This window comes from Ancylomarina longa, from assembly GCF_003996985.1.
In the GTDB taxonomy this organism is placed as follows: Bacteria; Bacteroidota; Bacteroidia; order Bacteroidales; family Marinifilaceae; genus Ancylomarina_A; species Ancylomarina_A longa.
This window is the reverse complement of sequence record NZ_RJJX01000027.1, coordinates 1-49,770: the sequence shown is the minus strand read 5'-3', so window position 1 is coordinate 49,770 and position 49,770 is coordinate 1. Positions and strand designations below refer to the sequence as shown.

Annotated in this window: 41 protein-coding genes and 2 tRNA genes; 23 read left to right on the top strand and 20 right to left on the bottom strand. The window is 33.2% G+C overall.

Annotated elements, in window-relative coordinates; translation table 11 throughout:
- Positions 1-92: 92 nt before the first annotated feature.
- Positions 93-209: a ComC/BlpC family leader-containing pheromone/bacteriocin gene (locus DLK05_RS18065; protein ID WP_369073576.1), complete on the bottom strand. Its 117-nt coding sequence runs from the start codon at positions 207-209 to the stop codon at positions 93-95.
- 159 nt (positions 210-368) lie between these two features.
- Between DLK05_RS18065 and DLK05_RS14670 the strand changes: the two genes are divergently transcribed.
- Positions 369-3,203 (top strand): CHAT domain-containing protein, encoded by a 2,835-nt coding sequence (locus tag DLK05_RS14670; RefSeq protein ID WP_127344764.1) that lies wholly within the window; start codon positions 369-371, stop codon positions 3,201-3,203.
- Positions 3,204-3,554: 351 nt separating this feature from the next.
- Here the strand turns inward: DLK05_RS14670 and DLK05_RS14665 are convergent, their stop codons facing one another.
- The 4 genes from DLK05_RS14665 to DLK05_RS14650 all read right to left on the bottom strand — a co-directional run bounded on the left by DLK05_RS14665 (position 3,555) and on the right by DLK05_RS14650 (position 5,367).
- Entirely contained in the window at positions 3,555-4,304 is a 750-nt protein-coding gene (locus DLK05_RS14665; RefSeq protein ID WP_127344763.1) for a tetratricopeptide repeat protein, read from the bottom strand.
- Complete coding sequence (locus DLK05_RS14660) at positions 4,297-4,863, bottom strand: RNA polymerase sigma factor (RefSeq protein WP_127344762.1); 567 nt, start codon at positions 4,861-4,863, stop codon at positions 4,297-4,299. Before DLK05_RS14660 ends, DLK05_RS14665 begins: the two co-directional genes overlap by 8 nt.
- Positions 4,864-5,185: 322 nt before the next feature.
- A tRNA-Val gene (locus DLK05_RS14655) sits at positions 5,186-5,263 on the bottom strand.
- A gap of 29 nt (positions 5,264-5,292) precedes the next feature.
- Positions 5,293-5,367, bottom strand: a tRNA-Val gene (locus DLK05_RS14650).
- Between the two features lie 140 nt (positions 5,368-5,507).
- Here DLK05_RS14650 and DLK05_RS14645 point away from each other — a divergent pair.
- The 4 genes from DLK05_RS14645 to pheS all read left to right on the top strand — a co-directional run bounded on the left by DLK05_RS14645 (position 5,508) and on the right by pheS (position 8,815).
- Positions 5,508-5,861 carry a hypothetical protein gene (locus tag DLK05_RS14645; RefSeq protein ID WP_127344761.1) on the top strand — a complete coding sequence of 118 codons (354 nt, stop codon included), beginning with the start codon at positions 5,508-5,510 and terminating at the stop codon, positions 5,859-5,861.
- Positions 5,862-5,941: 80 nt separating this feature from the next.
- Positions 5,942-6,754, top strand: a complete 813-nt coding sequence (locus tag DLK05_RS14640; protein WP_127344760.1) for a peptidylprolyl isomerase — start codon at positions 5,942-5,944, stop codon at positions 6,752-6,754.
- Positions 6,755-6,780: 26 nt separating this feature from the next.
- Complete coding sequence (locus DLK05_RS14635) at positions 6,781-7,605, top strand: peptidylprolyl isomerase (protein ID WP_369073575.1); 825 nt, start codon at positions 6,781-6,783, stop codon at positions 7,603-7,605.
- Between the two features lie 187 nt (positions 7,606-7,792).
- Positions 7,793-8,815 (top strand): phenylalanine--tRNA ligase subunit alpha, encoded by a 1,023-nt coding sequence (gene pheS / locus DLK05_RS14630; protein WP_127344759.1) that lies wholly within the window; start codon positions 7,793-7,795, stop codon positions 8,813-8,815.
- Positions 8,816-8,943: 128 nt separating this feature from the next.
- Here pheS and DLK05_RS14625 read toward each other — a convergent pair whose 3' ends face one another.
- Complete coding sequence (locus DLK05_RS14625) at positions 8,944-9,363, bottom strand: OsmC family protein (RefSeq protein ID WP_127344758.1); 420 nt, start codon at positions 9,361-9,363, stop codon at positions 8,944-8,946.
- Positions 9,364-9,573: 210 nt separating this feature from the next.
- Between DLK05_RS14625 and DLK05_RS14620 the strand changes: the two genes are divergently transcribed.
- The 3 genes from DLK05_RS14620 (at position 9,574) to DLK05_RS14610 (ending at position 12,398) form a co-directional block, all read left to right on the top strand.
- A complete protein-coding gene (locus DLK05_RS14620) occupies positions 9,574-10,275 on the top strand; it encodes a Crp/Fnr family transcriptional regulator (RefSeq protein ID WP_127344757.1) in 702 nt (233 codons plus the stop codon).
- 362 nt (positions 10,276-10,637) lie between these two features.
- Positions 10,638-11,675 carry a sensor histidine kinase gene (locus DLK05_RS14615; protein WP_127344756.1) on the top strand — a complete coding sequence of 346 codons (1,038 nt, stop codon included), beginning with the start codon at positions 10,638-10,640 and terminating at the stop codon, positions 11,673-11,675.
- A gap of 18 nt (positions 11,676-11,693) precedes the next feature.
- Positions 11,694-12,398 carry a response regulator transcription factor gene (locus DLK05_RS14610; RefSeq protein WP_127344755.1) on the top strand — a complete coding sequence of 235 codons (705 nt, stop codon included), beginning with the start codon at positions 11,694-11,696 and terminating at the stop codon, positions 12,396-12,398.
- Here the strand turns inward: DLK05_RS14610 and DLK05_RS14605 are convergent, their stop codons facing one another.
- Entirely contained in the window at positions 12,399-13,103 is a 705-nt protein-coding gene (locus tag DLK05_RS14605; protein ID WP_127344754.1) for a ComF family protein, read from the bottom strand.
- 229 nt (positions 13,104-13,332) lie between these two features.
- Between DLK05_RS14605 and DLK05_RS14600 the strand changes: the two genes are divergently transcribed.
- On the top strand, positions 13,333-14,160 hold the full coding sequence (locus DLK05_RS14600) for an energy transducer TonB family protein (protein WP_127344753.1): 828 nt from the start codon (positions 13,333-13,335) through the stop codon (positions 14,158-14,160).
- 107 nt (positions 14,161-14,267) lie between these two features.
- Positions 14,268-15,680, top strand: a complete 1,413-nt coding sequence (locus DLK05_RS14595) for a glycoside hydrolase family 16 protein (protein ID WP_127344752.1) — start codon at positions 14,268-14,270, stop codon at positions 15,678-15,680.
- Positions 15,681-15,705: 25 nt separating this feature from the next.
- On the opposite strand, the gene DLK05_RS14590 is transcribed toward DLK05_RS14595, so the two are convergent.
- The 5 genes from DLK05_RS14590 to DLK05_RS14570 form a co-directional block, all read right to left on the bottom strand.
- Entirely contained in the window at positions 15,706-16,299 is a 594-nt protein-coding gene (locus DLK05_RS14590) for a hypothetical protein (protein WP_127344751.1), read from the bottom strand.
- Between the two features lie 363 nt (positions 16,300-16,662).
- Positions 16,663-20,100, bottom strand: a complete 3,438-nt coding sequence (locus DLK05_RS14585) for an efflux RND transporter permease subunit (protein ID WP_127344750.1) — start codon at positions 20,098-20,100, stop codon at positions 16,663-16,665.
- A gap of 11 nt (positions 20,101-20,111) precedes the next feature.
- Positions 20,112-21,233, bottom strand: coding sequence for an efflux RND transporter periplasmic adaptor subunit (locus tag DLK05_RS14580; protein WP_127344749.1), 1,122 nt, complete (start codon positions 21,231-21,233; stop codon positions 20,112-20,114).
- Between the two features lie 30 nt (positions 21,234-21,263).
- Complete coding sequence (locus DLK05_RS14575; protein WP_127344748.1) at positions 21,264-22,613, bottom strand: TolC family protein; 1,350 nt, start codon at positions 22,611-22,613, stop codon at positions 21,264-21,266.
- 7 nt (positions 22,614-22,620) lie between these two features.
- Entirely contained in the window at positions 22,621-23,229 is a 609-nt protein-coding gene (locus DLK05_RS14570; protein ID WP_127344747.1) for a TetR/AcrR family transcriptional regulator, read from the bottom strand.
- Between the two features lie 283 nt (positions 23,230-23,512).
- Here DLK05_RS14570 and DLK05_RS14565 point away from each other — a divergent pair, with 283 nt between their 5' ends.
- A complete protein-coding gene (locus DLK05_RS14565) occupies positions 23,513-24,370 on the top strand; it encodes a hypothetical protein (protein WP_127344746.1) in 858 nt (285 codons plus the stop codon).
- Between the two features lie 52 nt (positions 24,371-24,422).
- Here DLK05_RS14565 and DLK05_RS14560 read toward each other — a convergent pair whose 3' ends face one another.
- Positions 24,423-25,085 (bottom strand): hypothetical protein, encoded by a 663-nt coding sequence (locus tag DLK05_RS14560; protein WP_127344745.1) that lies wholly within the window; start codon positions 25,083-25,085, stop codon positions 24,423-24,425.
- A 281-nt stretch (positions 25,086-25,366) separates the two neighbouring features.
- Here DLK05_RS14560 and DLK05_RS14555 point away from each other — a divergent pair, with 281 nt between their 5' ends.
- Positions 25,367-25,705 (top strand): hypothetical protein, encoded by a 339-nt coding sequence (locus DLK05_RS14555; protein WP_127344744.1) that lies wholly within the window; start codon positions 25,367-25,369, stop codon positions 25,703-25,705.
- Between the two features lie 49 nt (positions 25,706-25,754).
- Here the strand turns inward: DLK05_RS14555 and DLK05_RS14550 are convergent, their stop codons facing one another.
- Positions 25,755-27,410, bottom strand: a complete 1,656-nt coding sequence (locus DLK05_RS14550; protein ID WP_127344743.1) for an AMP-binding protein — start codon at positions 27,408-27,410, stop codon at positions 25,755-25,757.
- 273 nt (positions 27,411-27,683) lie between these two features.
- Here DLK05_RS14550 and DLK05_RS14545 point away from each other — a divergent pair, with 273 nt between their 5' ends.
- The 3 genes from DLK05_RS14545 (at position 27,684) to DLK05_RS14535 (ending at position 28,982) form a co-directional block, all read left to right on the top strand.
- On the top strand, positions 27,684-28,205 hold the full coding sequence (locus DLK05_RS14545; protein WP_209319899.1) for an RNA polymerase sigma factor: 522 nt from the start codon (positions 27,684-27,686) through the stop codon (positions 28,203-28,205).
- A complete protein-coding gene (locus DLK05_RS14540) occupies positions 28,192-28,719 on the top strand; it encodes a hypothetical protein (RefSeq protein WP_127344741.1) in 528 nt (175 codons plus the stop codon). The genes DLK05_RS14545 and DLK05_RS14540 overlap by 14 nt, the downstream gene beginning before the upstream one ends.
- Positions 28,720-28,781: 62 nt before the next feature.
- Positions 28,782-28,982 (top strand): hypothetical protein, encoded by a 201-nt coding sequence (locus DLK05_RS14535; RefSeq protein ID WP_127344740.1) that lies wholly within the window; start codon positions 28,782-28,784, stop codon positions 28,980-28,982.
- A 256-nt stretch (positions 28,983-29,238) separates the two neighbouring features.
- On the opposite strand, the gene DLK05_RS14530 is transcribed toward DLK05_RS14535, so the two are convergent.
- Positions 29,239-29,934: a DNA-binding domain-containing protein gene (locus DLK05_RS14530; protein WP_127344739.1), complete on the bottom strand. Its 696-nt coding sequence runs from the start codon at positions 29,932-29,934 to the stop codon at positions 29,239-29,241.
- A 583-nt stretch (positions 29,935-30,517) separates the two neighbouring features.
- On the opposite strand from DLK05_RS14530, the gene DLK05_RS14525 reads away from it, so the two are divergent.
- From DLK05_RS14525 to DLK05_RS14510, 4 genes are all read left to right on the top strand, one after another.
- Positions 30,518-36,226 carry a two-component regulator propeller domain-containing protein gene (locus DLK05_RS14525; protein ID WP_127344738.1) on the top strand — a complete coding sequence of 1,903 codons (5,709 nt, stop codon included), beginning with the start codon at positions 30,518-30,520 and terminating at the stop codon, positions 36,224-36,226.
- 136 nt (positions 36,227-36,362) lie between these two features.
- Positions 36,363-37,808 (top strand): asparagine--tRNA ligase, encoded by a 1,446-nt coding sequence (gene asnS, locus DLK05_RS14520; RefSeq protein ID WP_127344737.1) that lies wholly within the window; start codon positions 36,363-36,365, stop codon positions 37,806-37,808.
- Positions 37,809-38,086: 278 nt separating this feature from the next.
- Complete coding sequence (gene rpoN / locus DLK05_RS14515) at positions 38,087-39,541, top strand: RNA polymerase factor sigma-54 (protein ID WP_127344736.1); 1,455 nt, start codon at positions 38,087-38,089, stop codon at positions 39,539-39,541.
- A gap of 239 nt (positions 39,542-39,780) precedes the next feature.
- Positions 39,781-40,383: a PAP2 family protein gene (locus DLK05_RS14510; RefSeq protein WP_127344735.1), complete on the top strand. Its 603-nt coding sequence runs from the start codon at positions 39,781-39,783 to the stop codon at positions 40,381-40,383.
- 3 nt (positions 40,384-40,386) lie between these two features.
- Here DLK05_RS14510 and DLK05_RS14505 read toward each other — a convergent pair whose 3' ends face one another.
- Both DLK05_RS14505 and DLK05_RS14500 read right to left on the bottom strand, forming a co-directional pair.
- Positions 40,387-40,806, bottom strand: a complete 420-nt coding sequence (locus DLK05_RS14505; RefSeq protein ID WP_127344734.1) for an SPOR domain-containing protein — start codon at positions 40,804-40,806, stop codon at positions 40,387-40,389.
- A gap of 11 nt (positions 40,807-40,817) precedes the next feature.
- On the bottom strand, positions 40,818-41,246 hold the full coding sequence (locus DLK05_RS14500; RefSeq protein ID WP_127344733.1) for an SPOR domain-containing protein: 429 nt from the start codon (positions 41,244-41,246) through the stop codon (positions 40,818-40,820).
- A gap of 228 nt (positions 41,247-41,474) precedes the next feature.
- Here DLK05_RS14500 and DLK05_RS14495 point away from each other — a divergent pair, with 228 nt between their 5' ends.
- Entirely contained in the window at positions 41,475-41,837 is a 363-nt protein-coding gene (locus DLK05_RS14495) for a methylglyoxal synthase (RefSeq protein WP_127344732.1), read from the top strand.
- Positions 41,838-41,945: 108 nt separating this feature from the next.
- Positions 41,946-44,222: an inorganic phosphate transporter gene (locus tag DLK05_RS14490; protein ID WP_127344731.1), complete on the top strand. Its 2,277-nt coding sequence runs from the start codon at positions 41,946-41,948 to the stop codon at positions 44,220-44,222.
- A gap of 131 nt (positions 44,223-44,353) precedes the next feature.
- On the opposite strand, the gene DLK05_RS14485 is transcribed toward DLK05_RS14490, so the two are convergent.
- Genes DLK05_RS14485 through DLK05_RS14475 form a run of 3 tightly spaced genes read right to left on the bottom strand, consistent with a single transcriptional unit; the run spans position 44,354 to position 46,430 of the window.
- Positions 44,354-44,869, bottom strand: a complete 516-nt coding sequence (locus tag DLK05_RS14485) for a putative periplasmic lipoprotein (protein ID WP_127344730.1) — start codon at positions 44,867-44,869, stop codon at positions 44,354-44,356.
- 30 nt (positions 44,870-44,899) lie between these two features.
- Positions 44,900-45,604 (bottom strand): SIR2 family NAD-dependent protein deacylase, encoded by a 705-nt coding sequence (locus DLK05_RS14480; RefSeq protein ID WP_127344729.1) that lies wholly within the window; start codon positions 45,602-45,604, stop codon positions 44,900-44,902.
- Between the two features lie 7 nt (positions 45,605-45,611).
- Positions 45,612-46,430: a hypothetical protein gene (locus DLK05_RS14475; protein ID WP_127344728.1), complete on the bottom strand. Its 819-nt coding sequence runs from the start codon at positions 46,428-46,430 to the stop codon at positions 45,612-45,614.
- 253 nt (positions 46,431-46,683) lie between these two features.
- On the opposite strand from DLK05_RS14475, the gene dnaG reads away from it, so the two are divergent.
- Positions 46,684-48,639, top strand: a complete 1,956-nt coding sequence (dnaG, locus tag DLK05_RS14470; RefSeq protein WP_127344727.1) for a DNA primase — start codon at positions 46,684-46,686, stop codon at positions 48,637-48,639.
- A gap of 39 nt (positions 48,640-48,678) precedes the next feature.
- The gene (locus tag DLK05_RS14465; protein WP_127344726.1) at positions 48,679-49,203 is read left to right on the top strand and encodes a pyridoxamine 5'-phosphate oxidase family protein; all 525 of its coding nucleotides are present in this window, start codon (positions 48,679-48,681) and stop codon (positions 49,201-49,203) included.
- Positions 49,204-49,770: the final 567 nt, after the last annotated feature.

The window sequence follows — 49,770 nt, the reverse complement described above, 5'->3', positions numbered from 1 at the left end:
ATTTAATGTTTCAAAATTTTTCATTGCTATAAGAATTAAATGGTCAAACTGTATTTACTAGGAAAATAAAAGGATTACGGTCAAAGGATTATTTAGACAATAATGTCTTCACAGATAGATTTATCTTGATATCCACCTTTAATGTTTTTCAGGTCCTGGGTATTTAGAGTTTCAAAATTTTTCATTGTTTTTTCAGATTTATAGGAAATGATTACACCCCTTTATTCCGGTTTTTAGCAAAAGGTAACCCTGAGAACTCAACTTTTTTTTAAAAAAATCCAAAAAAATGATTTATATTTAAATTATTTTAATGTTTATGACGCTTATAAGTTATTAATTATGAGTTGATTAGTAAATTACACCTGGACGTGAAAAAAAATCAAAAAAAAATCACTCTTTTCTCTCTTTTTGTGCTGTTTCTATTGGTTGGGAACGCAAATGTGAAAGTCAATTTAGGAAATAGAGCTTCCAAAACAGAGCAAATTGTTCCAACAGATACACTTCTTGTTCAACAATTCAATCGTGCGGTTGATTTTTTAAGGAAGGGGGACTTTCAATATTCTCAGCAATCATTCCAAAATGCAATTCAAACCATTCAAAAAGGTGAAATTTTGGATAAAAATATGGTGTACAGAACCTATGTAAATTATGGAGTGTTACTGAAACGAGTGGGGAGAAAAAATGAAGCTATAAAATATTACCAGTTAGCAGAGAAGTTCATCCTGAAGGAATTTGGAGAAAATTCTAGTAAATTAATTCCTATATATGTTAATGAGGGAGTGATATTTTATAATTTTGGAAATTTAATTAAGGCTCAAAATTATTATGAAAAAGCCATTAATTTGCTACATAAGCATACTAATTTAAGATGGTTAGCACTAACTTATAATAATTTGGGAGTAGTTTTTTATAATAAGGGAGAATACTCAGAATCTCTTAATTACTATTTAAAAACCTTATCAATAAAGAAAAAATTAAAAATTAAAAATTCTTTTGCAACATATAATAATATTGCCAATTGCTATAAAAAATTAGGAAATTATAAAAAAGCCGATAATTACTTTCAAATAAGTATTGAGGATGTAAAAAATAATTGGGGGGAAAATTATTATTTATTGGCAGATTCCTATTTAAATTATGCCGTTTTTCAGGGGGAATTCCATAAGGATAAAAATGTACTTCCCTATTTAAATAAGGCATACGATATTTATTTGAAAAATCTAGGTTTAAAACATTCAGATACTGCACGTTGTTTGTTTAATTTTGGGGATTTCTATAGCTCTAAAAAGGATTACTATAAAGCTTTAAATTATTACCAAAAAGCAATGATCTCTGAATTGGATCAATTTCAGGACAGCAGTATTTATACGAATCCTTCCATTCATAAAATAGAACCACAATTGGCTATTCTTCAAATTTTAAAAGCCAAAGCCGGAGCTTTTCATCACATATTTCTTAAAAACAAACAGCTTAACGATCTTGATTTTAGTTTACAAACCTACGATTTGTGTTTGGATATAATTGATAAGATAAGAATAGCTTACCAGGATGAAGAAAGCAAATTTGCTCTTTCGAAAAATGAGAACGATACATATACAGTAGCTATAGAGCTTGCAGTTCAATTGTATGAACTTACTAAAGATGTTACTTATAAGGAAAAAGCTTTCCGGTATGCTGAGCGTTCAAAATCTGCAAGCTTAATGTCCTCTTTAAACGATGTAAATGCCAAAAATTTTGGTGGTATTCCAAAGGATCTTCAGGAACAGGAGAGACGTTTAAAAATGGATATTGCTAAATATCGTGAATCTGTTTACGAAGAAAGAAAAAAAGCTACTCCCGACCGAAAGAAAATGGCGGAATGGCAAGACACACTTTTCAATCTTAACGAGGAATACAACCAAATGGTATTAAGATTCGAAAAGGAATACCCTGACTATTATGCTCTGAAATACGATACCAAGACAATAGATATAAAAACACTTCAAAATCGATTAGAAAATACTAGCGTTTTTCTGGAGTACTCCCTTTCCGATTCAGCTTTATTCACCTTCGTAGTTACTAAGAATAGTTTCGATATACAAAGGCAATCCGTTAGTTCTGAGGATATTGATTTTAATCTCAAAGAAGTTCGTACTGCTTTAAAAACAAATGATTTTTCGAAGAAAAGTGTGGATTATTATAAGAGTTATACTTATTCTGCTCATCAGTTGTATAAGTATTTAATTCACCCCAATGACAGTCTTATTCAGAATAAAAAGTTAGTAATTGTTCCGGATGGTAAAATGGCGTATATACCTTTTGGGGTGCTACTAAAAGATCAGGCAGATACTAGTCGGATGAATTACAGAAATCTGAATTATTTAATTAGAAATAATACAATCACCTATAATAATTCAGCAACTTTAGGTTTTACAGCTAAAAAAAGCAAATCACATTTTCTATCTAATAATGAGGTGCTTGCATTTGCTCCTTCTTATGAAAATATTAGTGATTCTATTCTATATACAAAACGATCTGTTCGCGAAAAGCTTTATCCACTACCAGGTGTAAAAGAAGAGGTGAAAAATATTTCTAAAGTGATTTCCGGGGATATTTATATGGATAATGCAGCAACCGAACGTAATTTTAAAGAGCATGCCGGCGATTACGATGTTCTTCATCTTGCAATGCATACCATTATTGACGATAAAAATCCAATGTACTCAAAATTGGTTTTCACTCAGGTACCTGATTCCACGGAGGACGGTTTGCTTAATACGAATGAAATCTATAACATGAAATTTAACGCACGAATGGTGGTGTTGAGTGCGTGTAATACCGGAGATGGAAAATTATTGAAGGGAGAGGGTGTGATGAGCTTAGCACGAGGTTTTTTCTATGCTGGTTGCCCTAGTATTATAATGACTTTATGGACCGTTGAAGATAAAACCGGCTCTAATCTGATGACTAATTTCTACAGTTTTCTTGCTCAGGGAATGGACAAGGATGATGCTTTACGACAGGCGAAATTAGAATACTTAAAAACTGCGGATCCTTTAAAATCTCACCCGTATTTCTGGTCTGGATATGTAACACTGGGTGATGTTGAACCTTTGTATAACAATAATTTGATTTGGAGATTAATATATCTAGCTATAGGTTCATTTGGAATCTTTATGGTATTCTTTTTTCTTAGGCGTAGAAGGAAAAAACTAAAGGCATAAGATATCGAAATGTTGTGAAGATAATAGCTTCAATTGCAGGTAATTAAAACTTATAATTTTTTGTCTATTTCATAGAAAATTATCCTAAATAAAAATTTAATTTGTCTTGTATTTTTTACTTCATAGTAATTATCATTACTATCTATTGGCATAGATTATATATTTTTCAATCTTCCATTAAATTTTATCCTTGAATTAATTATACCCTATTTATAATAGGTTTATGCGCAATTTACGTTACTTTCTTAATTGTAAAATAACTTTATATGGTCTGATAACTTGTGGAAATAAGGAAAGCCATTCGAATTCGAATGGCTTTATATAATTTGATGAATGAAATTATAATCTATTCTATTCTAGTCTATTAAGAATTTCCCTGGCTTTTGTTTTATAAAAACTATTTCCTTTAGCAATAGAATTAAACTGAACTATGGCTTTATCACGCTCGTTAGTCATCAGATAACAAAAACCTAAATACCATTCAGTCTGCTCTATAAACAGGTTGTTTTTATGACGCATTACTCTGTCGAAATTCTTATTTGCTTTAGAATATTCATTAATTTCTAAATTAGAAACTCCAGAATAAAAGTTACCTGTGATGTTAGTGCTATCCTTATCTAATATTTTTTTGAATAAGCTTAGTGCTGTACGATAATCTTTCGACTCATAACTCTTAAGGGCACTTACTAGCAGATTGTCGACAGTTACGTCCGAGGAACGAGTATTAATTACAACATTATAAGGTTTATAATAATTACTGTAGACCTTATCATTAGAATAGCTGCTTTTATGGTTGGTTAGGTACATTAAACTCCCTAATCCAATTAATAAAGCTAAAGATGCTGCAGTAATATTCCACTTAGAAAGATATTTATATTTGCGCTTTTTCGTTTCTGTTGGTGGAGTTTCAATAGATTCCAGCTTATTTCTTAAATCCATAACATCCTGTTCCATTATGGCATCCTCAACTTCCTCATGCAAACTCAGCTCTAATTGAAGATCTGAATCATCAAGAAGATTTTTCTCAAATTCTTTTAATTGTTCGTTAGACAATTCACCGTCAAGAAAATCTTCAATTCGGTCAAAATTAGTATCATTCATCATATACTTCTTTAAATTGTTTATCACTTTTAATACTCTCTATCAGCATTTGTTTACACTGATATTTTCTTTTTTTAGCATACTTTTCACTTTTATAACCCATTATTTCGGCAATTTCCTGTAGAGAAATTTTTTCCAGGGTTAGTTGTAGTACCTTTTGGCAATCAACACCTAACAGTTGAAAATGTTTTTGATACAAACGATATTTTTCGGTCAGTTCATACGTTTGTGATACTTCATCCAATCTGTTGTCTAAAATAGCTTCTGAATTAATTTCATTACTATTTTTTCGTTTTTCAAGTTGCTTTAGCCATAAAAGTCTGCAAATGGAATAAATGTATGTTTTAAAATTACAACTAAGAGTCAAAGGCTCTTTTTTCATTTTACGATAAATCACAATAACGGCCTCTTGGAAAAGATCTCTTGCATCTTCCTCGTTTCCATTATTGTTTTCTATAAAAGTGCAAATACTTGGAAAGAACTTTTTATAGATGTAATTTAATACATCATTATTGCTCATACTTATTCCTTCAAGTATTGCTTCCGTAGTGTAATCCATATTTCCTACCCCTTTATTCCCTTTTTTGCTAAAAGGTAACCCTCAAAAAGTGAAAAAAATTAAAAAAAAATCAGCCAAAGCATGTAAGTAGCTGAAAATGAGTAATAAGGACTGATAAAAATTTTAAGAATATGTGCGCTATGCATAGAAATACTAATCACTATTAACATAAACATGAGCAATATACTATTATTCTTTCAAAATTGGACAGAAATAAATTATTTTATTTTGACGAAAGTCTAAAAATGAAGTGTTAATAGAATAAAAATAGGCTTAAACAATGAAGAATAAAAAAACCGACCTTCGTTTGAAGATCGGTTTCTGGTGGGCGATATAGGATTCGAACCTATGACCCCTTGGGTGTAAACCAAGTGCTCTGAACCAACTGAGCTAATCGCCCTAATTATTGGGAATTTTTGCTTTTTAATGTGGGCGATATAGGATTCGAACCTATGACCCCTTGGGTGTAAACCAAGTGCTCTGAACCAACTGAGCTAATCGCCCTTGCCCTTAAAAGCGATGCAAATATAAGTTGGAATATTTTTATCTGCAAGCATTAATTTTAAAAAAGTAAAAAAAAAATATTCCACCACCTCTATCTAAGCAGAAAGCTTTAATTTTAGGCTTTATAAAAAATTGATACTATGGATAATAATTTAGAAAAAGAGTGGAATCAGCTTTTATATAAAATCTCGGAAGACTTTGATGTGGATGCTGATTTAAATGGCACTTTACTATTGATAGGAATTCAGGAAAGGGGAATTGGTTTCCAAGAGACATATACTAAAGATGACAAAATGGAGCATATTAACTTAGCAACTTGTACGCTTTTATTAAAATGGGATTATTATAAGAAAACAGGTTATGATGAAAATAATTGGCCCATATTTGAGAAAAATAAGCTAATTCCTCCTTTTCCTAAAGATAAAGAGGAATTACTATTAAAATCTTCTATTGTAGAATATTTTAAAGAGAACGGATACTTGGAGGATATTTGATTAAGAGCACTGATTTCGTGTTTTTAAAATCAAAAAAAATATTTCCATATTTTTAAATAACATAATAACCCATTATTACTATGAAATATTTAATATTTATTGTATTCCTGTTTTTATTGGCTTCATGCCAGCAAAATTCTAAAATAGGAACGAAAAACAGGATTATTGAAATTGAAACAGACTACGGTGATATGACCATTCGACTATATGATGAAACGCCAAAACACAGGGATAATTTTATTAAGTTAGCTTCTCAAAATTATTATAATGGTACTTTATTTCATCGGGTCATTAATGGTTTTATGATACAAGGAGGTGATCCGGATTCAAAAGGTTCCAAACCTGGACAACACTTAGGGGAAGGTGGTCCTGGTTATCAAATTGCAGCAGAAATCAATCCTAAATTTTTTCATAAAAAAGGTGTGATTGCAGCAGCCCGTGAGAGTGATGATGTTAATCCTGAGAAAAAATCAGCAGGTTCACAATTTTATATTGCCCAAGGTAAGGTTTATACGAAGGGTGCTTTAGACTCAGTACAAATGCAGTTGAATAGCCGATTAAAATCGAAAATTTTTAATCAGATTCAAAGGGAGAATGTAGAAGCACTCACAAAAAGCCAAACTGATGGAGATATGAATAAGATGACCGAAATTGTTGATCGTATTCAAAATGAAGTGGATTCAATATTTAATAGTTCTAAAATTGAATTCACTAAAGATCAGATTGAAGTTTATACTACTGTTGGCGGAATACCTCATTTAGATGGAAACTATACTGTATTTGGAGAGGTAGTTAAGGGTATGGATGTTATTGACAAAATAGCAGCTGTAGAAAAAGATGATTTCGATCGACCAATTAAGGATGTGGAGATGAAAGTGAAAATCTTAAAGTAATATTTAGCAAGATTTAATAATGGAAAATGAATTTGTATAGAAAATTATTATTAGTAACAGCATTTTTATTCATGGTGTTGACTTCTTATTCACAGGCGACAAACTCAATTATTTTAATTGAAACAAACATGGGAAATATCAAGTTAATGCTTTATAAGGATACCCCTAAGCATAGACAAAATTTTCTTCAATTGATTGAAAACAAACATTTCGATGGTACTTTATTTTACCGGGTAATTAAAGGTTTTGTGATACAGGGTGGATCTCAGGATTCCAGAAATGCACCCGCCGGTAAAATGATTGGATACGGACATTCAAATAGAACCATAGAGTCGGAATTTAATCCAAAGTACTTTCATAAAAAAGGTGCATTGGCAGCTCCTCGTCAGCCGGATAAGGTTAATATTTTTAAAGAATCTGATGTTTCTCAATTTTATATTGCTCACGGCAGAGTATATACAAATGAAGAATTAATTATGATGGAAAAAGAGGTGAATATTCCATTGCGCAAAAGAATCGTTAAAAAATATCTTACCAAAAGTAAAAGAGCTATTCTAGATTCATTAAAAAAAGAAAAAAAAGTAGAGGAATTTCGGAAAATAGCTAAAAATATAAAAGAATCTATCGCATTTGAATACAATAGCTCAAATGAGAAATTGGAATTTACTCCTGAACAACGAAAAGCATATACAAGCATAGGTGGCGTTCCCCATTTAGATCACAACTATACCGTATTTGGGGAAGTAATAAGTGGTTTTAATGTGTTGGATAAAATTGCAAATCTGAAAACAGATACCAATGATAGACCTTTTCAGGATGTTAAAATGAAGCTGAAAATATTGAAGTATTGACATTTCTTTGAAAGAGTATAGTCTATAATATTTCTTCAGGTTTATAGAATAGATATACCTTTGTTTGGTGGGAATTTGAACATTGCTTAGGACTGTTATTTCTCACATTTAAAATCTATTGTGCGAATACAATCCGAAAAAACTTTTTGTAACTTTGCCGACTGTTGGTAATAAAGATGTAAAAAACATGCTTGACAAAATAAATGATCTATTAGAGGAGCTGAACGAATTTTCAGCAAATACAATTGAAGAAGTTGAACAGTTCAGAATTAAACATTTGAGTAAAAAAGGAAGTATAACTTCCCTATTTGCTGATTTTAAAAATATTGCAAACGAAGAAAAAAAAGCCGTTGGTAAAGCATTAAATGATTTAAAAACAGTTGCTTTAAATAAGGTAAATGAATTAAAAGATAGCTTTAGCGGATCTGATTTTGAAAAGTCTGGTTTGGATTTAACCTTATCGGCTGATCCAATAAAAATAGGTTCTCGACATCCACTGTCATTAGTGAGGAATGAAATTATTGAGATTTTTGGACGATTGGGATTTACAATTTCCGAAGGACCAGAAATTGAAGATGATTGGCATAATTTTTCTGCATTAAATTTCCCGGAAGAACATCCAGCAAGAGATATGCAGGATACCTTCTTTATAGAAAAGAATCCTGATATTTTACTACGTACACATACTTCCTCGGTGCAAGCTCATGATTTGCAGGAAATGGAATTACCTATTCGTTGTTTGACTCCTGGTCGTGTTTTTCGTAATGAAGCAATTTCTGCTCGAGCCCATTGTATTTTTCATCAAATTGAATGTTTATATGTTGATGAAAATGTATCTTTTGCTGACTTAAAACAAACCTTGATTTATTTCGCTAAAGAATTTTTCGGAGAGAAAACTGAAATCAGGTTGAGACCATCTTATTTTCCTTTTACTGAACCATCAGCTGAAGTTGACGTTACTTGCTCGTTGTGTGGCGGAAAAGGTTGTAATGTTTGTAAGGGAACCGGTTGGCTTGAAATTTTAGGTTGCGGGATGGTGGATCCAAATGTTTTGGAATTAAATGGTATAGACAATAAAAAATATTCGGGATTTGCTTTAGGAATGGGAATAGAGCGTATAACGATGTTAAAATATGGTATCAAAGATTTACGATTATTCTTCGAGAATGATATTCGATTTCTAGAACAATTTACAGCTGCTGGAATTTAAAAATAGCTTTGTAAGAAATAAGTATCCTCTAGGTTAAACAAGCTTTGTTAATCAATGGAATAGTAAGAAAAAATTGAAAGTGCCGGACATTATGTCCGGCACTTTTTATTGAATACAGACCTTCTAGACTAATCTTCGTGATAAATTATTTCAGAAGTTACCGAAATTACCTGCTTGTATAAAGCACTCACACCACAGTATTCCTCTTCCGACAATTTTACTGCTCTTTCTATTTTTTGATGTAGTAGCTCTTTTCCAAAAAATTCATAAATAACATGCATATTCTTATAATAGGAGGGTTTCTCTTCTGTTAATTCTCCTTCTACCGAAACTTTAATGTCCTCCACTTCCACTCGCATTTTTTTTAAAATTAATGCCATATCAATACCAGTACATCCTGCTAAAGCTGTTAACATTAGTTTTTTAGGACTAACACCTTTGCCATCTCCACCTACTTGAACTGTAGCATCAGTAATGAGTGTATGTCCGTCCATTTCAGATTTGTAGGCGAGATTTCCCAACCATTTCATTTCAACTTTGTGCTTCATAATTGTTCTATTTTAGTATTTTTCAGATCTTGTATTACTTACGCATTAATTTGTATATTTAGACCAAATTCAAAATCGTATTGATTTGAATTAAAAGTAGGAAAACGAGGCTAATCAACCAATTTTAATACAGTATTGTGTCAATATCAAAGATGGTGTTAAGCTTCTGTAAATTCTAATATTTGTGATTTCAGTTTTAAGTTGATTTAAATGAAGCAAAATCCAATTCTTCCAAATTGTAATCTGTTGGCCGAAAAGTTTGGTGAAAGTTTTCATCATCTTAGCCCTGAGGATATGAATCTTCTGTTTTGGGATGAAGATGTACATTTTTTTAAACGAGGAAATGTAATTTATTCTGAGGGAGATTCGGCAAAGGGATGTTATTTCCTTTTTTCTGGTGTTTTAAAAGTTTTTAAGACTGRTTTGGAAGGGAAAGAACAGATTATTCGCTTTTCTAAGGCGGGAGATCTTATTGGCTTTCGATCTGTTTTGAGTAAAGAAAGAGCTTGCACTTCAGCAAAAGTTATTGAGGATGCCACCGTATGTTTTATTCCAGGGAATGCTCTCACGAAATTGATTCAGGAAAATTCTAATTTTGCCTTGGAACTAATGCAGATTACTTGCAAAGAATTGGGAGAAGCCAATAATTACATTACTGATATTGCTCAAAAAACGGTTCGGGAACGTTTGGCTGAGATTCTAATTCATTTGGAGGACACTTTTGGCTTAAATGAAGAAGGAAGTCTCAAAATTTCACTTACACGGGAGGAGTTGGCAAACATGGTAGGTACCGCTACCGAATCAGTAATTCGATTATTATCCGAATTTAAAACTGATAAGCTAATTGAATTGAACGGTCGAAAAATAAAAATAATAAATCAAAAAGAACTCCGCAGGGTTGGTGGAATCTAATAAAATAGAATAACGATATGTCCCATCTGATATAATTAGATGGGTTTTTTTGTGCAAAAAAAATGGATTCACTTAAGAATTCAATGAATTAATTTCAGTAATTGAAAAATGTGATTTGTTCTACAATGAATTATTAAGATTTGAAAAACAGTAAGATTAACGATAAGTTAACTTCTATTAATAAAAAAAAACTAATTTTATTTAAATATTTGTTCTGCCATTATTTTGGCAAGGCTAAACTTTAATGATTAAAATAGACTTTATGCAATACATTGTTTAAAGCTATCAGCATTAATCTCTAAACTAGATTGTTAATTATATTAAAGTAGCCCCATGTTATTTAACAGAAAAATAATAAACAGATGAAATTAATATCATCAAAAAAAGTGAATTTATACACGAGCTTGTTTGTGATTGCATTAATGGGATTACAATATATACTCAGCTTGTATCTTCCTTTTCACTTTCTTTTCTTATTACTATTTTCCATCATTGGCGGTTCATTGGTATTTGCAATTAATAAATATTTATTGAATCGGTTTATGTATTCAAAAATAAGAATGCTTTATAAAACGATCCACGATACCCAAATTATTGATCAGGAATTAATAGAGGATGTGAAAACTTTAGACGCTTTGGAAAAAGCAGAAAAGGACGTTAAAGAATGGAGTGAAACCAGAGGCTCTTTGGTGTCACAGTTGAAAAAACAAGAAAAATATCGAAAAGAATTTATTGGTAATGTTTCTCACGAATTAAAAACACCCATATTTAATATTCAGGGTTATATTTTAACCTTGCTGGATGGAGGATTGGAAGATAAGACTATTAACCGGGCTTATTTAGAGCGAACTGAAAAAAGCATTAATAGGATGATCACTATTGTGAAAGATTTAGAGGTGATTTCTAAATTGGAATCTGGTGAATTAAAGTTGATAATGGAGCGTTTTAATATTATCGATTTAATAAACGAAGTAATCGAAATGCATGAAATGCGAGTACAGAAGAATGGTATTCAAATTTTCTTTGAGAAAAGTAATGCCGCACCAAAATTTGTTTATGCCGATAAGAAGGAAATCTTTCAGGTACTTAATAATCTCATAGTTAATTCAATTAAATATGGTAGAGAAAAAGGTACTACTGTTATCGAAATTATGAAGATGGATAATAAAATGTTAATTGAAGTTAGAGATAATGGAATTGGTATTGAAACAGATAATTTGCCAAGGATTTTTGAACGATTTTTCCGCGTGGATAAAAGTAGATCCCGAAATATGGGTGGATCTGGTTTAGGTTTGGCTATCGTAAAACATATAATAGATGCTCATAATCAAAATATTAATGTGAGTAGTACCTATGGAGAAGGAACTAGTTTTACCTTTACATTAGAGCAATCAAAATAACTTATAAAGCAAAATTCTATGGAAAATAGCGATTATAAAATTTTATTGGTAGATGATGAATCTGATATTCTTGAATTTTTAAGTTATAATCTTAATAAAGAAGGTTTTCAGGTTTCTACTGCTGAAAATGGAAAGGAAGCCATTGAAAAGGCAAAAAAGTTTCAACCGCATTTAATTATTTTAGATGTTATGATGCCCGAAATGGATGGTATAGAGACCTGTGAAAAAATAAGATCACTTCCTGAATTTTCTGATGTACTAATATCTTTTCTTACTGCAAGGGGAGAAGATTATTCACAAATAGCAGGATTTGAAGCTGGAGCCGATGATTATATAAATAAGCCTATCAAACCTAAGGTATTTATAAGCAGGGTAAAGGCCTTATTGAAACGTTCTGGTAGAATGAATGGGACAGAGGATGACTCCAATAATCGTTTAACGACCATTGGAAATCTTTCTATTGACCGCGAACGCTATTTGATTATCCAAAATGGAATAGAACTTTCTCTTCCCCGTAAGGAATTTGAATTGTTGGTCCTTTTGGTTTCTCGTCCTCAAAAAGTATTTACTCGTGATGAGATTTATGCCTCTATTTGGGGTGAAAAAATTATAGTAGGAGACAGAACAATTGATGTTCATATTAGAAAATTACGTGAAAAATTGGGCGATAAGTATATTCAAACTGTGAAAGGGGTTGGTTATAAATATGTAGATGCTGTATAACTATGCATAAGCCAAGGTAGCAATGCTAACCTTTACACCTTCGGCAACTTGCAAAGCATGAGCACAAGCCTCTAAGGTAGAACCTGTGGTTACCACATCATCAACTAATAGTAGATGCATATTGCATAATTGTTCTGGATTTTGAAGGCTAAATATATTATCTACATTCTCCCAACGCTCAAGCTTATTTTTTTTGGTTTGCGATTGTGTATGTACTTTACGGATTAAATTGTTAGTAAGTACAGGTACTTTCATACTCTCAGCTATGCCATCGGCGATTACTTCTGCTTGATTATACCCTCTAATTTTTTGCTTCCTGGGATGAAGGGGAACAGGTATTATCATATCGATATCCCGAAAAAATTCGGATTTATGTAAATTATATCCTAGAAGTTTTCCCAATTCTATTCCAATTTCTGTTGCTCCGTGGTATTTTAATTTGTGAATTAATTTCTGATACTTACTCCCTTTGGAAAAGGTGTAAAGGGCAGCTGCATATTCAATTGGAACTCTTCCCCAAAACAATATAGAAACCGGATTATGTTTTTGTAGGTGAAAATCTGTTTTCGGTAAATGATACAAGCATTTGGTACAGATAATTTTCTCATTTTTAAATAAATAATTACCACATGCAGCACATAGATCAGGATAAAACAGATTGATAAAATCATTTACCCAAATTCTGATAGTTCCTTTAAAAGACATAATTTATCAGTATTATTTTTTGTTTTGTTAGTATTTATAATAAAAATAAAAAAATAAAACTATTTTTCAGATTAAGTTTGATTCTATTTACACTAAATGCGACTGTTTTTTAAAACGTCAGAATTCCAATTTTTCGAGTGTTTTATCGTTTACATATCAAGAAAGACCTCTTATTTTTTGCGTGAGAATCGTTATTATTGCAAAAGCGAATTTAAAAGGATATGTTTTCATGATTACCTTCTCTGAAATAGGAAAAAGTTTCACCAACTCTATAACTCGAGTATTGCGATATTCGGTTGTAGAAATTTCGGGTTTTTTTCAAAGAAACAGATATGGTGTAATGGGAACTATTGCCTTTCACATGTTGCTTCTAATCTTCTTCTTAAGTATTCATTTAAGGACGAAGCGAACATTTATTGAGTCGGAAATTTATATTGAAATTCCACAAGAACTTAGTGATCAGATTCAGAAAAAAAAGGAAGATGAAATCGCAGAGGCACTAAAGGCAAAAAAATCAGAAATATCGCAAAGTGTGGATGAACTTCTGAAGTCGATTGCCGTAAACCAAAATGTTGAGAAGAAGAATGCTGATCCGAAACAAAATGTTCGGAATATGATTGCCAATATTCAAAAAAATATGCAGGATTATACTTCGGATGACGCTGCTGATATTGATAAGAGTGGAGATTCCAATGAATTCCAAAAGGATAGCCTAAGATCTGTAGAGGAACAGCAAAAGCAAAAATTATTGGATTCTTTGCAAAATTTGGAGTATAATGGAGCTAGTAGTGTTTATTATAGTCTAAAAGACAGATATAAAGTTTTCTTGCCAATTCCTGTATTTAAATGTGAAGGAGAAGGCAAAATTATGGTTGAGATTAAGGTTGATAAATCCGGGAGAGTTTTGAATGCCTCTATAAATCGAGGACAATCAATTGAGGATGATTGTTTATTTGAAGCCGCTCTACTAGCCTCCCGAAAAACGAGGTTTAACGTGAGTACCAATAGCCCAATAGTGCAAATAGGTACTATTACTTACCAATTTGTGAAGCAGTAGTGTTCATTTTTATTTAGTAATTCTATTTTGTTTCTAATTGAATTATGATTAGATACTGATTATATTTAAATTTGGATTCGTTTTTTACCTAAAGCAATTTTAAGGATATGAACTTTTTTTTAGCATCGAAATTACGGAAAGCATCAAATACGGAAGCAATTGAAAAAAAACGTGATGAGCTGAGAACGAAATTTGAAGAATTTGTAGCTTTTTCAGAATCAGAAGAATTGAAAGACTTTTACGAATTGGAAAAAGAAGTTCTTTCCGATTCCTTTAAGGTGAATAGAAAGCAAATTGAGAACAAAACTTATAAAAAAAGTAATCTTTATAAAGTTGAAAGAGATTTTAAACGATATCAGAGATCGAGAAGGTTTAAAGTTTATTTTCGTCTTAAAGATTCTTCGGAACTTTCAACTTTTCAGTTGATGCGAGAGTCTGATGAGATTTCCCGTTATCGTGAATTGTCTATTCTTGTAAAATCAGCATCTTTTAATAGGAAAAAACAAGCGCAGGAATTATCAGAATTTAAGAGTATGAAGCGTTCACCTCGAATCAAAGAATACTTTAAATTCAAAAATTCTCGCTCTTATAAGATATATTCACAACTGCTCAAATCTGCTGACCTGAAAAAATATATTCAATTAGAGGAGCAAATTAGTTCGGAAGCTTTCCTCGAAGAGAAGAAATTTTTACTCGATAAAAAGAGGTTTGAGAAGACAGAAGATTATCAAAAATTTCAAACTTATCAGAATCTAAAAAATTCGGAAGTATTCATGCATTTTTTTAAATACCAAAAGGAAAAACCTTTTGAGGAGATTAAGAACTGGAAATTGAGTTTTTTAGATGAATTTGAGGAGAATCAATTAGACAAAAATAAGTGGATTACGCGTTATTATTGGGGAGATAAGCTTTTAAATAAGGGTTTTTCATTAGATGGAGATTTACATTTATTTACTGATGGTGATAATATTCAAATCTCTAATTCGGTATTGAAATTGATAGCAAAAAAGGAAAAGAAGGAAGGATTAGCATGGAATAGCAATTATGGTTTTATTCCTCGTGATTTTGATTATACTTCTGCTATTATTAATACAGGACAGTCATTTAGACAAAAATATGGAAGGTTCGAAGCAAAAATAAAGGTTAATTCATCTAATACAGTAATTCCCTCTTTCTGGATGTTGTCAAATAAAAGTTTACCTCATGTCGACATTCTTAAAACACATTTAAATGGTAAAATTGTAACTGGATGTTATAATGGTGAGGAATCAAAACTTCAAAAATCTCAATTCAAAGTAAAAGGTATCGATTTAAGTAAAGGATACTTTATTTATACTCTTGATTGGTCTGAGAATGAATTAATTTGGAAAATAAATGATGTGGTTGTAGCTACTCAAAAGCAGGGAATTCCGAAAGTCGAAATGTATCTTAATTTCTGTTTGAGTGTTCCTAAAGATAATGATAATCTAAATGCCTCACTCGATATAGATTGGGTGAGATGCTATAGCAAGAAAGCATAAAAAAAAGTGCCATGTGGCACTTTTTCTAATTTAGTGAAGTTCCTACGTTAAAAACACTAAAATAATTGTCGATGGAATTAGCAAGTTGAGATTTAAGGTTGTCCAATTCTTGTTTTTCCATTTCATCTTCATCCCAATAGGTGAGAATAATATTGAGATAATCTTTTATTAATTCCGGTGTTGTTTTTAATCCTAAATCTTGTCGGAGTAAGACATTAAATTCGGCGAACCACAGCAAGGCAATCTTGTGTTCGTGTACTGTACCTTCTACAAAGGAGCTTAATGATTTAAATTCCAGAAATTTTCTAATGGTTGTTTCAGATGCTAAATAATAGAGGCGGGTACCCAATTCTAAGAATTCTTTCTGAAGTCTTTTAAAATTGCTTTTGCTCTTTTTTTCACAAAGAATTTTCATGAAAAATGAATTAATACGAAGAAACTCTTCTCTTTTTTCGGCGGAATTAGAGTACAAGTTATTGGCGACTTGTTTGTTTTGATCAACCGACTCTGATTCTTGAACAGGTACTTTAGAATTCTTCTTATCCTGTATTAATAAAGAAATAATAAATGCTAAAGCCGATAAAATTAAAATTTGCAGTATGATTGAGATGATTTCCATGTTTTAGCGTTTAGTGTATATGGTTAATTTGGTTAAAAGGAAATAGCATTCTCCCATCTAAAAATTTACGAATTATTATGTTTTTACCCAAAATCGATTAGTTACATTTTATTTACACACCTTTTTTGTAGATAAACAATGGCTTATAACGGATGAAAAAATCATTTTAATTTTTTATAAAAAAGCTGATAAAATCAAATAAATCAGTTATTTATCCATTAGTAGAATGTGGTAATCAAGTTAAGAAAAGCTTTGTTAAAAATCACGCAAAATTATTAAAAGAATATAGTTTGTTTTTACTGTTAACTATATAAATAAAAAAAGCCGGTTATTCGACCGGCTTTTAAACTATATAAAGAGTTTTTATTTTTTGGAGAACATTTTGTAAAAACGGTGTTCTATTTGCGTTGAAAGGCGGAACATTACCGGTGCAATAATAAGAGTTAGAAAGGTTGCAACAGTTAATCCAAAAATTACTGTCCACGACATTGGTCCCCAGAAAGCAGTACTATCACTTCCAAACGAAAGATAAGGATCGAATTCGCTGAGCAGGGTGAAGAAATTAAAATTCATACCTACGGCAAGAGGAAATAATCCTAATACAGTCGTGATGGCTGTTAAGAGTACCGGACGAAGTCTGGTTTTCCCTGCCTGGGCAATACAATCAATTTCTTCTGAAGATGTCAGGTATTTTCTATCCTTCATATCTGTGGAAGCTATTTTCCGCTTTCTTAATAAAGCAATATAGTCTACCAAAACAATTCCATTATTCACAACAATTCCTGCTAGTGAGATAATTCCAATACCAGTCATTAATATCACGAATGGCATTTTAAAAGCTCCCAATCCAAGAAAAACACCAATAGTACTAAATAGTACTGTAATCATGATGATTATTGGTTTGATGGCTGAATTAAATTGTGAAACAAGAATCAATGTAATTAAAGCAAGTGCAATCAATAATGCCTGAACCAGAAACTCGGATGTTTCTTCCTGTTCTTCTTGTTCTCCTGTTAGCTTTACAGTATATCCTTTTGGCATGTCAAAACCGGATATCAATTCTCTGATTCTTGCATTTATTTCATTAGCGTTATATCCTTCTTTCACATTAGAATAAATGGTCACCACACGCGTGTTATCAATCCTGTTGATTCTTTCGTAGGTAGATCCATAATTGTAGGATGCAACAGCCGAAATAGGTACTTGAACCATTCTATTACTAATCGGGCTCAGGACATTTAATTTCTGATTCATCAAGGCAGGAACATCATATCTGTACTTATCGTCTAAACGAAGCATGATATCGTATTCATCTTCTCCATCCTTAAATTTGGAAACCTCCAAGCCATATAATGAATTTCTAAGTGCACGTGCCACCTCATTCGTAGATAAACCAAATCTTCTCACTTTATCACGATCGATATGTATTAACATTTCTGGTTTACCTTGATCCAGGTCAAGTTTTAATTCTTCGGCTCCTGGTATTCTATCCTCGTCGATTAATTGTTTTACACGATTAGCCTGGGTTAAAAGTTCTTCAAAATCATCACCCGAAACTTCTACATTGATAGGGTAACCAACATCAGGTCCTTCATTATCCTTTTCAACAAATATTTTTGCTCCATGAAAGCCATTAAAATTGTTGGTAAGTTCTTTCATTATTTCAGAGGTACTCGTTCCACCTCTTTCTTTAAACTCAACAAAGGAAACGGTTGTTAAAGATTTATTAGCTGACCGATCACCAGAGAACATTCCTCCTTTACCAGAACCAACATTGGTTGATATAGATCTGATAATATCATGGTATGGTTTCATGGTTTTGGCAACAATATTTTCCACTCTTTTAGAAACCTCATCTGATTTATGAATGTCTGTTCCCAAAGGGAGTTCCATGGTTACATAGATTGACTTTGGTTCATTTTCAGGGAAGAAAACTGTTTTGGGATTTCCTCCAAAATAAAACCCGATTGAGAGTATCATTAGAAGAAAAGTTCCCATGAAAAAGACTAAAGGTCGAATTCCCTTTAAAGCAAATCGCAATGTTTTTTCATAAGTATTTTCTAAAGTGACTAGGAATACCAATTGAAACCATCTGGCAAAAGGTTTTAGTATAGTTAAATTGATTAATGTTACTAAACCAATACAAGCCAAAAGATTTGCCATTAAAAAGGTATCCATTATACCAAATATTTTTAAGGCGTAAAATGGAAGAGAAGCGGCAAAAAATGCAGATGAAATAATTCCAAACTTTTTTACATTTAGCTTTTCTCTTATATTTTCATGTTTTACAAAAGTGGCTGTAAAAACAGGATTCAGAATTAAAGCAACGAAAAGGGAAGAAGATAAAACTATAATCAAGGTGATAGGTAAATACTTCATAAATTCACCCATAATTCCACCCCACATTAATAGTGGAAAGAATGCTGCCAAGGTGGTAGCTGTTGAGGAAATAATTGGTCCTGCAATTTCACTTACACCTCTTTTGGTAGCTTCCAGTTTACTTAATCCTTCTTCGTGGAGTCGATATACATTCTCCACTACAACAATAGCATTATCTACCAACATTCCTAAAGCCAAAATCAGGGAGAATAAAACCATTTGGTTTACAGTGTATCCGATTTGGTTTAGAATGATAAAGGAAATGAACATGGACATTGGAATGGCTAAACCAGAGAAAAGTGCATTTCTCAAACCCATAAACAGATATAGAATGATAATCACTAATAACATCCCCATGATAATGGAGTTCTCTAAATCGCTTACTTGACCTCTTACATCTACTGAAGTATCATCGGTTACAGTTACAATCAAACCTCGTGGTAAAGCACCTGTTTCTTTCGATTCGGAAATGATTTTATAAATCTGGTCTGTAGCTGCTAATAAATTCTCTCCCGATTTTTTTGTTATAGACAGGGATACAACAGGCTTATTATTTAATCTGGAAATAGAAGTTAGCTCCTCGTAACCATCTACTACGTTTGCAACATCGCGGAGATAAACAACTTTACCATTTATCACTTTTACAATGGTATTTTCAATCTGCTGCATATTTGTATAATCCGCATTGGTACGAATACTTCGGCGAGTATTGTCGGTAATTAAAGTACCTGCACTAACAGTTACATTCTCGTCACTAATAGCCGTTTCGATATCATGAAAGCTAACTCCATTGGCTTCCATTTTATGTAAGTCTGCATTTATCTTGATTTCTCGTTCGTCAATTCCTTTGATATCTGCTTCTGATACTTCTGGTAAGGCCTCGAATTTGTCTTGCAAGTCTTCAGCAAAATCCTTTAAATCATCCAATCCAAAATCACCCGAAAGGTTGACATTAAGAATTGGAAAATCAGCAAAATCAATATCCTCTACGATTGGATCTGTATCGAGATCATCCGGAAGCTCGCTAAGTGATTTATCCACCTTATCTTTGGTGTCCTGTAAGGCTTGTTTCACTGGAACATCCGTATTGAATTCCACTACTATCAAGCTCATATCCTCATAGGATGCAGAGGACATCTTTTTTACACCCTTCAGAGATTTTAATTCTTTTTCAATTGGTCGTGTTACCAGGTTTTCAATATCAACTGGTGAATTTCCCGGGTAGGGTGTTGTTATTAATATATTTGGAATTACAACTTCGGGAAAGTACTCCCTTGGCATGCTTTGATAGGAAAACCAACCAAACATGCATAGAATTGCTGTTAGAATAAAAATTGAATTTTTATTCTTTAGAGCAGCATACGTGAGTTTAAAATGACGTTGGTTTTCTTCAACACCAATAGTATCTTTTTCTTTATCCATATCTACCGTATTTATTTGGTGCTAATTAATGAACCATTTACAACTTGAGAAAATCCTTCGGTAATGATTTTGTCTCCCAAACTTAAACCAGAATCAATAAGGGATAAATTATTATAGGTTTTACTCACATTCACATAAACTTTTCTTGCTACCAAATTATTATCCTCAGTTTTAGCGAGATATAGATAGTTACCATTAAAATCTTGTTTAATGATAATGGAAGGAACAACCATAGCATTCTTAATTTCGTAGTCTTTTATCTTGATAACTGAAATTAAGTTTGGTTTAATTTTATGTTTTGGATTATTCAAATTGATTCGAACTTTAAAGCTACGGTTACTAGGGTCAATCACATTAGAGGTTCTATAAATGGCCGCTCTTACCTGATAGTTGATAGCCGGAAAATCTAAATCTGCTAATTCACCTGCTTTGATATAATTTAAGTAGGTTTCCGATACATCGCCCTCCACATATACTTTATCAATATTTACCAATTGAAGGAAAGGAACGGATGGACTAGCTATTTCTCCCTTCTTCTGATACACTTCATCCACAATACCACTAAATGGAGCTTTTATTATCGCCAGATCTTTCTGTGCTTGCAATGCTTCCAGATTTCTTTCAAGCGATTCTTTATTTGATTTTGCCTGCAAATATTCGATTTCTGAACCAATTTTTTGATTCCAAAGTCGCTCCTGTCTTTCGAATATTGTAGTTGTTAGTTGGAGATTTGTTTCTGCTTCGTCAATCATTTTTTGAATCTGCGATGTATTTAATCTACCAAGAATAGCTCCCTTTGAAACAATTTGTCCTTCTTTTACTTCAATGGAAATAATATTACCGGAAGTCTCAGGCGATATGGTGATATTTTGATCCGCTTCCACATTACCTGTAACTTGAATAAAATGTTCAAAATCAGAACTTTTTAATTCGGTAATGGCAACAGGAATATTTAGATCTTTATTATTCTCGCTTTCAAGCTCTGATTCAAGTTGGGAGATTTTCTTTTTTAGAACACTTAGTTCGGACTTGTATTGCTTTAGTTGTGATTCTTTATTCAAATCCTTTTCTACGTCCTTTGCCGAACATGCGAATAGTATAGGAATGATACCTGCTATAATTAATTTTTTCATTCTGTTATATTTTTGAAAGCTTGTTACAATTTATAATTTACCCAATGCTTTTTTGAATGCAATTTTTGAATTTAGTAGTCCCAATGTAGCGTTGATATAAGCCGAATGAGAATTTAAATATTGTTGCTCGTTTTCCGAAAGCTCGGTACTGGTTGAGATTCCTTCGTTAAATTTGATTCTGGTTCTGTCATATATTCTTTTTGCTATTTGAACACCTTCCAGATCATTCTCGTATTTTTCCTGCGCATTAAGCAGGTTAGAAAAACTTAGAGTAAGATCTTTTTTCAGGTTTTGTTTCACCATCAACTGACTATTTTCCAGCTTCAGATAATTTATTTTCTCCTGTTTAATTTTGGATCTTTTTTTCCAAGCAGAAAATATTGGCATCTTCAATTGAAATCCGATTACCGATGATTTAAACCAGGGAACATCAGACCGAAAGACATTAGAATAGTCGGAACTGGTATTTTTACTATAGTTGTAAAAAGCTGAAATAGTAGGTAAGTAGGCTGCCTGTTCATTTTTTATAATTAATTTCTGAGCCTTTAATTGTGTATCAATTATTTTAGAATCAATATGATTTGTAAGATCATAGTTGGAAATAACCGGTTCCTCTGATCGAATAGGATTGATGAGTTCTTCCAGACTATTTTTAAGCGAAATTTGCTGATCAATATCCATTCCCATGGTGAATTTTAAAACAACAAAAGCTGTTTGAATTGCTCTTTTGGCATCGGATAGTTGATTTTTAGTAGTGTTTAGCATTAAGCGAATCTGGTCTACATCTAATTCTTCTCGAAATCCATTCTGATAGTAGGCATCTGTTTCGCGCAATAGTTTTTCATTTATAGCCAGATTTTCTACAATGGTTTTGTAATTTTCTTTCGCTACTAATACAGTATAGTATGCTTGTGCCACTACATCTTTAATTTCAATTTCAGATTTTTCCTTCTGATCTTTTGAAAGCTGAACGTAAACTTTTGCAGCCATCGTGCCAACGATATACGAACCGTCGAATATTTTCTGACTTACACTAATACTAGCCGAACTACTATATTTTTGTCCAAATTTAATAGGAGTATAAGTACCAGGCTCACCGCCGAAAAACTCAGAAGGAAGCAGAGATACTTGTAAATTTAAATTGTTATTGTAATCTGCCGATGCATTTATTTGAGGCAAGCCGTCAGCTATGGTTTCCCATACTTTTTTACGGGCTACTTTTAAATCATAATCGGTTCCTTTTACCGAATAGGAATTTTCCAGAGCATAATTCTGGGCTTCTTGCAGGCTAAATGTTCCGATTGATTCAGTTTGCGCTTTTGCTGTTGGTGAACCAAATCCGAGAAAAATAACCAATGCTGATAGGAGGATGTTTTTCATTTATAAATCACTTAAAATTATTTTCTAAATATGCTATTCCTTTATTTGTACAGATACCGTGTAAATGGTATGATGTAATTTCTTGATGGAGTTGAATTCCTAACATTTCATCTTGCGAAAATATTTTATACTCCGAATCGGGTAGATTGAGATAAAAAAGAACCAGTGTTTTACTTATAATTTCAACATTTATTTCCTGTCGATAAAAGCCCTCTTTTATTCCTTTCTCAATATTGTATTGGATATCCTGTTGAAATTTCTTTTGCTTTTGTTCTTTAAATTTTTCCCAGATATCAGGGAAATATTTCTTAAGATCATATTCCATGCACTGGTTAGATTTTCCAATTACTTGTTTGATAAATTGGAAAAATTCCAAATACTGATCTATGGCATTTAAAATCTCTAATTCTTTGGTTTGGAAAGAAAATAGCGGATGCTCAATTTCCCATGCCAGTACCTCTTCTACCAAATCTTTTTTATGAGAATAATATTGGTAAAGGGTTTTCTTTGAAATCCCTATCTTCATTGCAATATCATCCATGGTAACCCGTCTAATTCCATGCTGAAGAAATAACTCCCAACTTGCCACTATGATATTTTCTTTTTGTTTCTCCATGTCGCAAAGATAATAGAAGAATAAACTTTGGAAACTATTAGCGTGTCAAAAGTTTTTTGGTTTTTGTTAATTCTTGTTAAACCGTTTCTTTTGCTCACTTTTGTGCCATATTTAATAGCGTAAAAATAGAAATCAATCAGCCTGTGTTTGCTGCTTATTAGGTAACAGCATCTTTTTTATCGGTAAATGGAACGTTCTCCTTATCCATTTTTCGGGCCCAATGAGTAAGGTTTTATACTTTTTCCCCTTATTTGGGGTTTTAATAAAGAAAATACGAATTGCTATGAAGAAAATATATTGGATTCTGATTCTATTCTCCTTTGGCGTAAAGTCTTGGGCACAGGTTCCCATTGTAGGTGGAGAAAGATTAGATTATTATAGTGCCTGGACCGAACGAACAGCAAAAGTGGTGCCCTTGAAAGAAATTCATTTGAGTGCTTTGGCTGTAAGCAGATATGGTAATTATTCTAAAACTGAAATTAATACCCAAGCCTTGCTTTTTCCGCTTGTGCCTAATCTTGGATTTAAGCACGAATGGTTTGGTAAGAATACTATTGTTTCCACACAGCACACTTTTTATTATCCTACGCTGGGATTAAAATGGATGAGAAGTAGTGGATTTCAAGATCAAATTCCGAAATCAGCAAGTATTCCTCAAATATTTGTTTTTAGAAATGAACTAATTGTCAGTCGTATATTAAATCCACAACCGGCCGATTGTTTCGTGCGGGTTCCTGATTTGATTTTAACTGCTCGCCTGGGTTTCGATTTTGCACTAACAACTGGAAAATCTGATTTTTCACCACTCGATTACTATTTTCTTTATCAGCGAACTTCTACTTATCAGGCGAATCGCAAGCTTTATTTTGCAGGTCTGGAATTGGATGGTAATGTGTATCGGAATTTTAATTTTTCAATCAATGCAGATTATTATTCCATTGATTTTAATGGAGAATGGGCGATGGAAAGTCAGGGGAAAATTCATTGGCACCGCAATAGTAAATTCTCAATTTCTGGGGGCTATAAAATGTATTATCTCGATAGCAATTACGGAACTCAATTAGTGGCCACACCTATTTTAGATTTTGTTTTTAAGCTAAATCACAGAACGAAATTGCAAAAAGGATTGTTTAAAAAGTAAAAACCACCTATTTAAAAAATAGATGGTTTGCAATATAAAAAAATGGAATAATTTATTTTAATCGGGATGTTAATTCAGAAATTAAATTTTCATATTTACGTAGAACACGATCCCACTCTCTAAAATCTTCATCTTTTTTAATACTTGTTCCTTTAAAATCAGAATGTTCTGAAACGAGTTTAATTTTGTATACCAAAGGTTCAACTGATGCTTGCTTTACAATAAATCTGGTTCTAATAGTTTTAGCATCAAAAGATTGTGCAACCCAGGCTGTTCTAAGATATCCTGTTTCTTTATCTGTAATTTCAATTACATCAAAACTTGAAGTCACAATTTGACTGATTAATTTCCATGCATCAGTCTCAGCTTTCGAGGTTTTTAATTCAATATCAGAATTTGCTATATCAGTTTGAATAGATGCATCGTATGAATCATCTCTTCTCATTTCAATATAATAAGTTTTTGGTGGCCTTGCAGAATATCGGTTATTACAGAATTTTACTTTTTCAGTTAAATAACCAATTTTTCGAGATTCAATATTAGCACAACTTTTTGAAACGATAACAATTTCGACTTGCCCGGTTCCAATATATTTTCCATCTTGATAAATTTTAGCATCAGGTTCTGAACAGCTAACTAGAACTGATTTCTTTAATGCAAATGCTGATGAAGTAACTATGAGTAGAAATAACAATAGCGTAAAATATTTTTTCATTCGTGAATGATTTTGTGTTAATACTATGATATAGTTTTCGATGCTAATATAATCGAAATAAATTTAATTATCTCGATATATTTAATTGAGGCTTGCTCAGGGTTTATTTAATTAAAAACTAATTTTACAAGATGATTTTATAATAATATACGCGTTACTGGGGGTGGTCACAATATTTTTTCTATTTTAGTTTTGTGAATATTTATAAACTAGTAAATTATACTATAACTTTTAAGACTTTAATGTAATCAAGAATAAAGTCTTGAATTGAAACAAATTCTATGAAAATTTTTTTACTTTTTGCTTTATTGCTAGTAGGTGCTAAATGGTGTTTTGGTCAGGAGATAATTTCAAAAAAAGATAAACTATCTAAAATTGAAGTTGCAAAATATACTATTGTATATTTTAAAGATGGAGGTAACGGTAGATCAGAAGTTACTGTTGATGTTGGTGATGGATTGGAATGGAAATTTTACGATAAAACAGCGAGAAAGCTTCGAAGAATATTCATTAGTCAGACTGACTTGTTGAATTACATGTTTAATAAAGGGTGGGAATTAAAGGAAATGGTAAGTTTAAAACCTCAAAATCAATCTTTTATATTTAGAAAGATAGAATGAATATTAAAAATGAATGAGCCATTCAATCTAGAATGGCTCATTCGTTCTACTAGTGATATAAATTCGAGTATAAAAATCGCTTGATATTGCGTTTGGGTGTTTTCTCAAATTCTTCGAGATAAAGTACCATCTTCGAAATTTTCATATAAGCAGGTAAATCTTTATTCAGAATTTTTTGATTTTGATTAATTGCCTGCTCAATTTCTTCTTTTGTTAAACCTTCGGCATCGCATGCTTCGTAATCCGGGTAAACCATAGCTATTAGCTTGTGATCCTTATCATCTGTTACAATAGATTCCTGAATAAAAGGTAAGTTGTTTAATCTGGCTTCGATTTCTTCCGGATAAATATTTTGTCCTGAAGGTCCTAAAAGCATGTTTTTACATCTGCCTCTCAAAAATACAGTATTGTCTTCGTCGATGATACCCATATCACCAGTTCCCAACCAGCCATCTTCACTTAAAACCTCTTTTGTAGCTTCCGGGTTTTTAAAGTAACCTTTCATTACATTATCTCCCTTTACCTGAATTTCTCCTACAATATTATAAGGATCATCCGAATTAATTCGGATTTGCATACGATCAACAATGCTACCGCAAGAATGAGAACGAAAGTTTTTGTTAGGACTATAACTGATTAGCGGACCACATTCCGTCATACCATATCCTACTGAAAACGGAAACTCTATCTTTTTAAGAAAATTTTCAACTTCCTTATTTAAAGCAGCACCTCCAATAACTACTTCAATAAATTTTCCTCCGAAGTTTTCGGTCAGGGTATTTTTAATTTTTTGATAGACTTTTCGCTCCAACAATGGAATTTTAAGCATCAACTTAACCCGGCGACTTTCTAAAACGGGTATAATTTTTTTCTTGTATATCTTTTCCATGATTAATGGAACCAAACAAATTAAACGAGGTTGTACCTCTTGGAAAGCCTTGGTTATAATCTGTGGAGTGGGAACACGAGAAAGAAATACAACATGACAGCCACAACAAAATTGGGTTAAAAATTCGAACATACATCCGAAAACATGAGCCAGTGGCAAGAAGGAAACAATTTTATCCTTTGGTCTTAGGTCGATATGATCAAATCCAATTTGTACATTGGAATATAAAGATTTGAATGGTAACATTACACCTTTCGAAAAACCAGAAGTTCCGGAGGTGTAGGAAATAACAGCTGTTTCTTCTTCCTTTGAATCTATAAATCCCAGGGAGTCTTTAGTAATAGGTGTAGTTTGGGATTGCTCATCTGCCTTTTTTATTGCTTTCTCCAACTTTTTATCAGAAGCAGATAGTATTTCAAAATTAGCCAGAGATAGTATTCCTTTAACCTCAGGAAGTTTGGTATCATCAATTTTATTAAAAACATTATCCGTGGCAAATAATAGCCGAGCCTCAGAATGATTCAGGATGTGATGAATATCGCTTGAATTAAAATCCGGAAGTATTGGCACAATTACAGCTCCATAGGTAATGGTACCCAAATAACTTACTGCCCAATTATTAAGGTTTCTCCCAATAAGAGCAACTTTATCGCCACGCTTTATTCCCAGTTCTTTAAACAGAAGATGCATCCATTTAATTTTCTGAGCTACTTCTTTAAAACTTAGGGTATCTTTTTGGTAGTTTGTAAATGCAGGATTCTCCCAGTTTTTCTGAATAGTATCCTGTATGGAATTGATTAACTTGTTTTTAATCATATACTTACTGTGTTATTGCGGGGCTAAAGATACTAATCTTGTTAAAGAATCATAAACAAAGAATACTAAAATCCATTAAGCATGTGCTTAAGACGCATATTATCAGTAGTGTAAGTTGTGGTTTACATTCTCGAAAAAAGTAGCTATTACGCTTAATATTAGAACCAATTAGGTTTATACCATATCGCATTAAAATTTATTTGGTTTTTTTGTGAAAATATGTAACTATTCAAAACTTGGCTTACTAAATAGACAACAAATAAGATTTATATATTGAAAAAGGAAGATAGATTTAATCAGATTTTATCGGAAAACAGGGAACGCATACAAAGGATATGCAGGTACTATAGTTCGAATTCCGAAGATCAAAAAGACATGTACCAGGAGGTGCTTGTTAATATTTGGAAAAGCCTCGACAATTTCAGGGGCGATTCGGCTATTAGTACGTGGGTTTATCGTGTTGCAGTTAATACTTCGCTGAGTTTTACCGGTAAGGCCTTTAAGCAAATGAAGCTTATAGTAAACACCGATACACAGAATCTGAGTTCTATCTTAGATGATGAAAGTCTGGAAGCAAAATATAAAGAAGAAGCTCGATTTAATCAGTTTCAAAATGAACTCAACCAGTTATCGGTAATCGACAAAGCATTAATATCCTTAATGCTTGAGGGTTTAAAAATGAAAGAGATTGCCGATATAATTGGTATAAGTGAATCTAATGTTAAGGTTAAAATTCATCGAATTAAAATCTATCTTAAAACCAAACTTACAGGAGGGAAACATGAATTTAAATAGAAATAATATAGAACAACTGGTTGGTAAGCTTAAAACCGAAGATGCTCGTTACGCAAGAATAAGTAGAAGCTTTCAGATTATTTATTGGATTCTTATTCCTGTTTATTTACTACTTACAATAGAAAGTTTAACAGAGACAAAAGATATAAATCAATTAATTGGGGATGTTTGTTTTATTATATCTTCTTTAATATTTGCATTGTTTTTTGATAAATATTATAAGGAATATAAATATGTAGATTACGCTTTGCCAACAATTCAGATGTTGAAAAATGCCGCAAACAGATACAAACCTTTTCATATAAAAAACATATGGGTATTAATAGCTGTTTTGTTTATGGATGCAGGTTTGTGTTTAAATTCATCTCTTAATTTCTCTGTAGTTAAGGTGCAGATATATTTTATTGGAGCACTTATTCTGGCTTGTATTATAGGCTTAATTGTTTGGCGCATTAAATACAAAGGGATTCGCGATAATGCTTTATCTGTTATTGCCGAAATTGAAAGAGAATAAAATAATCAGGCAATTGAGCAGAAAATAATGGGAGGGAGTTAAGAATTATAAAATTTAAAATTATGAAATACAGATTACGCTTTATATTTATATCAGTTTTTGGCTTAGGAAATTTAATTCTGTCGCTAAGTGAAATATTTAGAGATAAATTAACAGATTTTGAATTTGGGTTCCTCGAAGGTATTTCAGTAGTATTTATACTAACCGGAGCTATCTACTTGTTGTATGATTTTGCAAAAAAAAACATCCGTTTAAGTGCATAAAGCAATAAAACCAAAGATCTTCCGAGACAAGAATTAACACCAGATTTGGTGTAAGTACTGGTTTGATAACCGAGTAAATCAAAATTACTAGTACTACCAAATCAAAAATGCTAGTACTAGCAAATCTAAATTGGTAGTACTAGTAAATTAAAAATGGTAGTACTAGCAAATCGAAATTGTAAGCAGAGGCTTCAAAAATGGAAAAATCCCTGAATTTTAAAATTCAGGGATCTGTCTTAAATTGTTTTAATACGCTTTAATCAACGGTGAGATCAAAGTCTAATTCACCAATATGTAAGGTTTTACCATCCATTTTGGTGCGTACTTGTAATTTGTATTTTCCTGCTGTTAATTCCTTTGGTACATTAAAAATGGCATCAGAAGGCATATTGCGCAAAAAACTTTCTACTCTATGGCTTACAGCATCTTCCGAAATAAAGAAAATACCTTCTTCTACATCCTCCTGATTCGTTTTTATTCTGGAACCTTTAATCTTAGCCGCTGCTCCAGGTGTGATTTTATCATTTTGAGTATTAGTCTCCGAATCCTCAAAATATTTAATATCAGGAATGATTTCAGCAGCTTCAATTTTAATTAGTTCTATTTGCTCTCCTATCTTCCTGAAATCAACACCAGGTTTGTAATTGAGATTAATGTGGTGTAGGTTCGGATCAAATTCGGTTATTTCCCGGTCGAAAACACCTGATATACTCAAACTGATATTGCACATTGGGCTTACAATGTTGTGACCTTGAATCAACTCTTCATGAATTACAGATTCGTATGCCTGCACTGCCACAAGCACATCAGATTTGTTTAAGGAACTGTGTCGGCTAACTACTTTCTGAATAATCTCATTCTGAGTTAGAGAGTTAAAAACAACTGGTTTTGCAACATAATCATCTTCTCGCTCGGTTAGAGCATTTTTTCTTAAAATAAATGGTACTGCCATTTTATTATTATATTTGAAGGTTAAACAATGAAGCGTGCAGTCTGGAGTTCCGACCGTCCAAAGGAAGAGCAAGAGACTGCACAGCTTTTAATTATCGGTACTGAAATTAAACAAAATTAAAGAAGTATCAAATAAATTTCTTGTTAAGCTATAATTTCTTGATTTTATTTATTCATATTTTATTATGGATTAGTAAGATAGATTAAACTTAGAATCGGTTTAAATTATTATTGATACTTTCCCACTCCCTTTTTATTCTACAATTGATCTTGATATTCTACTTCTATTTCAAGATTGTATTTCCTAATATCAGAATTGTCAGACAATTATTGTTCTTAGCCAGTAACTTGTCCGAGTATCATCTGTTTTTGTCTTATTGTAAATGATCATAAGACTTTAATTCTTGCTTATTTTAATAATTACCTGTTTTATGAGGATGTTATATATTTATTTAAAATGATTATAAAATGACGTGAAGTAATTAATATGATACTATAAAGCATTGCGTAGGTATTTTATTAAGCTTATATTTTCAAGCTAATTGCCCTAATATTATATAAATACTTACTAAGCCTAACGGAATATGAAAAAATTCTACACATTGGTACTACTCATTAGTATCTGGAGCATCCTAAATGCTCAAACCACCTTCGAAAGAGTATTAAATGATCCGAGTGAAAATTACGAAATAGCCAAAGATTTATGTGTAAATTCTAATGGCGAAATTTTGGTGCTTACTCGACACAATGGTGGTTCTTCTGTATATAAATTGTCAGCAGTAGGAGATACTATCTGGAACAAGAAACTTGTGTATAAGGAGAGAAAAGTTAATGCAAACAGAATTTGTGTTGGCGTTGATGGGGGATATTTGATTGCTGGTGAATTGGTGGTTAACAATTTTACAGATATCTACTTGTTGAAGATAGATGAAGCCGGGAATAAAATTTGGGATAAAATAATTGGAAACAGCGATAATTTCAATTATTGTAATGATTTGGTGGCTTTACCAGGTGATGGTTATTTGTTGTGTGGAATAATTCCTCAAGGAGCAAGCCAGCCCTTTTTCATGAAATTAAATGGCAGTGGTGAAATTCAATGGGAGAATAACAATCTTCTGATTGATGGTTTTTCGAGTAAGGCAGATATCCATCCTCTATCAATAAGTATTGCGTCAGGTGCTTATTTTATTGGCGGCGAATACGACGATACAGTTCCACAGGCATTTCTCATGAAGTTCGATTTGGATGGAAATCAAATCCTCAATTCAAAAACAACGAGTGGTAAAAGAGAATATCTAAAGAGTATTCATCATTGCCAGGATGGTTCGATTGCTTTTACAGGATATCGGGAATATGTGAACAATAGTATTACAACTTCGAAGATATGGCTGGGAAAGTACGATGAAAATGGAAATTTACTTTGGGAGAAAGAACTTAAGGATAATAACAAAAATTTTGGGTTTGATATTGCTGAAGATGCGGACGGAAATCTTAACATTGCAGGAGTCGTCTATACTAATGATGCTAATGAAACTCCTTATTTGGCAAAATTCGATGCTGCGGGAAATCTGATATGGGAAAGATATTTTGGATCTGATACAGGAGGATATCTAAACAGACTTCTTTTGCAAGGGAATTTCTATTATGGTGTTGGTTATCATTGGGCCAATAGCGAATGGGGATATAATTACGGGAATGACAAGGCCTATGTGCTTAAAACAGATTTAAAAGGGAACGTTAATGATTTACGTATAATTCCCAGTAATACGGACCATTGCGAAGGAGTAGAAAGAGAACTAATGGTGTATGGTTTTATGGAGTCTTTTAATTGGACAACAGATTTGGACATCATAAAAACGAAATACAATATTAGAACCTCTCAGGCGGGAGAATATTCTGTAAGCTCGGTTGATAAAAATGGCAATACGCGTCAATCCAATATCTATACCATATATTCTAATCCGAATCCAAATATCCTTTTTACTGATGATTCTAAATTTTGTGGAGAGGGTGATAAAAGCCTAACTACAGAAAAGGAATATGATTCCTACCAGTGGTTTTTTACCGATAATCAATCGGAATTGACAAGTATAGGTGATACCAAAACTCAGCTTGTGAATCAGACAGGAGATTATAGAGTTCAGGTAGTTGATGAAAATGCCTGTAAAAATGTTGTTGTAGCCAATGATAACAATTTGTTTAAAGCATATGAGTCCACAGAATTAGTGGCTTTTGTTGCCGATAGCTCTAATATTTCTCGTGCTGGCTTGGCTGATGGTTCTGCAACGATAGGTGTAAGTGGAGGTAATCCTCCCTATTCTTACCTTTGGGAAGAAACAGAATCTACTTCAAATTCAGGTAATAATTTAAAAGCTAACACATTCTACCATGTTACCGTTTTCGATGATAGGGGATGTCAAACAAGGGTGACTTTTATGCTGAAAGTGGTACCTGTTGTGGAGAATAATTTGTGTAGTTTCTCAAAAGTTGGTGGTGATTTACAGCTATACAATACGGATATTCAAGTAATTGAAAATGATTTCGAGGGAAAGATTTGGTTCGCCACAGTTCAGGAAATTGGAATGTTTGATGGTAAGAACTGGTCGACAATCAATTCCCCAAATGTATATCAGTCCATTCAAAAGGATAAGAATGGAAATTTATGGTGTGGTGCTAATGAGAATGATAGGGGACTAAATAAATATGATGGTAATTCCTGGACATCATTCTTTGCAAGTAATGGCCTGGCTGGAAATAATATAAGAGATATTAAAGAAGATAAGTATGGTAATTTATGGATTGCTACTGACGCTGGCCTCTCTCGTTTTGATGGTTCCCATTTTACCAACTTTACCAAAGGTGATGGCTTAATAGATAATGATTTGTACTCCATTCATATCGATAAAAAGAATCGTCTTTGGATTGGTAATTATAATGGCATAACAAGATTTAATATCCTTAGTAATACTCAAATTGACTCTTGTCGCACCTTTTATAATGCGGGAACTCAGACTATAGGAGGAATTAAAAATATAGAGGAAGATAAAGAGGGTAACATTTGGGCTAGTAGTAATTGGGTAAGTGAAGGAGAATCAGGCTTGCTTAAATTTGATGGCAGCCAATGGTCAGTAATCCACCCCGGTTTAAGTATGAAACTCACTTTCATTTATGATATTTATTGTGATACCCAAGGAGGTGTTTGGGTTGCAACTGATAAGGGAGTTGGATATTTTGATGGTTCAAATTGGCATGCTTATACTAAGGAGAACGGATTACTTTCCAACAAGGTATCAGCAATAGGCGAAGATCTTTTGGGTTATGTGTGGATTGGTTATAATCCGGGTGAAGGCCTAAGCAAATATTCTAATGGAGAATGGTTGACTATCAATACAGCAAGTGAGCTGTTGAATAATGGAATAAAATGTAATATTCTTGATTCTGAAAAGAATATTTGGGTATGCCTGGAGAGTGGATCCTATCTGCTTCAGAAATACGATGGAACGAACTGGAAAACTTTTACTGAAGAAGATGGTTTTACTGGTTATTGTTATGATCTTGCTAGCGATTCTAAATCAAACGTATGGATTGCTACAGATCAGGGCTTGTATAAAGAATCACAAAATTCCTTTGTAAAAAAGACAAGTGCTGATGGATTATTTGCCGATAAGGTATTGGGCGTATGCGTAGATAAAAATGAAAATGTTTGGTTAAGATATGAGGATGGATCAGGCATAAGTAAATTCTCCAACGGACAATTCATGTATTATACTAAAAATGAAGGCTTGCTGGATAACCATGTTCGGGATCTGCAGGCAGATTCACTAGGTAATATTTGGATTTCGTATAATGGTGTTTTCGATAAACAGCTAAGTAAGTATGATGGACAAGTTTTTACTCATATGGAGGCTCCTACCAATTCGGATGGAATTCAAAATCCAATAGAAAAGCTGTTTGTTGATGCTCAGAATCGTGTTTGGGTATCCTATCAGAATAAAATTGCAGTTTGGAGCAATGATAACTGGTCTTTCTATGGGGAGGGTGAACATGGAGTAAGCGCAGAATTCACTTTATCAAGTTTTGGTCAAGATGCTGAAAAGAATGTTATCGTTTCCTTTTATAAGGATCTTGATTCAGGAACTACAGAGCAAAAGTTAGTTAAGTTTACCGGAACCGAATGGATAAACTTCACTGCAAATAATGGATTACCAAGGGGACCAATTAATTGTGTTCAGGATGATTATCAGGGACATATTTGGTATGGAACAACTAAGGGATTATTGAAATTTACCAAGTGTACTAACGAAGAAGTTTTAATAAGTGTGAACAATGGTACATGTACCGGTGAAGGAAAAAGATCTTTAATTATCACTCCTACAGGTGGAAATCATCCTTATCAGTACTCTATTGATAATGGGAATAACTTTCAAACGGATAGTATTTTCTCTGATTTGAAAGCCGGTTCCTACCATTTGTTGGTGAAAAATAAAAACGGAGAACTGATTACAAATAGAGAGCTAAGCATAACTGATCCTATACCGCTAGAAGCAAATGTTGAAGGAATAAATGTTACTTGTAAGGGCCGAACAGATGGTGTAGCAATTTGTAAACCTAGTGGGGGCATGGAGCCTTATGTTTTCCTTTGGGATGATGAAAATTCCAGTACAGGTGCTCGTATTGAGAATTTAAAGGAGGGAGTTGAATATACTGTTACCGTCACCGATACCAATGGTTGTACAGCTATCGCAAGTTTAAGTATAGGGCATGATCCTTTATTAAAATTTACAGATTGGAAAAATGTTACCTGTTCTGGCTTAAACGATGGAATGGCAGTAATAACACCTATTGGAGGGAAGGCACCATTTCAATATCAGTGGGACGATGTGAACAATACCACAGATTCTATTGTGACTACTCTCAGTGGTGACAAGTATCATTTTGTTAGTGTGTCCGATGCAAATAATTGTGTTTCCATCGATAGTATAAAGTTGAATCAGCCTGAGGAAATTCTAATCAATGTAAACAAATTTAATAGTTGCGATGGTGAAAATACAGGTGGTGCTGAATTAAGTGTGTCGGGAGGTGTATTACCTTACTCATTTCAATGGGATGATGCCAATCATTCAACAAGTAAGCAGCTTTATAAGATAGCAGCAGGATCATACAATGTTCTTGTTAAAGATTATAGTGGTTGCGAGAAGGCAGCAATAGTAGCAATTGAAAAATTTGATGCTCCTCAAGTAGTGGATATTGTTTCTAACAAGGGAGAATATTTCTGCCCGGATAATACAGAATTATCTCCTGATGGTGATTTTGCTTCCTATAAGTGGTCAACAGGTAGCACAGATAAAGTACTGATACCTGAGAGAGAAGGGAAATATTGGCTGAGGGTGTTTAATGAAGATAAATGTTCAGCTATTGATACTATTAATATTAAGAATCTTTCTACTTACCAGGATCAGAATATTTGTATTATTTCGGTAACGCCTGATAACAAAAATGAAATTGTATGGGAAAGAAGAAATGGTTTTGGAATAGATTCCTATAATGTTTACAAGGAGTCCAATGCTGCGTCTCAGTATGAATTACTTGCTAATGTGCCATTTGATGAGATAAGTGTTTTCAAAGATCAGGACTCCGATCCAACGTCCCGTTCTCATACCTATGCAATTTCTGTTGTGGATGTTTGTGGCCTAGAATCAGACAAGAGTGAAGCTCACCGAACCATGCTGTTACAGGCAAGTTATGGCGTGAATGGTGCTATTAATTTGGCATGGAATAAATATTTAGGATTGGACTTTGATACCTATTATATATACCGGGGAACCTCGGTGGATCAAATGGAACTATTGACCTCGATTTCGGATTCAGAATCGAAGTACATTGATAATAATGCTCCGGAAGAAGAGTTTTTATACTATGTACTGCAAATTGAAGCTCCTGATGTTTGTGAGCCTAATGTATTAAAATCTTCATTTGAAGAATATGGTGTTTCTCGCTCTAACACTATTGATGCAGGAAACAAAGTTACCGGTATTAAAGATAAGGATGAAATGGTTGACGCCATCACAATTTATCCTAACCCAATGGTAGATAGATCATATGCTGAATTTAAGAATTCTGATTTTAAAGAATATACGCTATCTGTAATTGATTCAAGAGGTAGTGTTGTATATCTGCAAAGAGGAATAACAGGTAATAAGGTTGAGATTCCAAGAGGGAACTTAGCGACAGGACAATATATTATTGAATTAAGAGGAGAGAAAATATTTAGAGGAAGATTAATCGTTAAATAAATGTCAAAATACTGAATGACTTTAAGATCGAATCATTGGATTCGGTCTTTTTTTCAATTAATTGGCTGTTGCTAAGTTTAATTAAAGTCAATTTTATATTTTTGTAGCCTTATTATCTCATTAAGTAATAATACAAATGGAACAGAAAAGAATTAAGATTAAAGATCTGCTGCTTTCAAAGGAATTTGGAAGTGAAGTAAATGTGAAAGGTTGGGTTAGAACAAAACGTGGCAATAAGCAAATTAATTTTGTAGCCTTAAATGATGGTTCTACAATTCAAAATCTTCAAATTGTTGTTGATGTTCCTAATTTTAATGAGGATTTACTAAAGAAAATTACTACCGGAGCAGCTATATCCATTGATGGAGAGATCATGGAATCACAAGGAAGTGGCCAAAGTGTAGAGCTGAAAGCAACGCATATCGATGTATTAGGAGTTGCCGATCCGGATAAATATCCGCTTCAGCCTAAAAAACACTCCCTGGAGTTTCTAAGAGAAAAAGCACATTTGCGTTTTCGTACCAATACCTTTAGTGCAGTATTCCGCATTCGCCATGCAATGGCTTATGCAGTACACGAGTTCTTTAATAAAAAAGGATTCTATTATATGCATACACCGCTAATTACCGGATCGGATGCCGAAGGCGCAGGCGAGATGTTTAGAGTATCAACTCTTGATCCTAAAAATCCTCCTTTAAACGAGGATGGTTCGATCAATTATAAAGAAGATTTCTTCGGAAAAGAAACCAATCTTACCGTTTCGGGTCAGCTGGAAGGGGAATTGGGAGCAATGGCTTTGGGGGAGATTTATACCTTCGGGCCTACTTTTCGTGCCGAAAACTCTAACACAACTCGTCATTTAGCCGAATTTTGGATGATTGAGCCGGAAATGGCATTCTATGATATTACTGATAACATGGATTTGGCCGAAGAGTTTTTAAAGTATATGATTAAGTATGCTTTGGATAATTGTATGGACGATCTTAAATTCTTGAGTCAGAGATTACAGGAAGAGGAAAAAGGGAAAAAGGCAGAAGATAGATCGATGGAGCTGATCGAGAAATTGAAGTTTGTTTTGGAGAACGATTTTGTTCGTTTGACTTATACCGAAGCAATTGAAATACTTCGTAACTCTAAACCTAATAAGAAAAAGAAATTCCAGTACCTGATTAATGAATGGGGAGCTGATCTGCAATCGGAGCACGAAAGATATTTGGTGGAAAAGAAATTTGAGAAACCAGTAATCCTTATCGATTATCCAAAGGATATTAAAGCTTTTTATATGAAGCAGAACGAGGATGGAAAAACCGTTGCTGCAATGGATATTCTATTCCCCGGAATTGGTGAAATTATTGGTGGTTCGCAACGGGAGGAAGATCTCGACAAGCTGCTTACCAGAATGAAAGAAATGAACGTACCTGCTGATGAAATGGATTGGTATTTGGATACCAGAAGATTCGGTTCGGCTACACACTCTGGCTTTGGTTTGGGATTTGAACGAATGATGTTGTTTGTTACCGGTATGGGTAATATTCGTGATGTGATTCCTTTCCCAAGAGCACCAAAAAATGCTGAGTTTTAAGAGATCAAAATCTAAATTATATCAGAAGCCGTATTCCGCTATTGGAATATGGCTTTTACTTTTCAAACCGGTAGGTTTTATCAGGCTAATAAATTTTGAAGTTTATCCCTATTAAGGGAACTTATCGTCATGAAATCAAAATCCTGTTATTTTCATTAGCTCCATTACAGGTATCTAATGATTGTTGATACTTAAACGTTACTTATTCTGCCCTATTCAGGTTGTATGTTAATCGCAGATTAATTACCTTGCTTCATCAAAAATAGAACGGAATTAGTATGCTAAAGCAAAGTTTACAACAAAGGTTATTACAAAAATTGTCGCCTCAGCAAATACAGGTTATTAAAATGCTGGAGCTTCCTACTTTGCAATTGGAGGAGCGAATAAAAAAGGAGTTGGAAGAAAATCCTGTTCTTGAAGAAGGTGGTGGCGAAGAGGAATATCAAGATGATAATCAAAACGAAGAAATCGCTGAAAAAGATAATGATAAGGAAGAATTTTCGCTGGAGGATTATATGAACGACGAGGATATTCCTTCCTATAAACTCTCTGCTCAAAATTATTCAAAAGACGATAAACACGAGGAAATACCATTTTCGGGCGGAACTACCTTTCATGAAGTCTTGATCTCTCAATTGGGATTGCGTATTCTGCCACCTCAAAAAATGGCTTTAACCGAATATCTTATTGGCAATATTGATGAAGATGGTTACCTGAGAAGAGATATCGATAATATTGTGGATGATCTTGCTTTTTCAACCGGCATTGAGACTTCTTTTGAAGAATTGGTGGAATTGTTAAGAGTGATTCAGGATTTTGATCCGGCAGGAGTTGGTGCTCGCGATTTGCAGGAATGCCTGCTTTTGCAAATTGAGCGTAGAGGAAAACACAATCCGGATGTGAAGCTTGCCAAACAAATCTTAAAAAAGCATTTCGAAGAATTCACCAGGAAGCATTACGATAAAATTCAAAAAAGACTCAATGTAAACGATGAAGATTTTAAATGCGCCATTGATGAAATCTTAAAATTAAACCCGAAACCGGGTGGTGCATTCAACAATCCAATGGAAAAGGCATCTCCTACGATAATTCCTGATTTTATGCTCGAGGAACAGGATGGTGATCTATTTCTAAGTCTTAATTCCCGAAATGTTCCGGAACTGCATGTTAGTCGTTCTTATTCTGAGATGCTTCATGATTATTCGAAGAATAAAAAGAATCAATCCAGGGAGCAAAAGGATGCTGCTATGTTTGTAAAACAAAAGTTGGATTCGGCAAAGTGGTTTATTGATGCCATTAAGCAACGCCAAAATACTTTGTTGCTAACAATGAATGCTATCATTGATTTTCAACGTGAATATTTCTATGAAGGGGACGAGAAAAAGCTCAAACCAATGATCCTGAAAGATATTGCTGAAATTACAGGTTTAGATATTTCTACTATATCCCGAGTTTCCAATTCAAAATATATTCAAACTCACTTTGGAATATTTTCTTTGAAATATTTCTTCTCGGAAGGAATGCAAACTGATTCCGGAGAAGAGGTGTCTACCAGGGAAATTAAGAAGATTTTACAGGAATGCGTAGATGGGGAAGATAAAAGAAAACCACTTACAGATGATAAATTAGCTGCTATACTAAAAGAAAAGTCCTATCAGATCGCCAGAAGAACTGTCGCAAAATATCGCGAGCAACTAAATATTCCGGTGGCTCGATTACGTAAAGAATTATAAATTTTGTTAACGAAATAATGATTTGGTGCGAAGAGAATTATCTTTGCACTTTTATTTTTAATGCATGTGAAGAAATAGTTTATTTCAGAAGAAGCCGAATATTGGATTTAGCTCTGTTTAATATTTTCGGTTTCTGATTAAGACTATTTTATCAACCCGAACCTATATGCTAAAAAGGAATCGTGAAGTATAAAGCAGACGACTTCTATCCGGCATATAAAACTCAAAAAGTAATTTAGATGAAACTCTCAAGAATCATATCCGGAATTGCTCATCCTATGTTGATGCCGCTATATTCTGTATTTGTTATATTCCATTCCGGAACCTATTTGGATTATTCCCCATCGCAATTAATAAGAGTGATCTATTTAATTGTAGCAATTTCTACAATTTTTCTACCCTTAAGTCTACTTCCTTTACTTAAATCACAGAATTTAATTTCGGATTATGGTATCGAAAAAAGCCGAGAAAGATTTATTCCCTTGGTGTTTGTAATCCTATTCTATTCTTTAGGGGCCTATTTGCTGTGGAAATTTCCGATCATCAGACCAGTTGCTAATATTCAAATAGCAGCTATTATTTCCATTGCTTTGATAGCAATCATATCCTTAAAGTGGAAAATAAGCATACATATGGCTGGTATAGGTGGTTTCTTAGGTTTATTGATTGCCTTGTCTTTTCTTTTTTCGAGTTCTTTGCGAGTCTTTTTTGTAATCGGAATTTTGATTGCCGGATTATTGGCATTTTCTCGCCTAAAACTAAACCTGCATTCCCCATTACAGGTATATGCAGGTTTTATTCTTGGGTTTGTTACAATTTTCAGCAGTATTCTACTTTTTTAAGCTCTATTGCCGCAGTAACCACAAATCGGGTTTTTTATTCAATTTGCGTAATCGAACCAATTCTTTTATAGCGGATTCCTTATTATTAAAGGATTGCATCACTACGCGGTATTTACCTTTTTGTGATAATACAATACTTGGATAACCTTTTTTGTACAACCTTTCTTTAAACGCTGTTGCTTGATTTTTATAGTTATAGCTTGCGGCGATGATATGGTAATCAAATATTTTTCTATTATTTAATACTTCACTACTAGTCAGTTTAGGCTTTGGTTTTTTTGGTGGAGGTGTTAATTCCGGAACTTGTCTTTTGGCAGTCAGGCTAGCAATATTTTGCTTTTTTACAGGGGTGATAGTGGTTTTATCTTTACAGGAAATCGTAAAAATAAAAAGGAATACAAATAAGAGATTCAATTTTGACATATCCGAAAAATTTAGCGTTTAATGTAAAGCCATGTATCGTGATGTTCCTCGGTAGATCGAACATTTTTTAACTCTTTAAAAGCAAGTTTCCGATCAGAGAAGCTTTTATACGACACCCTGTAAAAGCCATTCGCGGCAGGATGAATTTCTGAATTATAACCATTTTTATTTAGTTGCTCCTGCATCCTTTCAGCATTGGCTTGCTTTTGAAAACTTGCAACAATTAAAAAGTATTTATTTGGTCGTTTTTCTACCTCTGGTTTTAATTTTTTCTTTACTATTGGCTTCGCCTTAACGATGGGTTTAGGACTCTCCTTTTTTTTCTTAACAACTTTAGTTGTTTTTGCCTTCTCCTGAGTTTTTGTATTTTTCTTACAAGCAGAAAACCCCACAGTAAAGATCAGTAGGGATAGAAAAATAATTTTTGAAAATTTAACCATATCTTTTGTATTAATATAATATTAACAAATTTACAATATTATTAGAAAATTCAGGAATACTTCTTTTATTTGTTATCAAAATCAGACAAATATTAATTCAGTTATTCCATAATCTATAAAGAATGCCAATTAATACTGTGCGGGAATAATCTATAATACAATACAGTAATCAGGTTCTAATTATTGAATGAAAAGATATTAAATAACGAATCAATAAAAAAATAAATCATGAAGACAATAGCTTTAGTCGCTCATAATGCCAAAAAAAGTGTAATGCTGGCATGGGCGAAGAGAAATATAGAGGAATTAAAAAAACATAAATTAGTTGGTACAAGTAATACTTCTGAACTGATAAATTCGGTGTTGGATTTAGTTGTGGAACCATTTGGTCATGGTCCTAATGGTGGAGATATTTTACTAGCTGCCCAAATTTTGGAGGGAAATGTAGATGTTGTGGTTTTTTTAATTGATGCGGAAACTCCTCATGGTCATGAGCATGATATTCAAACTTTAATTCGAACATGCGTAATCAACAATGTTCCAATGGCTTTAAATGTTGCTTCTGCTGATTTTTTATTTGGTAATAATTAGCAGTTTAAGTCAATGACTTTACATTAAATTAACACAAAAATAATGGTTTAGAAATAATAGGTTCTTCATGTGTTAGTATGTTTGCGATGAATTTACGAACTTAATAACATGGAGAACTTTTATTTACTTATTGTAGTGGTGCTTTTTGCACTTGCCATTTCTGATCTTATAGTAGGGGTTAGTAATGATGCCGTTAACTTCCTTAACTCTGCTTTTGGTTCTAAGGTTGCCCCTCGTTGGGTTATCCTTTCCATTGCAGGACTGGGGGTCTTGATTGGTGCAACATTTTCTAGTGGAATGATGGAAGTAGCCAGAAAGGGTATTTTTCATCCCGAACATTTCTATTTTGCCGAAATCATGATCATTTTTGTGGCAGTGATGCTTACAGATATTATTCTGTTGGATTTCTACAACACTGTTGGTTTACCTACTTCAACAACCGTTTCAATCGTATTTGAATTACTTGGTGCTGCTGTAGCTGTCGCTGTGGTGAAAATAATGAATTCGCCAGATCAAAGTATGGTAGACTTGGGGTCTTATATCAATTCGGCAAAAGCGCTGGCTATTATAACGGGTATTCTCATGAGTGTTGTTATCGCCTTCTTTTCGGGAGCTTTGGTACAATATCTAACCCGCTTGGTATTTACTCACAATTACGAAAAAGCATTTAAATATTTTGGGGCTATTTTTGGCGGACTATCCGTTACTGCAATTACCTATTTTATTTTAATTAAAGGAGCAAAAGGTTCTTCTTTCATTACAGCAGATACTTTACTTTGGATTAAAACAAATACGTTTACAATTCTGCTTGGATGTTTTATTGGATGGACAATCATATTACAAATCTTGGCTGTAGTTGCCAAATTGAATATTCTTAAAGTAATCGTTTTAGTCGGAACCTTTGCTTTGGCAATGGCTTTTGCTGGTAACGACTTGGTGAATTTTATTGGTGTGCCATTGGCTGGATTTAAATCATTTCAGGCATTTATAGCCAATCCTGGTGCAGATCCTTACGGAATGACAATGGGGATTCTTGGGCAAAAAGTACAAACAGAAACCTACCTTTTGCTGATTGCCGGTATAATAATGATTGTCACTCTTTTTCTATCTAAGAAAGCAAGAAAAGTTACTGAAACAGAAATTGGATTAAGTAGCCAAAGTGAAGGAGACGAAAAATTTGGTTCTTCATTTTTTGCAAGATTAGTAGTAAGACGATCTATTTCTGCGAATAATAGCTTGAAGCGAATTCTTCCTTCTGTGATTCAGAAAAGCTTAGAGAGTAGATTATCGCAGCCTGCACCATCAGCAAGCACAATAGATCCGAAGGATAAACCGGCATTTGATATGTTGCGAGCTTCTGTTAATCTTACAGTTGCCAGTATCCTAATTGCAATGGGAACGTCATTAAAATTACCATTATCTACAACCTATGTTACATTTATGGTTGCTATGGGAACATCACTTTCCGATAGAGCTTGGGGAAGAGATTCTGCAGTTTATAGAATTACCGGAGTGATTACTGTAATAGGTGGTTGGTTCTTTACTGCATTTATTGCATTTTCTGCAGCCTTTATATTTGCCACCTTAATTCATTGGCTTGGTGGTTTCGCCATTTTAGGACTTCTTGTCTTAGCTCTAATTTTTGTTGTGCGATCTCATGTTTTCTTTAAGAAAAATAGTAACAGAGCGGCTGGATTGGAAGAAGATGACTCAATTATTATTGAGGGTACTACTTCTGATCAACTTACACACGCTGTATCTAAGGTAACCGTTAAAATTCCAAGTCTTTTTGGAAAAATAATAAATGCCTTGGCTTTTGAAGAACGTGCAAAATTAAAAGAGTGTAATAAAAAGGCTAGAAAACTTGGTAAGGAAGCGAAAGCAATGAAGGATCAAATTCCTTCTATCGTGAAAAAACTAAATGAAGATAGCATTTCAACAGGACCTTTTTACGTGCAATTGATTGATTATCTTCGGGAAATTGCTCATGCGATTAATTTTATTGCGGAACCTGCTTTTGAGTATGTGGATAACAACCATAAAGCATTAATAATGGAACAGGTTAATGAACTGAATTCTATTCAGACAAAATTGGAGGATTTCTTCAGAACCATTAATCAGGTGCTTAAAGAAAATGATTACGAAGAGAACCAAATTGATAAAGTTTTTGCAAAGCAAAAGGATTTGTTGAGAGCGATTCGTAAATCAAGAAAAGAGCAAATTCGTAGGATTAAAGCGGATAAGGTTGGAACGAGAAATACGGTTCTTTATTTAGGAATCCTAAATGAAACCAAAAATCTAACGCTTTATGCAGGTAATCTTCTGAAAGCTTCCAGAGATTTTACTACACTATCAGGTGAAGAATTGGATTCAGAAGACGATTAATTATTCTAAAATTAAGAAGTAAAATATTTATAAATAGAAGGCCAGCTCGTTATTCGGAGTTGGCTTTTTTAATGATCCTTTCTTGTTTAAATAATTTATAGCGTTGGTAAGGATTGTAATTCATTGGAGAACTATTTTATTTTTCTGCTTAAAATTCCTTCCACTTCAAAAGATTTATCAAACTCTTTGTAGTGAGTTTTTGCATATTCTTCAAATTCTTTCGAATTATGAAACTCCTTTTGGAATAATTCCTTTGACAAATAATATAACTTGTAGCGATTACCAGATATCGATTTGAAACGATATATCATATACGATTTATCGTTGTCGTCTCCTAAAAATTGTAGATTAAGATAGGTGCTGTTCCTAATTTTTGTTTCAAACATCCTCATATTTATTATGGATTCCATATAATTGGAAGAATCTGCATATTCTATTAACTGAACCAGATATTCTGATTTATTAAAAGCTAACACATCGATAAAACCAGATATCTCTCCATCTTTATGATCTTCAGCAAGTATCCATTCCCCCAATAAATTAGAATTTATGGTTGTGTTGGGAGAGCCGATAGATACCTTTGATTCGTAATGATTACATGAACTTAAGCTTAATAATACAAGAACTGCAAATAGTATATTTTTCATATTACTGCCTTTTAAAAAATCGTTGATTATTTACTCCTGCTTGTACGAGGACTCTTTTAGTAGTATATTAAATAAATTTTCAAGTCCGGTACTGGCTTTTTCTAGAATAAATGTAACTCTTTTGTTTGTTTTTATTGATGGTTGATTGGGATCAATTAAATAAATTTTGGTATTGAAAGGAACAAAATCTAATAAGCCTGCTGCAGGATATACATTCAGAGAAGTACCAATTATTATAAAAATATCTGCTTGAGATACAATTTTTGAAGCTTTTTGAATCGCTGGAACTGCTTCTCCAAACCAGACAATGTGAGGGCGTAAAGGAGAACCTTTTTCGCATTTATCTTCCAGAGAAAGTTCCCAGTGATCTAAATTATAAACTAAGCTTGAGTCCACCGTACTTCGTGCTTTTTTTAATTCTCCATGCAGATGCAAGACTTTGGTACTTCCTGATCGTTCATGTAAATCATCCACATTCTGTGTTATGATCTCCACGTCAAAATATCCCTCTAATTCCGCTAATATTTGGTGGCCTCTGTTTGGGGAGCATTCGAATAATTGTTTTCTTCTTTCATTATAAAATTGATGAACCAGCTCGGGGTTTTTGTGCCATGCTTCAGGACTGGCAACTTCCATTATGTCGTATTGATTCCATAAGCCATCCATATCGCGGAACGTTCGAATTCCACTTTCTGCACTCATTCCTGCACCACTTAGAACCACTAACTTTTTCATATGATGTTTAGTTTAATAATCTCTTGAAATCTCTAACTAAAAAACTATCGGTTTGCTTATTTTTAATCATGTGATAATCAAAATAGTAAATTTTTGCATCATCTGCACCAATTATAATTTTAAAACACCTTGCTTTATGGCCTTTCTGCTCCGGTCCAACTTTGTGTAGAAAAACAACATCTTTATTTTTGTTGTTGATGGCTTTCTCTATTTCCTGTGTAGTAACAATTTTAACTCTACCAGGATATAATTTTCTGATTTTGGAGATTGATCTTGTATTTGGAGGTAAATCTTCCTGAGTGATATACAGAGTTTTATTTTTTACTTGAGCCATATTTTTATTGTAATATTTTAATATATTATCTGAAATGATAGATGGATTTTTGCTAACCATCGAAACATGATTTTGAATGAATCGAATCAAAGATTCCAGTTTATATAAATAATTTTCTTCATCTACATTTATATAGGACATTGGAACAGAACAAAGATCTTTCATATTAGTGATATCAGTTGCTTTTTCACCAAGTAACAGACTCAGAAAATTGTATTGGGCCTTGGTCTTATCTTTATTAAAAGTAACAATGCTGGTTACCAGAAACGAGTAGTTGGGATTCGTTTTTTTCTGATCAAATTCTTCGTTGGAGATAAAATCATACTCATTAAGTACCCAATTCTGTTTTATTGCTTCTTTAACTTTATCATTGTATTCCGAAAAAGGGGAATTTTCCAATACAACAAGAGTCTTCGTTTTGTAAAACTTTTGATAATCCAATTTTGTCGGCAGTGATTCTTGAGAAAAGGCATGAAATCCTACAGTAACCATGAATATTGATATTACTAGGTTTTTTATTGATTTCTTTGCAATTGATATCATTTATTTTTTGTGTAAATAGGTTTTAAAAACTCAATTTACTCATTAAATTATGTCATTCAAAATATAGCATTAAGGTTGTTTTATTTCAATCTTGTGTGTGAATTCTATGATTTCCAGTTTTTTACGGATTAGTGGATTGTGAAAATTTTAAAATCTTGTATTCTTTTGATTTTTATCCTTTAGGTTTTCTATTTTTGTTCGTATGATTGATCAGCCAACAGTAGCTCGTATTTTTGATGTTGCGGAAATAACAGAAGTTATTTCCGATTTCGTGACGCTTAAAAAACGAGGGGTGAATTATTTAGGACTGTGCCCTTTTCATAATGAAAAAACACCATCCTTTACTGTATCTCCAGCCAAAGGCATTTACAAGTGTTTTGGTTGCGGAAAAGGTGGGAATTCTGTGAATTTTATCATGGAACATGAGCATCTGGATTATGTAGGTGCTTTAAAATATCTCGCCAAGAAATATCATATTGAAGTGGTCGAGCGCGAACTTTCTCCCGAGCAGGAAAAGCAGAAAAATGATCGTGAAAGTATGATGATTGTAAATTCATTTGCTCAAAAATCATTTTCCATGAACCTGCTTCAGCACAAACAAGGTATGGCTATTGGAATGAGCTACCTTCGGGAAAGAGGATTTCGTGATGATATTATTAAAAAGTTTCAGTTAGGGTTTTGTCTGGAAGAATGGGATGCTTTTTCTAAACAAGCTATTAATAGTGGGTATAAAAAAGAATATCTGGTCAAAACAGGTTTAAGTATTGATAAGGAAAATCGCCTGCTCGACAGATTTCGGGGAAGGGTAATTTTTCCAATTCATGGAATCGCAGGAAGAGTAATTGCCTTTGGTGGGCGCATTCTCAAAACTGATGTCAAAACGGCTAAATATCTAAATTCACCGGAGTCTGAAGTTTATCACAAAAGCCGAATCTTATATGGTATTTACCAGGCTAAGAAATCTATTGTCCAAAACGACAAGTGTTTCTTAGTGGAAGGATATACCGATGTTTTATCCTTACATCAGGCAGGAATTGAGAATGTGGTTGCCTCCTCAGGAACAGCATTAACTCCCGATCAAATCCGATTGATTAAACGTTTTACAAATCATGTAACTATTATTTATGATGGGGATGCCGCAGGAATTAAAGCTTCACTTAGGGGAATCGATTTAGTATTGGAACAGGAGGTAAATGTAAAAGTCTTATTACTACCCGAAGGGGAGGATCCTGATTCCTTCTCCCGAACCATGGGAGCTAGTGATTTGATGCAATACATTGAGCAAAACGAATCTGATTTTATCGTTTTTAAAACCAATTTGCTATTAAAAGAAGCAGAGGATGATCCAGTTAAACGTGCTAATCTTATTTTGGATATTGTCCGTTCAATTGCAATTATTCCGGATGCCATCGTTAGATCAGTGTATGTCAAAGAATGTAGTGCTATTTTAAATGTGGATGAAAGAATATTATATACAGAGATCAATAAGATAATCCACAAGAAAAAAGAGGAAGCTTGGAAAAGGAATCAGAGAGGAGATACAAATCGAATCAATGAATCTGCTAAATTGGCAGAAAATTCTGGATTCTTAAGAGCTGCGAATGATTGTGATTTGGAGGAGAGAGCCTTGGTACGTATTCTTTTAAATTTTGGAAAAGAAGTGCTGTTTCGACAGAAAAATGAGGAGGGTACCGAAACTCATGTTCTGGTTGGAGACTTTATTGTAGCAGAACTAAAAAATGATGAATTGGAATCCGTAAATCCATTATATCAAATGGTATTTGATCAATTTGGAGCTAATACAGGAAATAAACAATTCAATGCAAAAACATTTTTCCGCGATCATGCGAACGAGAAAGTGAGTCAGCTAGCGGCGGATATATTGAGTGAACCATATCAATTGAGCGGAATTTGGACTCGAAACGAAAGTTATGTGGAGACCGAAGAAATGAAATTAAAAGATATTGTTCCAAAATTAGTGAATGAATATAAAGGAAAGAAAGTACATCTTTTAATAAAGGAGGTTTTGGCCGAAATGCAAAAGGCACAAGAATCTGGAAATCCTGATCGATTAATGGAACTAATGAAGCAAAAAATGGTGCTTGATTCAATAAAAAATGCAATTTCTAAGGAATTAGGAAATAGAACCATACTATAAATTTTTCAATTCAAAATCTCAGATTTAATAAAATATCAAATGAAAACCATATTTATAAAAGGAAAAGAGCAAATCGAAGAAATTATTCAATCCTGTGATATTTGTTTTGTTGGTGTTATCGACACGGAAGGAAAACCATATGTTGTACCAATGAATTTCGGCTTTAAGGAGGATTACGTCTATTTGCATGGCACCAATTTTGGTAAATTGATCGATTCCTTGAAGATCAATCCTGAAGTTTGTATCACCTTTTGTACTCCACCGGAATTGGCTTACCAGGATGCACATATGGCGTGTAGTTATCGCATGAAAGGGAAAAGCGTTGTTTCCCGCGGAAGAATCGAATTTATTAACGAAATCGAACAAAAAGTGGATGCCTTAAATATATTAATGGGGAATTATACCAACAGAGCATTTAAGTATAGCGCACCCGCTGTTCAAAATGTGGAAGTATATCAAATGAAAGTAAAGGAGATTACTGCTAAAGAATTCGGAGCTTCTCATGGGAATAACTTTCCCTGGCAAATAAAGCGCGATCAGAAAAAATCGCAAAAAGATTTATAGTATCCTTATATATTTACAAACTCTTCCTACCGAGAAGGTTTTTGGTTTTAGATTTCCAGGATTCGAAATTACATTTAAATTGTAAGTTATAATTGGGCGTTCCCTTCGGGCGGGCTTTTCATTCCAACTCCTCGCTCTATTTCATTAATAGTTCTATTTATTCCTTTAAAATTAAGCTCTTTTTTTAAGTTTGTGCAGCATGTTTGAATGTCGCTGTGGGGTTTCCACTTCAATCCCTAACGCTCGTTAATGGTTTCTATTTCCATTTTATTAGAACTTTATTCTAAAGATTGTAATTCCTCAAAACTCTTTTAAACGTTTTAACTTCTTAAGGAACTAATTTTAATTCTAAGATTTAGTTCGTTTTAGATCAGATAAAAATTGATAATTCAGCTTTGGGGAGCAATTATTGTATTCCCTAATTACTTTTCTTAAAATTTTTCGATCAGGTTCACAGGATGTTAAGGTGTGAGGCAGGAAAAAGATAAGAATTGGATTAGGAAATGGGGAAATAAATGATTTATCTTTGCACCGCTTTAAACGTAAGGCGGGGGTTTTGAAAGGGGT

Bases quoted from the DNA above. Each gene is read 5' to 3' on its own strand.
- DLK05_RS14665 (WP_127344763.1), bottom strand. From the start codon at position 4,304: ATGAATGATACTAATTTTGACCGAATTGAAGATTTTCTTGACGGTGAA.
- DLK05_RS14660 (WP_127344762.1), bottom strand. From the start codon at position 4,863: ATGGATTACACTACGGAAGCAATACTTGAAGGAATAAGTATGAGCAAT.
- DLK05_RS14645 (WP_127344761.1), top strand. From the start codon at position 5,508: ATGGATAATAATTTAGAAAAAGAGTGGAATCAGCTTTTATATAAAATC.
- DLK05_RS14640 (WP_127344760.1), top strand. From the start codon at position 5,942: ATGAAATATTTAATATTTATTGTATTCCTGTTTTTATTGGCTTCATGC.
- DLK05_RS14635 (WP_369073575.1), top strand. From the start codon at position 6,781: ATGAATTTGTATAGAAAATTATTATTAGTAACAGCATTTTTATTCATG.
- pheS (WP_127344759.1), top strand. From the start codon at position 7,793: ATGCTTGACAAAATAAATGATCTATTAGAGGAGCTGAACGAATTTTCA.
- DLK05_RS14625 (WP_127344758.1), bottom strand. From the start codon at position 9,363: ATGAAGCACAAAGTTGAAATGAAATGGTTGGGAAATCTCGCCTACAAA.
- DLK05_RS14615 (WP_127344756.1), top strand. From the start codon at position 10,638: ATGAAATTAATATCATCAAAAAAAGTGAATTTATACACGAGCTTGTTT.
- DLK05_RS14610 (WP_127344755.1), top strand. From the start codon at position 11,694: ATGGAAAATAGCGATTATAAAATTTTATTGGTAGATGATGAATCTGAT.
- DLK05_RS14605 (WP_127344754.1), bottom strand. From the start codon at position 13,103: ATGTCTTTTAAAGGAACTATCAGAATTTGGGTAAATGATTTTATCAAT.
- DLK05_RS14600 (WP_127344753.1), top strand. From the start codon at position 13,333: ATGATTACCTTCTCTGAAATAGGAAAAAGTTTCACCAACTCTATAACT.
- DLK05_RS14595 (WP_127344752.1), top strand. From the start codon at position 14,268: ATGAACTTTTTTTTAGCATCGAAATTACGGAAAGCATCAAATACGGAA.
- DLK05_RS14590 (WP_127344751.1), bottom strand. From the start codon at position 16,299: ATGGAAATCATCTCAATCATACTGCAAATTTTAATTTTATCGGCTTTA.
- DLK05_RS14585 (WP_127344750.1), bottom strand. From the start codon at position 20,100: ATGGATAAAGAAAAAGATACTATTGGTGTTGAAGAAAACCAACGTCAT.
- DLK05_RS14580 (WP_127344749.1), bottom strand. From the start codon at position 21,233: ATGAAAAAATTAATTATAGCAGGTATCATTCCTATACTATTCGCATGT.
- DLK05_RS14575 (WP_127344748.1), bottom strand. From the start codon at position 22,613: ATGAAAAACATCCTCCTATCAGCATTGGTTATTTTTCTCGGATTTGGT.
- DLK05_RS14570 (WP_127344747.1), bottom strand. From the start codon at position 23,229: ATGGAGAAACAAAAAGAAAATATCATAGTGGCAAGTTGGGAGTTATTT.
- DLK05_RS14565 (WP_127344746.1), top strand. From the start codon at position 23,513: ATGAAGAAAATATATTGGATTCTGATTCTATTCTCCTTTGGCGTAAAG.
- DLK05_RS14560 (WP_127344745.1), bottom strand. From the start codon at position 25,085: ATGAAAAAATATTTTACGCTATTGTTATTTCTACTCATAGTTACTTCA.
- DLK05_RS14555 (WP_127344744.1), top strand. From the start codon at position 25,367: ATGAAAATTTTTTTACTTTTTGCTTTATTGCTAGTAGGTGCTAAATGG.
- DLK05_RS14550 (WP_127344743.1), bottom strand. From the start codon at position 27,410: ATGATTAAAAACAAGTTAATCAATTCCATACAGGATACTATTCAGAAA.
- DLK05_RS14540 (WP_127344741.1), top strand. From the start codon at position 28,192: ATGAATTTAAATAGAAATAATATAGAACAACTGGTTGGTAAGCTTAAA.
- DLK05_RS14535 (WP_127344740.1), top strand. From the start codon at position 28,782: ATGAAATACAGATTACGCTTTATATTTATATCAGTTTTTGGCTTAGGA.
- DLK05_RS14530 (WP_127344739.1), bottom strand. From the start codon at position 29,934: ATGGCAGTACCATTTATTTTAAGAAAAAATGCTCTAACCGAGCGAGAA.
- DLK05_RS14525 (WP_127344738.1), top strand. From the start codon at position 30,518: ATGAAAAAATTCTACACATTGGTACTACTCATTAGTATCTGGAGCATC.
- asnS (WP_127344737.1), top strand. From the start codon at position 36,363: ATGGAACAGAAAAGAATTAAGATTAAAGATCTGCTGCTTTCAAAGGAA.
- rpoN (WP_127344736.1), top strand. From the start codon at position 38,087: ATGCTAAAGCAAAGTTTACAACAAAGGTTATTACAAAAATTGTCGCCT.
- DLK05_RS14510 (WP_127344735.1), top strand. From the start codon at position 39,781: ATGAAACTCTCAAGAATCATATCCGGAATTGCTCATCCTATGTTGATG.
- DLK05_RS14505 (WP_127344734.1), bottom strand. From the start codon at position 40,806: ATGTCAAAATTGAATCTCTTATTTGTATTCCTTTTTATTTTTACGATT.
- DLK05_RS14500 (WP_127344733.1), bottom strand. From the start codon at position 41,246: ATGGTTAAATTTTCAAAAATTATTTTTCTATCCCTACTGATCTTTACT.
- DLK05_RS14495 (WP_127344732.1), top strand. From the start codon at position 41,475: ATGAAGACAATAGCTTTAGTCGCTCATAATGCCAAAAAAAGTGTAATG.
- DLK05_RS14490 (WP_127344731.1), top strand. From the start codon at position 41,946: ATGGAGAACTTTTATTTACTTATTGTAGTGGTGCTTTTTGCACTTGCC.
- DLK05_RS14485 (WP_127344730.1), bottom strand. From the start codon at position 44,869: ATGAAAAATATACTATTTGCAGTTCTTGTATTATTAAGCTTAAGTTCA.
- DLK05_RS14480 (WP_127344729.1), bottom strand. From the start codon at position 45,604: ATGAAAAAGTTAGTGGTTCTAAGTGGTGCAGGAATGAGTGCAGAAAGT.
- DLK05_RS14475 (WP_127344728.1), bottom strand. From the start codon at position 46,430: ATGGTTACTGTAGGATTTCATGCCTTTTCTCAAGAATCACTGCCGACA.
- dnaG (WP_127344727.1), top strand. From the start codon at position 46,684: ATGATTGATCAGCCAACAGTAGCTCGTATTTTTGATGTTGCGGAAATA.
- DLK05_RS14465 (WP_127344726.1), top strand. From the start codon at position 48,679: ATGAAAACCATATTTATAAAAGGAAAAGAGCAAATCGAAGAAATTATT.